Below are 57,671 nucleotides of genomic sequence, written 5' to 3'. Positions count from 1 at the left end.
CACCGATTCCTGAACCCCAGATGACACCGACTTTATTTTTGTCGAGGGTATCGAGATTTAACTCGGCATCCCGAACGGCTTCGTCGGTAGCGATGAGTGCATAATGGGTAAATGCATCCATCTTACGGGCTTCCTGCCGAGGAATGTACTGAGAAACGTCCAGCCCTTTTACTTCGCAGGCAAATTGCGTACGAAACTTGCTGGCGTCAAACTTCGTAATGGGACCGGCCCCGCTTACACCGGCGGCCAAGTTGTTCCAATAAGTGGTTACATCATTGCCAATGGGTGTCAACGCACCGAGGCCGGTCACTACTACTCGCTTGAATGTCATACAGATAGACTGCGTAATGAAAAAGAAAAACAACGCCAAGCTGATTGAAGTTGGCGCTGACTTTCATGTACTAAATTGTTTTCGGCTACGACTTATTTGCCGATGTGTTTTTCGAGATATTCGATAGCTAAGCCAACCGTAGAGATTTTTTCAGCCTCATCGTCTGGGATAGGGAGATTGAACTCTTTTTCAAATTCCATGATCAGTTCAACCGTATCAAGCGAATCGGCACCAAGGTCGTTGGTGAAGCTTGCTTCGGGCGTAACTTCTGATTCTTCAACACCTAGTTTCTCAACAATGATATTCTTAACTTTTTGTGCAATGTCCGACATTTTCGTAGTCTGTTCTAGTTAAAAAACTGCGCAAAGAAACGTATTTACCTTGGTATTATCAAACAATTTTTTAGGATGTAAATCGTTTCGTATAGCGGCTCTAGTTGGTTTATACTTTTGGAAAACAGATGGTTAGTGGTAAAAAAATGGTAAATGAATCGTCTGTCATAAAAAGCCTGAAAGCCACAAAATCGATCGAACTTTAGCGTATAACTACCGATTTGCAGACGTAAGTAGGAATAATACCTGTACTTCTGATCTGTACTTCAACATCCTGCGGCTGCGTGTTTCCAGTCAAGACCAGGGCTGTATCGAGGCCAAATTTATTTCCCCCCAGAATATCCGTTTTTAAGGTGTCGCCCACCATCAGAATATCGCGTTTACTAATAGGCGTTGCCGTATCAAGCCGCTCATAAGCGAACATGAACAGTTGGGCGTCGGGCTTCCCGAATCGAATAAACTGTTTCCCCACAATCCCTTCAATCATTTTGGCTACTGCCCCAATGGCGATAGAGATCCGATTTTTCGAAACCGGATATGTCGCATCGGTATTGGCTACAATAACCGGGATGTTTCGCTTTCGGAGTAGGTTGACGGTTTTGGTCAGGTCGGTGTTCCAGTCAAATCCTTCATCATCGAGCAGGACGAGGGCATTTATATCGTCGATGTCTTTCAGGTCGACCTGGCTGATAGGTAGCGTTGTCAGGCCTGTTGTTTGCAGATAATGCGCCGACTTTTCGGTGCCAAGGTAAGCTACAGTGCCATTATGCACTTTCAGGTCGAGGTATTCGCGGGCAAGCATTCCTGATGAAATAATGCGTTCGGGCGTAATGGCGTAGAACCCCTGCCGATAATAGGATTCGGCTAGTTCGTGCGGCCCTCGTGACGCATCGTTGGTCAGTACATAAAAATCTTTTCCGTTTTCCCGAAGCCAGTCGAAGGTTTTTTCAATGCCGGGTAAAATCCCCTCTGAGTTTTTCAAAACGCCGAACGCATCGAAGAAAATAACTTTGTAATCGGCCGCTACGCTCTTGAAATCAGTAAGTTGCATAAAGGAATAAAATAGTAGTATGGCTCAAAGCCACCCATATATTATTCGTAAAAATACAATATGAGCCGAATTTTCAATCTGTTTCTTTTTTCAAGGCTCTGATGTCGGCGATAAGTTGCTGCATGTCAAGTTCGAGCGTACCATTATAGATACCTCGAATACGCTTTTGGCTGTCGACCAATAAGAAGTGTTCAGTATGCAAAAAATTTGTGCTGTCTTTACTAAAACCCAGTTCTTCTTCGGCAAAGTAGGATTGCCGGGCAAGTTGATAAATTTCCGATTTTTTGCCGGTCAAGAGGTGCCAGTTCTTCGAATGGATGCCATTGGTCTGAGAGTAGGTTTTCAACCGGGCTACGCTATCAATCCAGGGCGTAACGCTATACGAAAGTAAAATTACATGGTCGTCGTTCGGAAAGGCTTTCTCGATCAACTGCATGTGTCTGGTCATTTTAGGGCATATGGTTCCGCAGGAGGTAAAGAAAAAGTCAGCTACATGGATTTTTCCTTCAATGCTTTTCTGGGTAACAGTGGCTCCGTTTTGATCGGTAAACGAAAAATTACCGATGGTATGGGGTATTTTTTGGAATACATCCTGCCGGGAGTCCAGGAAAATTGGGCTGAAGTCGGGGGTATTGTAGTAAGGAAGTCGGGTTTCGGCAGGCTGTTGGGTACAGCTGAGGCAGCCTACGAGAAAGTACCAGAAACTACTGCTTAAAAAGACGATCTGTCGCATTGACGCAATTTTTTGTGCCGAGCAAACCATATCGCCTGCCAGCCCTGATGATATAATTGGCCTTTACCTTTCCGTTGTCGTAAAACTGTTTTTGGGGGCCATCCTCGTAACCCATTTTATAGGTCATTTCTTTGAGTAATTGCCCCGTAGGGCCCCATTCCCGACAAACGCCGTTGTATTCGCCATCGTCAAAATGATAAGCCAGCTTCAGGGTTCCATCTGGCCACCAGGCCGTAAAGTCCCCTACTTTTTTGCCATCGCTGAAGAAGCGCTTTTCTGCCAGTTTCCCATGCTCGTAGAATCGTTTCCATTCGCCCTGTTCCTTCCCGTTGCGAAAGCCGACAATCTCCACCGTATCTTTTTTTGTTTCTGACAGCGTGTAGATCATGCCCGTAAAGGGCCGATCATGCTCAACGGCCAGGCCATTCTGCCAGTGTACATGAACCGTGGCCGCTTCAAAAGCTGGCAACTTGTCGGACGCTACAGGACCCGAACAAGATGCCAGCATGATGAAGGCTAACCCCATCCCCTTATTTAGAAGCCGTTCCGGGCGTACCATAATAGCCACTGCCATTGATGTAAGGATCGCTTGACGTAATATGATAGTGGTAAATGCCATTCGGGTAATCGGCCGTGGCGTGTGTATGGCCATGATAGGCATCTAACGACGAAGCCGCTACCGTCGCTCCATTTTCTTCGGGTCCATAAACCGGAAAGCCATCCAGCAAAAAGCCCAGAAGCGACGATTTCGTACCTTTTACGGTGGTTAAATACAAAGGCTCCACATGGTAGTGGTATTCGCTGCTGGGCGAAGGATGCCCCCACCATTGATCGAACGAGACCACCTCGTTGGTAAGTGGCTGGTTAGGACCAGCATATTGATTGAAAAAGGCCACCCCATTCAGCGAAACACCAATAGGCCCCAGGTTCGTAGCCGAATGTGAAGAGGCCACTTTAGGATTCAGTGGAATTTTAAACGTATAGTTCTGAACGGCAATCGAGTTCGGATTTTTAGAAAACTTGTTGCCACCGAACGTGGTTCCGGTGAAGTTTTCATACAGACTGTTTGAGGTAGCGTAATAAATACTCTTGTGATCGGGCGCCCCGGAGGTTTTTATGTAAACATAGGTGCCATCGGTTGTAATGCTGGTAGCTCCGTAAATCTTTTTGAACACATCGGGTACGCCCGTACCTACCGAAGTTGTTGTGCTGCCGGTAGCTGTGGTAGTGCTGCTGGTGCCTGATGTTGAACCCGTAGTGTTCGGATTGACCGAATCGTCGTTCTTGTTACAGCCAATAAATGTCAATAGACCAAAAGCCAGGGTCAGGACAGTAAATACGTGAGATCGCTTCATAGCAAGTGTTATTTAATTACCGGCTTAGACGTCACGTTTTTGGGATTCCTACGGGCGGGGTGGAAAATTTTCGGGTGGCCCGTCGGGGTGTTCGCCTGGAGGCTCATGACCGGGTCCTCTGGGCGGGCGTTGTTGTCGACCAAAGAGCCGGGCAAGTTCGTCGACCAACTGGATAAAGTCTGCTTGCTGATCGGGTCGGCACAGGGTTTTGATTTGCCGAAAATGAGCAAAGTTCACTTCAGCCATCTGCCGTTGGTTATCCGCAATTTGCTGGGCCAGCGCTTGCTGCTTTGCCGAGTCGGGCTGCGATGTGGTCAAGAGATCATAATACGCCTGGAATAATTGAACCGACTTATCGTTCAACTGCCGGGTTTGCTGCTGATGCTGCCTGACCAATTCCCGGTACTGCTGCTGCTGCGCTTCGTCGAAATGCAGCCGTTCAACAATAATGCGCGCGGGTTCTTCCCGGCCAGCTCCTGGCCCCCGACTTGCTTCTGACCCAATGAACTGGCCCGATTTGAGGGTGATAAAGCCTATGGTCAGTAAATTGAGTAGAAGTAGGCCAATAACAGAGAAGGTTAGTAGTTTTGTCCGCTCCATAAATCGTAAGGTTGATTGGTAGACGGATACAATTGCATGCCCGACACAACCGTTGTCAAATCGGATGCATTGGTTGCTTTTGGCGTCGTATTCCACTCTATAATTCGCCAGTTAAGCAACAGCAGTAAGGCGAAAGAAGCTAGTGTGAGCCACACCGTTCGATTGGGTATGTATACCGGGCTGTTTTTATCCGCTAGTCGATGTTGAATTTTAGCGTACAAAAACGGACTGGGTTCGGCCCGTTGCATACCCTCCAGGCTATTCAGTACACGGTTGATCCATTTTTCTTTTTCTGGTTCCATACTAAGACAGACGACAAATCGTTTCGACTCCTACGGCTATCAGGTAAAAATAGTAGAGTTGTAGAGTAAGTTTTAGAAAACCGGCTCGAAATCCACTATGCTAGTTCGCCAAATACCATGTTGCCAGTTGCTTTCGAAGGTTCTCGTTGGCTCGCTGGAGCAAGGACTCAACGGCCCCAACGGTTATGCTCATAACGCTGGCTGCTTCAATATTCGTTAATCCTTCAAGGCGGGTCAGGATATAGGCCGTTTTTTGCTTGTCGGCTAATTGGTCGATTGCCTGGAAAAGCCGGGCCGCATTTTCCTGATTTTCCAGAGCGATGCCCGGATGAAAAAAGTCGGTAGGGTGATGGAGGACTTCGCCAGTAGTACTGTCAAACAAACTGGTTAGAAAAGCAAACCGCTTCTGCCGCTTTTTGCGCTTCTGAAAATCGAGCGCTTTATTGATCGTGATCCGATAAAGCCAGGTTGTAACCGCTGCTTCTCCCTTGAACTGGCTTGCCGAGCGAAACACATCCACAAACACATCCTGCGTTATTTCTTCGGCGTCCTCACGGGTGCGTACATAGCTAAGCGCCGTATTGAATACGCGGCTTTTGGTGAGTTCGTATAATTGTCGGAAAGCTGTTTCATCCCCTTGCCGGATCGATTCAATCAGTGCTGAAAGGTCTGGCAGAGCAGGCATTGCGCGTTAGAGGGCGATGGTCATTTAGTTGACATTGATGATCATTTGGTTGTCATTTGTTGTGATTCAATAAACGACCATCAATGACAGCTAAATGACTTTATATTCCCAGCGCTTTCAGAATTTTTTCCGCATCGAAGGTTTCGATGGAGGGGAAATAAGTCTGGTATGCCTCACGCTGTAGTTTGGTAGCATACGTTCGATGGAAGAAGTAGCGACCGTATTTTATGACGTAGTTGAGTATAAAGAACCGATAGGCTTCGGGTAGGAAACGAATTTCGTTCTCCGTTAGCGGATACACGGCATGGTACTCCTTCAAAAATAGCAGAAACCGCTCTTCCATCAACGGACCTATGACGTAACTAAATACGGTTCGGTCACCAACATTGGAGACAACCCGGCTGAAAAAGTAAAAATCCATAACCCGGTAACTTACTCTGAACCAGTCGTAATCCCAGCGGGAATATAACTCAAAGTTGGGAGTTACTGAAAAATTACCAATATTCCAGTCCACGAATACGGGCATAGTCTCGACAATGCCCGCGACGAGTTTCTGGCGATTTTCCAGAAAAAGATTCCCCTGCCGTTTTAGCTCCTCTACGTGCATCCGGTGCTCAAACTGACCGGCTTCAGTATCCAACAAATCCAGTAAATCCCAAATATCGGAGCGAAGTGTTTTGCCAGATTTCGGCAAGACAGGACTGACTCGGGAACAGGCTTTATGAAATTTGGCAATTTGGCGGCCCAGCATCTGAATTTGATGATCTTCGAGTCGTCGGGGTAATTTTTGCTGAATACGGATGGGATTATAAAATACGACCCAGGCATCGATATAACCGTTTTTGTAGCGGTAGGTGTACACCTGGCCGTCGCGCACCAGCGATTTGGCCAGTACATTTTCGAACGGAAACAGCAAGTTGTTCGCCAGGGCATGAATGATTCGATGGTCTTCCAGAAAATGTTCGTACTTTCCGAAATAAGACAATTTGGCAATGATATGCCCGCCATCTTCAAACCGGACCCGAAAAACGTGGTTGGTCGAAACCCGGGCGCTGATGTCCTCGATGGTATGAATCGATACGGACGGGTCGAAGTCAGCCCAGGCTTTTTTTATAATCGAATGATAATCTACAAGACGCATTGGTAATGGTAGTAGAGACGACATACTTGGCGTCGCCTATGCGTCAGCCTGAGCCGACTGGTCATTAAGCCATCCGGTCAGGAGACACAAAGTGTTGTGCCTCTACAGGTTAAATAATTTCAAAATACCGCTTCAACTCCCAATCGCTGACCTGGCGGAGATACTGTCGCCATTCCCAGTTTCGGGTGCGTGTAAAGTGGTCAACAAATTCAGCTCCAAACAGTTCAGCCGCAACGGATGAGCGGGCCATGGCCTGAGTCGCTTCGTCCAGATTTGTCGGCAGGATTCCATTTCGTTTATCCGCATAGCCATTCCCTTCCGACGCGGGGATGTCGAGGGTTAACTTATGACGAATGCCGTACAAACCGGAAGCCAGCGAAGCCGCAATCGCCAGATACGGGTTCGTATCCGACCCCGACACCCGATGTTCTACGCGTGTATAGGCTTCCTTGTGGTTCAATACCCGAAGCGCCGTAGTGCGATTATCTACCGACCAGGTTATTGTGGTCGGAGCCCAGGCTCCCTCCACCAGCCGTTTGTAGCTATTGATGGTCGGTGCAAACATAGGAGTGATGTGAGGCAAACAATACAATTGACCTGCCATGAACTGCTGCATCAATTCGCTCATCTGGTTCGGCTGGCTGGCATCGAAAAATAAATTCCGGCTTTGGTCCAGACTCCAGAGGCTTTGGTGAATATGCCCGCTACAGCCTGGCAAGTCGGCATTCCACTTCGCCATAAACGTGGCTACAATGCCGTGGCGATACGCAATTTCTTTAACCGCCGTTTTAAACAAAACGGCTTTATCGGCCGCACGAACGACCTCGTCGTGCATAATCGCAGCCTCGTAAACACCCGGACCTGTTTCGGTGTGAAGTCCTTCGAGCGGAATGTCGAAACGGGCTAACAAATCGAACAGGTCATGATAAAAAGCACTTTCGAGCGAGGGGCGTAGAATAGAGTAGCCAAACATGCCCGGAGTAAGAGGTTCCAGGTTCAAAAAAGACTTTTCCTGTAGGCTGCGGGGTGTTTCGCGGAAATTGAACCATTCGAACTCCTGCGCAAATCGGGCATGATACCCCATCTGCTGGCATTGGTCAGCGATTCGTTTTAGCAGACTACGCGGGCAGGAAGCTAAAGCATAAGTGTTGGCCTTCTGATCGACTTTTGGGCTGAAATCGGCCAGAAAGAACGGAATGTCATCCTGCCAGGGCAATTGCCGGAACGTCGATACATCGATCCGAACGGGAGCATCCGGATAGCCCGAATGCCAGCCTGTGGTTTGCCCGTTGTCGTACGGTGTATCCGACGAATCCCACCCCCAGACTACATCGCAAAAGCCGAATCCATCCTCCAGACCGTCCAGGAATTTTTGTCGATGAATAATTTTACCCCGGAGCACACCGTCTATGTCGGTAAATGCATACTTGATTTTAGGGCTTTCACTTTGCTTGATGAAGTCAATGATGGCTTGCTGGTTCATGATGAAGAGAAATTCGACAGCAGAATATTTACGATTGTTTGTCGTCGTTGTCTGCCCACAGGATTAACTTCTGATATGCAACAATAATTTGTTGAAACAGAGGGTGTTTTGCCTGTAGGATCAGGGATGTGTAAACAGGATGGCCGTTATCGTCAAATTCTAAATCTATTTTCATCAAAGGTGAACCCTTACTCTCAAAATAGCTATACCAGGAGTTGAATTTGCGAAAACGAACAGCTTGTCGACCATCGGAGGAGTCGCAGATGTAAACGACAACAGCACCTTCACGTTTGAAAAAATCGCGAAAGATTGCGGCAATAGTTGGTGGTAAAAGAGGGTCAGGCGGAGGGTTAATCTGGACTATATTTTCTTCGATACGAATAATAAACTCATAGACGTCATTATTAAAAGCTGGGTTATCTGGGAATAGATAACCTGATGGTTTAAACATCACTTCATAAAGTATGCCTAACCCATTTGCAAAATAGTACGAATTTGTGGGGCCACCGCCAAACGTAAAGTCATGTTTTAATGACTGTTGTTCCTCGTTCTGCATTGCGTTTTTTTAATTCAGCGATCGCAGCTTTCTGGCTTTCTGTCAACTCGCGAGGTTTGCTTTCTGCCAACTTTCGTTGTTCCAGAATCCACCGGAACAAAGCGGCTCCACCTTTCGGCCGGTTGGTTGGATCATGTGCTAATTCCATATGGCTTATTTAGTTGTTCAAAGGTACTTGTTTAAGCTCAAAACAATAATAAGCCGGGCCGGCGTTCAATCTCAAGAAATAGACAGTCGTAAACCAGACTAAACCAGTAGGGTGAAAGTACGCAAATGTCGTTTATTCCGTTTTTACATTGTCCAGATTAAAATGTAGTCCGGTGTTTTCACGACGAGCCATCGCCATTTTAATGACGAGATAAGCCACCTCGATCATGTTCCGAAGCTCACAGATTGGAACCGATACTTTTGACTGGCGATACAGGGCTTCATGTTCCAGATAAATCAGTTCCAGGCGGTCCATAGCCCGCTTCAAACGGCGGTTGGAGCGTACAATACCCACATAGTTCGACATGATGGATTCCAGTTCCTTTTTCATCTCGGTCACCAGAACCAGTTCTTCGGGATGGGTAGTCCCCGCGTCATTCCATTCTGGGATATTGCTGGGTAAGGCAGCCTGACTAAGCATCTCGACCGTTTTTTCGTACGCGCGGTGCCCAAAAACAACCGCTTCCAACAATGAGTTAGAGGCCAGTCGATTGGCGCCATGGAGTCCCGTGCAGGAACATTCACCGACTGCGTACAGAAATTGAATGTTGGTTTGCCCCCATTCATTGACACGAATTCCACCACACAGGTAATGCTGAGCCGGAACAACGGGGAAGTAATCTTTTCGTAAATCGAGCCCCAGTCGATCACGGCAATAGGCCGTAATGGTCGGAAAATGCTCGATAAATTTTTCGTAGTCGCAGTGCGTCACATCCAGGTACACGTGAGAGTCCCCCGCCTTTTTCATTTCGGAGTCAATGGCCCGGGCCACAATATCGCGTGGAGCCAACGACAGGCGGGGATCATAATTCTCCATGAACGTTTCGCCCTTTTTATTCCGAAGTATGCCACCAAAACCGCGTACGGCTTCCGAAATCAGGAAGTTGGGTTTTTTGCCCGGTTCATAGAGCGCTGTGGGATGGAATTGAATGAATTCCATGTCTTTGCAAATACCCTTGGCCCGGTAGGCCATCGCAATGCCGTCGCCTGTGGCAATGCTGGGGTTCGTAGTGCTCTGGTAAATGTTTCCGATGCCACCAGTAGCTAAAAGCGTAGTTTTTGCCAGAAACCGTTCCACTTTTCCCGTTTGAGTATTCAGTACATACGCACCAAAGCATTTGTTGTCGGTATCGTAGCGATGAACGGTTTCGCCCAGTTGGTGGCGGGTGATGAGTTCGACCGCGTAGAAATGCGTAAAGATCTCAATCGATTTCAGCGACGCTGCTTTTTCGAGCAGAGCCCGCTCAATTTCGGCTCCGGTGATGTCTTTGAAGTGAAGAATCCGATAATCGGAGTGACCACCTTCTTTGGCAAGATCATAGTCGCTGCCGCCATGCTCTTTGTCGAAGCGGGTTCCGTAGTCGATCAATTCCTGAATACGGCCGGGTGCTTCGCGCACTACAATCTCGACAATATGGCGGTCGCTCAGGAAGTCGCCCGCTATCATCGTGTCTTCGATGTGTTTTTCGAACGAGTCATCTTCCGACCACACGGCCGCAATGCCCCCCTGAGCGTACTTCGTGTTGGTTTCTTCGGCCTGTACTTTCGTGATTACGCCAATGCGAACGGGCAGTTGTACCTTTTCAAAATGCATGGCCAGTTTCGTGGCATAGCTTAGTCCTGCAATACCAGAACCGATAACCAGAAAATCAAATTGGTGGGGCATTGTTAGAGCGACTTGGCTTTTATAATCAGCTTTTTAACGAAAATGGCTTTAAAGGCTTTTTTCAAAATAATATGTATGAGATTACTTACTCAATTCCAGCATCCGGGCTACAGACTCATACGCTTTCAGACGCACCTCTTCAGGTACGATGATTTCCGGCTGTTCGTAGAGCATGCAATTGTACACTTTTTCGAGCGTATTCATCTTCATATACGGGCATTCGGAGCAGGCGCAGGTATTGTTCTGACTGGCCGGAGCCGGAATGATTTTCTTATGCGGAACGGCCTGTTTCATCTTATGCAGAATACCCGCTTCCGTACCGACGATGAAGGTTTGTTCGGGGCTATCGACTACGTATTTCAACAGGGCTGTCGTAGAACCCACATAATCAGCCTCGCTCAAAATATGCTCCTGGCATTCGGGGTGAGCAATGAATTTGGCGTCGGGATACTCAGTTCGTAGCTTATGGAGCTTTTCGAGCGAAATATCGATATGAACAATGCAGGCACCGTCCCAGAGCACCATATCACGCCCGGTCTTTTTCGAGATGTAGCGGCCCAGATTGGCATCGGGTGCAAAAATGATCTTCTGATCTTTCGGTAGGCTCTCGACAATTTTTAGTGCGTTCGAAGACGTAACGATGATGTCGGATAGCGCTTTGATGTCGGCCGAGCAGTTGATGTACGACAGAACAATGTGGTCGGGGTATTGCGCCTTAAATGCTGCAAACTTATCGGCCGGTGCCGAATCAGCGAGGGAGCAACCGGCATTGAGGTCGGGAATGACGACTTTCTTTTGAGGAGAAAGAATTTTGGCGGTTTCGCCCATAAAATGGACTCCGCAAAACACAATCATGTCGGCGGGTGTGGCGGCTGCCTGCTGGCTCAGGCCCAGGCTATCGCCAATGTAATCGGCTAAATCCTGAATAGCGCCATCAACGTAGTAGTGGGCAAGAATAACGGCGTTTTTTTCTTTTTTTAACCGATTGATTTCGGCTACTAAATCTATATCTTCTGCAACGGGCTTATTGACGTACCCGACTCGTTGAACTTCTTCCAAAAGTGCTTCCATAGGTAGTGTATGCTCTTTTTTAATCTAAACAATGGTTGGCATGAAAATGTCACTGCCTGAATCCGCTATACTGTCGAATTTACGGCCACGGCGGACTGGCCGACGAATTTCAGGAAATCGTTTGGGCTTTCAAACAATCATCCTGAATTGATTAGTTTTGACGGATATGTCAGGACTATATGGATAACGATTTATTACAGCTTCGCATCGTACGTATTGTTTCCGAAACGGCCGATACCCGAAGTTATTTTCTTGAGCCATTAAACGGCCAGCCCGTTGATTACCAGGCCGGACAGTTTCTGACATTGCTACTCATGCACCACGGTCATGAAGTTCGTCGGTCGTATTCGCTCAGTTCGGTCCCTGGCGAGCCATTGCAACTAACCATTAAGCGCGTCGAAAATGGTGAAATTTCACGTTATCTGCATGATACCCTTCGGGTGGGGGATGTTTTGACGAGTCTGCATCCGGCCGGGCGATTTACGCTGGATACAAATCAAACGGGTGATCTGGTGTTATTGGGGGCTGGAAGTGGTATTACGCCACTCTTTGCCTTGCTAAAACAAGCATTGAATAACGAATCGGGCCGCCGGGTGATCTTACTGTATAGCAACTCGACCGAGCGACGGATTATTTTCAACGAAGCCCTGGCGGATTTGCAGATAAAGTTCCCCGATCGATTTCGGGTCATTCACCTGCTAAGCAATCCAACAGAAAACTGGACTGGCCTTCGGGGACGGTTGAATAACGTGATGCTTGAGCGCCTTTTGCCAACCTTGATTAGAGACTCTAACCCCGAAACACTCCGGTTTTATGTCTGTGGCCCGGGCGATTATATGCGAATGGTGCAGTTTACACTCGTATTCAGCGGTTTTCAGGTAGCGCAGATTCGTCGCGAAAATTTTGTGGTGGATCCGGTTGTTGTAGCGCCACCACCTATTGTAGCGCAGGATCGAACCGTGTTGCTTCGTTTTCGCGGAAAAGAGATTGAAATTCAGGTCCCTGCCTACAAATCGATTCTACAAGCTGCTTTGGACGAAGGGGTTATGCTGCCTTACAGCTGTCGGGGTGGGCGGTGTTCGACCTGTGCAGCCCGTTGCCTGGCGGGGCAGATCCACATGACGATCAACGATGTACTGACTGATCATGACCTGGCCCATGGCTGGGTATTGACCTGCACAGGGTACCCGGAGAGTGATGGCGTTGTGATAGAACTAGGATAAGCAAGGCGTAAAGAAGCCGGGTTTACTTTACGCCTTGCTCGCCTTCTTATTTAGTCCTTCTTACCAACTTTCGTCTTCAAATAAGCGATCACTACTTCCATACCTTTTTTATAGTGATGGTTATTGGGAATGACAATGTCGGCTTCGGCTCGGTAGGGTTTGATGAATTGTCGATAGGTTGGCTTTACGTGGTACTTCCAGCGGTACATCACATCATCAAGATCGTAACCACGTTCTTCCGCATCACGTTTTACCCGTCGTTCCAGCTTAATGCTGTTTTTGGCGTCGATGAAGATTTTCAGATCCATCTGATCGGCCAGTTCGCGGAAATGGAAAACAAAAATTCCTTCAACAATAATAATCGGTGCAGGCTTGAACGTCAGTATCCTCGGAACAACAGAAGGATTGTTGAACGTATATTCCTTCTGCGTTATGATCTCGCCGTTATGAAGCTGGCCAATGTGCTGCGCGTACAGATGATGATCAATGGTTTCAGGTAGATCGAAATTATGAATACCCTGATCATCGACCGGAATCACATCCCGACTAAGGTAATAATTGTCTTGCGAAATCAGGCAGATTTCATCCTCATCAAACGCATTTAAGATGTCTTTCAGAAATGAGGTTTTGCCGGAAGCGCTGCCGCCCGTAATGCCGACGATAAATGGTTTGGAGTTCATGATGAAGTTACGATTACAAACAAAGAAAACAGGAAAGAGTGAGACGTAAAAGCCCAGCATGCATCAACACAAAGAAAGCGACCCGCTCATAACAAACAGGACGCTTTCGATGAAGGTTAAGCGGGTTTTATTGCACGCTTATAAAATGGGTCTTAGGCTGTAATGGATTCGGCCAATACAAGCACTTTATTCTGAAGTACCTCAACGACACCGCCATCGACGGTAAAGGTCTCCTGGCCCGATGGGGTCTGTACCACGATTGGGCCACGGTCCAATGTACTCACCAGCGCGGCATGGTTGTTGAGCACCTGAAACTGACCTTCACTACCTGGAAACGTAACGGCACTCGCTTCGCCAGAAAAGACCTTACGGTCGGGAGTGATGATATCTAATGTCATACAAAAAAGATGTATGATGTATGATGTATGATATAGAATGAGTTGTGACACTACATCTTATATCATGCATCATACATCTTTTATAAAACTCCTTTTACGAAATTCAGTACGCTGTTTACCTGCGTCTTGGCGGCAGGTTCAGCGGCTTTCGCTACCAGACCACCCTGATCGAGCTTGCCAACCGTGGCTAGCGCTGTCGATACTAGCGATTGACCGGATGACTGTGTGCTACCACCTAATGCCGATAAAGCACCGCCAATGCCCGATAAACCGCTGGTGAGCTGGCTGCCTTTACCCAGCAATGAGCCAGCCGCCAAAATGCCTTCAAGCTGACTACCCCCCGACGCAAGTTTAGCTAAACTGACGGCTTTACTCAGCACACCGTTGCCCAAAGCGCCTGTCGGTATCAATGGAAGCAAGGCTTTTAATTTGCTCGCCTGAGCCAGCAATTTGTCCTTAAACGATGTGGGCTGCGTTTGCGCCTGGGATTCCAGCCCGGTAATTCCAGCCTGTAATTCCTGCGTAGTAGCTGACTTATCACCTTTAGTAAGTGAGGCTACAGCATTGTCCAGATGTGCCAATACAGGATTGTCCTGAACCAGTACAACGGAGGTTATTTTAGCAGCGGACGTTCCATCGGTAGCCGATGCTACGTGCCCCGTTAAAAGGGTCAATGGTAGTAATACAATACCTGCACTCAATCGAATCGTTTTCATAATCAAGAATATATGTTGATTGCAACTATTAGACTTGAGGAACAGGCTTTCGTTTCGAGCCTACGGTTAATTAACCATTAAATTAACGATAGGCTCGAAACATGAAATTAGTGGTTACTGACCAGCTTCCCGCATGATACGTTCGCCTTTCGCTACGGCATCTTCGATGGTACCGACTAGGTTGAAAGCGGACTCAGGCAGGTGATCCCATTTACCATCAATGATTTCGTTGAAACCTTTGATCGTATCTTCAATCGGAACCAGTACGCCTTTCAGACCTGTGAACTGTTCAGCTACGAAGAACGGCTGAGACAGGAAGCGTTGTACACGACGAGCGCGGGCAACCACCAGTTTGTCTTCTTCCGAAAGTTCTTCCAGACCTAGGATGGCGATGATGTCCTGCAATTCTTTGTAGCGTTGCAGAATCTGCTTCACGCGCTGGGCAGTGTTGTAGTGTTCGTCGCCAAGGATTTCGGCGGTCAGAATCCGCGAAGTCGAGTCGAGAGGGTCAACGGCAGGGTAGATACCCAGCTCGGAGATTTTCCGGCTCAATACGGTGGTCGCGTCCAAGTGGGCAAAGGTGGTAGCCGGAGCCGGGTCAGTCAAGTCATCGGCAGGTACGTAAACGGCCTGTACCGACGTAATCGAACCGCGCTTGGTCGAGGTGATGCGCTCTTGCATGACCCCCATTTCGGTAGCCAGGGTTGGCTGGTATCCTACAGCCGACGGCATCCGGCCCAGCAGAGCCGATACTTCCGAACCCGCCTGGGTGAACCGGAAAATGTTGTCGACGAAGAACAGAATATCACGACCAGCGCCTTCACCATCGCCATCGCGGAAGTGCTCGGCAATGGTCAGACCCGACAGAGCAACCCGTGCGCGGGCTCCCGGTGGCTCGTTCATCTGACCGAATACGAAAGTAGCCTGGCTTTTGGTCAGCTCTTCGGTATCTACTTTAGTCAGATCCCAGCCACCTTCTTCCATCGAGTGTTTGAATGCCTCACCATATTTAATGATCCCAGCTTCGATCATTTCGCGGAGAAGGTCATTTCCTTCGCGGGTACGCTCGCCCACACCGGCAAAGACCGACAGACCTGAGTACGCTTTCGCGATGTTGTTAATCAATTCCTGGATCAATACGGTTTTACCAACACCGGCACCACCGAACAGACCAATTTTACCCCCTTTGGCATACGGCTCCAGCAGGTCAATTACTTTGATACCTGTGAACAGTACTTCGGTCGAGGTAGCCAGATCTTCAAATTTAGGAGCGCCCCGGTGGATAGGCAGGCCAGCGCCTTTCGACTGCGGCTGCGGAATCCCATCGATGGCTTGGCCGACTACGTTAAATAGCCGTCCACGGATACCGTCACCGGCTGGCATGGTGATTTGAGTGCCCAGGTCAATTACATCTAAGCCACGGTATAATCCGTCGGTTGAGTCCATGGCGATAGCCCGAACGCGGTCTTCACCGAGGTGTTGCTGAACTTCCAGAATTACCTCTTGCCCATTGGTTTTCGTTACTTTGAGAGCGTCCAGAATGGCGGGAATCCGGGTGCCTTCACCTTCGAAACTCACGTCCACAACCGGCCCGATTATTTGCGTAATCTTACCTGTATTGACTACCGTTGCCTTACTCATTTGTATATGGTATTGCTTTATTGAAAAGTTGCCCTTTGTTTGGGACTGCAAAAGTAGGAGAAAAACCGCGTAAGGTCAAGAACCCTGTCACTCATTTTCGGAATGATTTGTTAGGAAAGGTTATTGGCAATAAGCTTTTTACGAAAAAATATAAACAAAAATTAACGCAAGCCGATTTGTACAAAAACAAGCCAACAGGAGTTGGGAGTTAGGAGCGGGGAGCAAGGAGGGAGAATCCATCCGGTAGTATTACCTATGTGGTGGTCTACGCGACCTGTCCATTCTCATCCGCTAATCGCTCGCTCATCACTCCTGCCCACTATCAACTCAACGTACATGCTTCAACAACGCTCAAGCGGTTTACTACTTCATATTACGTCGTTACCTTCGGCTCATGGTATCGGAGATTTAGGGCCTGAAGCCTACCGTTTTGCCGATTTCCTGGAAGCTGCCGGACAGACCTACTGGCAGATTTTACCGCTGGCCCCCGTCGATCCGGGAGCTGGTTTCTCGCCCTATAGTAGCCCATCGGCTTTTGCCGGAAATAGTCTCATGATCAGCCTTGAGAAATTAGCCGATGAAAGGTTATTAAGCCGTGATGATCTGGCCGTATTCAACGAACAGCCTGTTCAGGATGTAACGGTTTCCGAGCCGTCTGGTAATGATCGGGCAAGTTCACCCATTCTGGCGGGGCCACTGGTCATTGCTCCCAATGCGATGCATGCTGCCTGGATCAAAAAACGCCCATTGCTATATCAGGCGGCCCAGACGTTTTTACGCAATGCTACACCCGCTCAACGGAGTGATTATGAGCGTTTCTGCGGCTGGAATACGCGTTGGCTGGATGATTACGCCCTGTTTACGGCTTTGCAGGAGGATACTGGCGAACCAAGCTGGATTCGATGGCCTATTGAACTGGTCCGGCGCGACCCAGCGGTTATAGCTCGACAGGTTGAGGTATTGCATGATCGAATCGAAACGACCAAGGTGCTGCAATATTTTTTTCAGCGCCAGTGGAACGAACTCATGGCGTATTGCTTCGATAAGAAAATTCATCTGATTGGCGACATACCCATTTATGTTCAGTTCAATAGCGTCGATGTGTGGGCCAATCCGAGTCTGTTTAAACTGGATGAAAATTTTCAACCCTTATTTGTAGCTGGGGCCCCCCCCGATTATTTTAGCGAATATGGTCAGCGCTGGGGAAACCCAATTTATGACTGGGCCGAACATGAGCGTACCGGATTTGACTGGTGGATGCATCGGCTTCGTCATCAAATGTCGTTGTATAGCTTAACCCGGCTCGATCATTTCTTAGGCTTTGCCGAATATTGGGAAATACCATCTCATGAACCCACGGCCAAAGTGGGGCAATGGGTTAAGGCTCCCATTGAACCGTTCATGAAAGCCATGTATCGGCAGTTCGTCAACCTGCCCATCATTGCGGAGGATTTGGGCGACAAAGCTGCCGAAATTCAGCCTTATTTACGGCACTATGGTATTCCAGGGATGCGGGTACTTCAGTTTGGGTTTGGAAAAGATATGCCTACCGCAACCCATATTGCTCATAACCATACTGAAAATTTTGTAGTGTATTCGGGTACGCACGATAATAACACAACCCTGGGCTGGTTTCGGGAAGCCGACAGCGAACAACGGCAACGTATCAACGACTACGTGGGTATGAAGGTAACGGAGAAAAATGTGGTCGATCAGATTTGTCGGTTAACCATGCAGTCGGTTGCCCGTTTGGCGATTCTTCCTGTCCAGGACTTGTTGAATCTGGACGAATCGAACCGCATGAACACGCCGGGCCTGGGCGGACGAAGCTGGCAATGGCGATTGCAGCCCGGTCAGTTGACGGATAAAGTTGCCAGAAAATTGCTGAAACTGACCCAAATGACCGGCAGGGGATAGATAAACTGTATCGGTTTATTGAAGCCGATACGGTTTATTTGCACTAACCCGCAGTTACGTGCGTTTCCTGTTCATGTCGTCTTTATTTTTCTGGTCAGCGTGGAATCGGGCGAACCGATACGCGTACTTAGTGAGTGCTAGTTTTTTCATTATTAGCCTGTTGGTGTTTGCGATAGTCTGGGCGAGAGGGGTAGGTAATGCCGTTCCCTGGGATACACTTAGCGAACTGGCCGATGTGCCTATTACGTTTTATAGCTTCTCCGACGGTTTGCTCGACTATGCCGTAAATGGGAAAGCCTACGCGGTTTCTGAGCAATTTCTGGCCGGTCCTATACAAATACGACCCGAGATGGCTACCGTCTTTTTGGTCGGTATCTGTATTGCCTTTGTGTTGCTGCTAAGCGCCATCACCCGTTTCGACCGAATTCGCTACCTGGTCAGTATGGCTATTCTGATTTTGGGATTAGCCTTTTTTCGGTGGGAAATGCTCGAAGTACCGGGGTTAGGTGGAAATTATTTGTTTTTACTGCTGACCTTTTTGTTTGGGTCGGTCAGCTATTATTTCCATGCCTTTCGCTCCGATCATCCGATTCTAGTGCGTATGGCCGCGTTTGGCTTACTCACAATTCTGGTAGCGGCTGGGCTGGCAGTTATGACGCCGGTGAAGTTTCCGTGCTTGCTGGTTGTGAGTTACGGGATGCCTGTCCTGATGGTGATCAGTACTGGGTTTATATTCTTCATGGCGGCCGAAATCATTGCGGGTTTGGTTTGGCTGACATCCGTTGGGAGGGCTGAAGAAGGGAGCGGCTCGGGGAGTTCAAAGCGAACCCTAGGTATCAATAACCTGCTCGTCATTAGCTTTTTATATCTGCTGAATCTGGCGCTTATCTGGCTTAAAAATACCCGGTCAATTGATTGGGATGTATTGGCTATCAGCCCTTTTCTGCTGTATCTGATTTCGGTGTTGGCTGGCGTTTGGGGCTTTCGCCGGATGATTCAACAACAGGATGTGATGTCGTTTCGGGATGCGGGCGCCTTTCTGTATCTGGGGCTGGCTTTGTTGACTACTCTCACCATCGCTTACGCCTTTGCTACTGCAAACGACCCTGTTGTTGAGCTGTTTGAGGATGTCATTGTCTACACCCATTTGGCTATGGGGCTTGTGTTTCTGGCCTATGTCGTTATCAATTTCTGGCCCATTTACCAACAGAATCTGGCGGTTTACCGTATCCTATACAAGCCCAAACGGTTGGAACTTAGTCTGTTTCGTATTGTTGGCGTTGTCATCTTCGCGGTTTTGCTGGCATCGGGTGGTTTGATTACATTTCGGCAGGGTGTGGCTGGCTACCATAATGGGCTGGGGGATTATTATACGGCTTGTGGCGAATCGGCGTCGGCGAGTGCCTTTTATCAACTGGCATTGGAGCAGGAGTTTCAAAATCATAAATCCAACTACTCGCTGGCTACTCAGGCGTTGGTAGCCAATAACCAGACTGCGGCCGCTTTCTATTTTCAGCAGGCCTTGTTAAAACAACCCAGCCCACAGGATTATGCCGGTTTGAGCCAGACCTATTTGCAGACCAACTTATTCTTCGAAGCCGTAAAAACCCTGCAACGGGGCATTCGGGCCTTTCCTAAAAGTGGTGAGTTGCAGAATAATCTGGGCTATCTGTATGCGCGGACCAGCGTAGCCGATTCGGCTTATTATTACCTGTCGGCTGCGGCAACTAATGCTGCAAAAAGTGAAGTGCCCGAATCAAACCTACTGGCTTTATATGCCCGGAATCCGAACGTGCTTCAGGCTGATTCTTCGCTGGCAAAAACCATAAAAGAATCTTCTTATGAGCCCTATCAGGCCAATGCGCTGGCCCTCCGGTTGGTGGCTCAAACCGATACGGCTCAACCCAACCGACTCGAATGGTTATCCGATAAATCGGAGAATCAAGGCTTGAGCGTTGGCCGATTTGCCAGCTTGTATAATTACACACTGGCCGCCAGACGAACTGACGGAACGCTGACCAAAACGATGCAGCAGCTATCTACTCAGCCTGCCAATCAGGACTTTACAGACGAAATTTTGCTGGCACTGGCTGTGGCTCAATATAAACGGCACAATCATCCCGCTGCTTTCGGCTTGATGACGCAACTAGCCGAGGGCGATCAGCAAAATGGAGCTTCGTACCGGGCTATTACCGGGTTGTGGCTGATGGAGCAGGGGCTGTATCGTCGGGCGTCCGAAACGTTCGGTTATAATTCGGACACTACCTCCATTTACTACCGAGCCGTTGCCTTAACCAAAGCAAATGAACCCGTGTTGGCGCAATCGCTTTGGGAAACGGCTGCTCAGGGCGATCCGGCTGTTCAGGCAATCAAGCAGGTGTATTATCAGGAGCGAAAACCAGCCACTGACCTCGAAAAAGCGTTTTATGCGATCTACAAGCTCGATGATCCCAATCGGGGTGCCTATTGGGAAACCATCCAGGACCCCAATTTGAAATCCGTTGCGGGTGTTGCCCTCGCCAATGATTTCCTCGATCAGTTACAGTGGCGAAATGCCCAGTTGGTATTGGCCGGACTGCCCGATTCATCACAGGTTAGCCCGATTGCTTTATCGTTGCGCACCGTAACCGCCATTCGGCTGGCGGCATTCCGAAGGAGTGTAGGGGCGGCTGAGACCATGGCCAGACAGCCTGTTTTGCTTGACTATCAGGCCGAACGGTTTTACTGGCTAGGGCAGACCTATGAACGGACCCGTCAGCCTGCTAAAGCACGTAAAGCCTATCAGCAGGCGGTACAACTGGCTCCCCTCAACGCACGAATGGCGGTCGCGTTTGCTCAGTTTGAACAGCAACAAAAACAGGCCAAACGAGCCTATGATCTGGTATTGACGGCTCTGCCCTACAACGACGACAATGCCGAACTCCTTAAAACCTATGTTTCGCTTTGCCTGGATCTGAGCTTGTTCGATTATGCCAAAAATGGTCTTGAGAAGTTACGAATTGCGGCTAACCCTACCGATTATCAGGCATTTCTGCGGACTTATCAGGAAAAACTGGCGTCGATCGAAAACAGCCGTCAAAAATTCCTGCAATAAGGTAGCTTTGCTTAATTAGCCAGTCAATGTTTTCGATTCGGTCAGACCAGGAGCTCTATCAGGATGAATATTATTGAAACCCACAATATTGCCAAGCGGTACGTAATGGGTACCGAAGTAATCGAAGCACTTAAATCGATTACCATTAGTATTCAAAAAGGAGAGTACGTTGCGTTTATGGGTCCTTCCGGTTCTGGTAAATCAACACTGATGAACATTGTTGGTTGTCTGGACACCCCAACGTCGGGCCAGTATATTCTGAACAATCAGGATGTAAGTCGCATGGGCGAAAACGAACTGGCTGAGGTTCGAAACAAGGAAATCGGATTTGTGTTCCAGACCTTCAACCTGCTTCCCCGGCAAACCTCGCTCGAGAATGTAGCCTTACCACTTATCTACGCTGGGTATAGTAAGGCCGACCGCATCGAGAAAGCCATGCTGGCCCTGAAAAATGTTGGGCTCGAAAACCGGGCCGGGCACCGTCCAAATGAGCTGTCGGGCGGTCAGCGGCAACGGGTGGCTGTGGCGCGGGCCTTGGTCAACGACCCCAGTATTCTGCTGGCCGACGAACCGACGGGTAATCTCGATACCAAAACATCGTACGAGATTATGGACCTTTTCGACCAGATTCATAGCAAAGGCAATACCGTGATTATGGTAACCCACGAAGAAGATATTGCCGAGTATGCCCACCGGATTATCCGCCTTCGCGACGGTCTGATCGAAAGTGATCGGCAAAATACCAACATCCGTAAAGCACAGGCGCTCATGCAGTCATTGGAATGATTTAATCCTTAGTTAATCTGGGAATGGTTCTTCTGTTTATATTGAACCCTAATCCTAAACAACTATGGTTCGTAAAATTCTCATCGCCCTGCTTGTGATTCTGGTTCTCATCCAGTTTTTCCGTCCCGAAAAGAACCAGGCTTCGGGGATGTCGCCCAATGACATTACTACTAAATATGCCGTACCTGCCAATGTACAAACGGTATTGAAACGTTCCTGCTACGACTGCCATTCCAACAATACGACTTACCCCTGGTATAACAACATTCAGCCCGTAGCCTGGTGGCTTAGTCATCATATCGATGAAGGCAAACGGGAATTGAACTTCTCGGAGTTTGCCACTTACCAACCCAAACGGGCGCGTCATAAGCTGGATGAAATAGAAGAGGTTGTCAACGAAGGTTCGATGCCCATTGGGTCGTATCTGTGGATTCATGGTGATGCCAAGGTTACCCCTGAGGATGCGAAACTGCTGGCTGACTGGGCTAAGGGGTTAAAAAATCAGATTCCGGCTCCGGCAGGCGAAGAAGAGCATGAACATCATCACGAAGAACATTGATCTTGCTGAGTACAGGCGTTTATAGAAACGACCTGACATAAATTACACTGTATTAAAGAAATTGAATTCGTCTCAAAACTATGAATCCCTAACCAGCACTGGTTAGGGATTCAGTCTTTAGGGGTTTAGGGTGAGTCAGGCTGCAATGGCTTCACGCACTACGTCCTGCCATTCTTTCATTTCGGGGACGCCGGGTTTTCGTTTCCCAAAAATCAAGGCGATTGTATTGCCTTCTTGATCGAAGAGGTCAAGGCCAGTCACGATGCCGTCTTTTGTGGGCTTACGGGTTACCCAGATGCTGTTGATCTGGTCTACCCGGAGGTGCATATTGAACTCAGGATCAAGTACATTGTACCAGGAACCCATACTGACCAACTTCCTGACCAAACCGGTATGAATTTGAATACAACCGGGGCTTGACGCGAAAATCATAATTGGTAACTCGCGTTGGGCAGCCATTTCAAAGACTTTCCGGAACTGCTCAACCGATATCTGTTCGGCATGTCCCTTGGGGGCAATCTGTAGTCCCTGCTCTCGTTCGAGGTTATGTTTGCGCAACAGTCCGAAAAACTCGTGTGTATCCTGCATAGCCAGCCAATCTGCCTGAAAGGCTTGTACATCGACTCGTTCGGCTGTTATCTCTTTTGTTTTTTCGGGATAAGGTACCGTAATGACGGGTACTGTCTGATCGGTCGCTAGATATTTCTGAACCAGTGCTTCGTAAGCTTCTAGGTCTGACGTATCGGTCAGGTAAATCTTGTGTACGGCCAACCCATCCTGATCGAAGAACTGAAGGCTTTTACGGTCGTTTTCAGCGACGGCAAATCCAAAGTGCCAGTGCGACATGAATAAACGCAGGTCAATGTCGGGACCCAGAACCAGCCCGGTTTGGTTCGTAAACGACACGTTTTCATAAACGCCTTTGCGTTCATGAACGATAGTATCGTTACGCGTTAGCGCCATTACGTAGCCCAGTGCTGGTACGTCTTTGAGGAGTTCACGGAAGTCGCCCTCCAGTCGTCGAACGGTTTCGCCAATTTGGGTAGCTACTAATTCGGCTTCGCTGACGCCCAGTTGTTTTGCGGCATCCCGGATTCGGGTTTTGGGATTTTCCTGTTTAAAGGTGGCCCAGCGTTCTTTCAGGCTTTGTGCTGTAATCATTTGCTATGGATGGTTTGAATTGGTCAGTTATGTTCAGAAAATTGATGCTGTTGTGGAACGATCATGGGACAGGCTAATTCTGGGTGGTTGACGAGCCATACTGACAGATTGAATACGCGCTGAATATTGCCGACCGTGATTACTTCGTGTGGAGAACCGATGGCTTCTATACGGCCTGAACGGAGCATAACGATTTGATCGGCATATTGAGCGGCCAGATTGAGATCGTGCAGGATGGCAACTACACAAAAGCCTTTCTGGGTGAATTCGCGGGCGATTTCCAGCAGTTGATGCTGATGAAGCAGATCAAGACCCGTAGTTGGTTCGTCCAGGAATAAAAGGCCCGCCGAAGTGTCCCAGATTTGGGCGAGCACCCGGGCTAATTGGACGCGCTGTTGCTCGCCACCGGATAAGGTCGTAAAAACGCGGGACGCAAATTCCCACATGCCTACTTTTTTCAGCGCCAGTCCGGCAACGAGATAATCATGTTCGGAGGGATGGAAATCGAAATGCGGGTAGCGGCCCATCAGCACCAGCTCGCTGACCAGAAATGGAAAAATGACCGAATTTTGCTGCGGCAATACCGCCCGAAACGAAGCAAGCTCTTTTTCCGAATAGGTTTCAATACCACGTCCATGTAGGCTAATGGCACCAGTCGTGGATTTTAATTCGCCAGTGCAGAGCTTCAATAAGGTCGACTTTCCGGCTCCATTAGCTCCTACAACGGCTAATAGTTCGCCCGGTTTAGCACAAAACGAGACTTCATTAAGGAGTTTGCGACCTCGAATCTGATAGGATAGATTTCTGACTTCCAGCATGGTTTTAGCGGTCTAGGAGAGGTTTCGTCGTCTTTCCCGAAATAAGATCCACAAGAAAACGGGTGTTCCGACTAAGGCTGTCAGAATACCAATCGGCAGTTCGGCGGGTGCCACCAGTGTTCGGGAAAGGGAATCGGCCAGCGTCAGGACAATGGCACCGCCCAGGGCAGACCCCGTTAGAACGCGTCGATGATCGGACCCGGCACCCATTCGAATCAGGTGAGGAATTACCAGTCCGATAAACCCAATGATGCCTGCAACGGCTACCGAGGTGCCAACCGCCATCGTCGAGAAAACAATAACCTGCCGTTTGATGCGCTTTAGGTTTACGCCCAGCAAACTCGCCTGACTTTCGCCCAGCGCCAGCAGATTCAGGGATTTGGCCAGACGGGGAATGCCGACCAGAGCGATGGCCATAAATGGTAAAATAGCCAGAACGGATGTCCAGCTTGCGCCACCCAGACTGCCCAGACTCCAGAACGTGATGTTACGAAGCTGTTCATCCGTAGCCAGATAGGTCATAATACCCGTCAGTGCACCCGATAATGCATTGATCGCTATACCCGTGAGCAGCATGGTCGTTATCACATCTTTCCCCGCCATCCGGGCCATTCGGTAAACCAGAAACGCCGTGGCGCAGGCCCCTAAAAAGGCCACTACGGATAAGGCATGCATCCCCAGCAGGCCCGTAAGCTTCTGAAACACGCTCACTTCGAGCACGATCATCATTACGGCAGCCAGCGATGCCCCCGACGAAATACCTATTAATCCTGGGTCGGCGAGTGGATTCCGAAAAAGTCCCTGAATAGCCGCTCCCGAAAGGGCCAGACCCGCGCCAATCAATACGGCCAGACAAACGCGGGGTAATCGAATGGCTAAAAGAATCGCTTCCTTTGCTGGGTCAACGTCAACCGTATAACCAAGCGATTTCGAAATGATTAATCCGATTTCGTAAGGTGACACGCGCACGGCACCAATACCAGCCGAAAACACTACGGTTGCTGCCAATCCGATACCTAACGCAGGCATCAGCCAGGGGTTAATCGAACGCTTTATCAGCGACGGGGGAACCCCTGTTTTTGCGGGAGGATTATGAACCACGACTAGTGTACTCATTGCGTTTATGCCTTTGGCCTTTGACTGATTTTCTGCGCTAATTCCTGGAGAGCTTTTCCCAAACGAGGAGAAAAGCCGCTCAGTAAGTGCCCGTCCATAGTGATGATATGGCCTGTTTTACCTGCATTTGTCTGCGCAATCCCCTGCACTTTCTGCAAGCCAGTAACCCCACCCAGGCTCTCAAGGCCACTGTCAAAGAGCAGGATAACATCAGGGTTGGCCGTAACGAGGGCTTCGGCCGTGATGGGCTTGTAGTTCTCGAAGTCGGCTGCCGCATTGACGCCCCCGGCCAATTCAATCATTTTGTCGACCTGCGTACCTCGGCCCGATACCATTAGGGTGCCCGTTCCCCGTGCATAAATGAACAGGACTTTGGGGCTATTGGTCGCTTTTTTGACCTGCGCCAGATCGACATCGAGTTTCCGGATCAGGGGTTTCGCACGCGACGGAACCTGACAGGTATTGGCTACGTCCTGAATCAGTTTTTTAGTCCCGGCAATGCTGTAATCTTGCTGAAACGCAATTACCTTGATCCCTGCCGATTTAATCTGTTCGAGTAATTCGGGTCGGGTACCTGCCTGTTGGGAGGTCAGAACGAGGGTTGGTTTTAGGGAAATAACGCCTTCGGCTGAGATGTTCCGGTTATGGCCAACCTTCGGCAGTTTCTGTAACGATTCAGGATAGGTACTGGTTACGTCGACCCCAACCAGATGCGACTGCAATCCTAAATCGCACAGGATTTCGCTAACCGTACCATCCAGCGAAACAAGGCGAATAGGTTCGTTTATGGGACGGTTAGGGGCCGATACCGCCTGGTGATTGCTCAAAATGCCCAGTACACAGCCAAGGCAGAGCGTAAAAAATGACAACTTGTTCATGGCGATTGAGATAAATAAAAGGAGATGGTACTGTCGACTACTTAGCTGACAGTACCGTTGATTTAAGAGACTTTCTTAACCAGCTTGAATTCAAATTTGGGCTTGCCGCGTTCGCCACCGTCCTGCGAAGCGAAGCTGATAAACTTGAGCTTGTAGACGTTGCCCGCTGCATCTTTGATTACATAAAATCGGTCGGTCCGGACGCCCGTTGCGGTTTGGCTCGCCACACGCCAGTTGGAGCCAATTACATGTTTGTCATTCTTGAAAGAGGTTGTCGCCAGGTTACTTTCCGAGTAAGCCTCATACGAAACGGCACTGGTGAGGATTTCGGCCGCCGTCACACCACCCAAGATATTGATGTATACCTGATCGGCAAAGTAGTAGGGAATGTCGTTAGTGCCATCGCTGGTTTTATAGACTCCGCCTGTCCATTCAATATCCCAACGGGCTTTAGGCGGCTCAACGTCGGCTAGCGCACCTGTGCTAAACGAAACGTAGTTGAAATTGTAGGCATCGTTTTTTGTGATGGATACGGTTTTAAAGGTTGTTTCTCTGATACCTGCATATTGGAGCGTATAACCTGTTGTACCATTGCGCAGTATCCGAACCTTTACCCAGCTTTTGGCGGGCGTTGACCCGCTTGTTCCCCGATTGATGATATACACTTTGTTGTCGGCATCGGTAGCCGAAATGCTGGCAATGACGGTTTTGGTAAGGTCGCCCGATACATCATCGACCCATTTCAAACCAGCCGGATCGAAATTCCCTACGCTCAGCGATAAGCCTACCGTATCGGCCGCCGTCACCTGTGTCAGGTCATTTTTCGCCAGAGCAATAGCCGCTGCGCCGGTTGTATTGTTCAGAATTACGCGAAAATCAGCACCCGAATAAAAGCCTAAATCCCAGCTATCCCGCCGAACCGAAGTCGCTGCATTGTTGCTCAAATCAACAAATACAGAGTTAACCGCACTGGAACCGCCCGTGCCACCATCGAGCGTCAGTGTTGTACCCGTCGAGATAATGGATGTGAATTTGACTTTAAGCGCTTTCGTGGTGCCGACCAGGACCGGGCTACCAACCGAGGCAATGGCGAAATCGATGGTTTCGGTACCGCTCAGAAACAGATTATCGGCTTTGGTGAGTTTAAAGGATGTTTCGCTACTTCCGGCAGGTACAGTCAGCGAAAGGGTGTTGTTGCTAATGGCCGGGGTGGTCGTAAACTGACTGCCATAGGTAATTCCAACAGGAGTCACCTGAACAGTTACGGGAGTAGCTGCATCGACCGCCCGCGATAGTTTCAGCTTAATCGTCGATTCTGTAGTAGCCGCATCCATACCCTGCTCTGTACTTTCGAACTGTACCAGATTGTCGGGCAGTGGTGGGTCGCTTTCTTTACAGGCGTTTAAGATGCTTATTGTTAGAAGGAATATAAAACCGATGGCTTTTTTCATGGTATTCAAACTGTTTGGGAGATATTGGGTGTAATTAAAATTTTGGTTTTCAGGGTGTTATAGACAATGATCGACGGGCGATTAGTTTTTGTACCATTGGAAAGCAAGGCCCAGGAAGTAAGAGCGCCCGTAACTGACAGGAGAGGGGCCACCCGAACTATGGGCCCCTCCTGTATCGGTCGATGTATTGGCTAGCCGGGTGATGTTGAACAGGTTTTTGACTCCCGTAGTCAGGGTCAGGTAGTTGGCAATGGGTTTGGTCAGGGTCAGATCGGCCCAATGGAAGGCTGCTATTTCGGTTAGTACCGCCGAAACCCTGCCATCGGCAGTTACGGTCGCCAGGTAGCTGGGCCGTTTGCCCGTGTATTTGTAGAAAAAGCTAACCTTCGTATCGAGTTTTTTCAGAGTGTAGGTCAGATTCGCATTGACCTCTGGCGACCAGATGAATGTGGGAAGTTTGCCTTCTGCATAGGTCGTGGTATCTGTTTCGGTAAGTAGATTGTTGTAGCGACCGATGTACGAAAAGCCGACCGTGGCCTGAAGGGCTTTCCAGGAAAAGGCGTTTTCCTGCGTAACGCCCGTTGTTTTGAAGCGGTCAATGTTGATGGTTGTGGTAATGTGAGGGTCGCTGGGGTCGACTCCGTAGGTGATCAGATTGTTGAAATCGTTGTAGAAAAAGCCTAGTGTCGATTTGACCTTATGTGTTGCCTGCCACACCAGCGATCCATTGAAACTGTTTGATCGTTCGGCTTTCAAATTTGGATTGCCCCGGATGGAATGGCTGGCGTCGAAGAAATTAAAATACAGTTCTCGTAGAGCGGGTGCGCGAAAGCCCCGAGCGTAGGCTAAACGCAGATCGAGGGTAGGAGTAAGCGCAAATTTGGTGTTTAGGGAAGGTATAACGGGTGGAGCCTCATAGACCGAGTTTTTGATGAAACGCAATCCCGGACGAATGCTGATGTGTGTAGTTGGACTAAGGGTTGAGGAAACAAAAAATGCATAATCGCTGATGCTGGGTGAGCCTGAAATTCGGTCGCCCGAAGCCGCATCCCGATTTATATCGATTCCGGGTTGTAGCGAAACGGCTGATGAAACCTTATAGGTAGCGGTTGCCCGGTAGGTCTGGCTGGTAAACGTGGCAATATCCTGCTCGCCCTGGCCCAGCGAAAGTGTACGTCGGTTGGTCGTTACATCCAGAATCGTCGTTTGTGTACGGCGCTGATAATCCGTGAGCGAAGCCTGTCCATTGAGTTGGAGCTGGTCATTCAGTTTCCAGTCGCCCTGAAGTTGATGAACATACCGATTGGTGATGTATTTCTGGTCACGAGCCAGGTGGGTGTTAAGATTTTCGACTCCCTGGCTCAACAGATCTTCCTTTAGCGCATCCAGCCGATAGTAGATGTTCAGAGCCTCGGTACGATACCCAATTTTTCCGTGACCGAACAATTGATCTTTGGGCAACCAGTCTTTTGCTCGGCCTTCCGATTGCCCCTGCCAGCCACCAAATGTGTTGTTGGTCACGCCAGCCGATAGATTCCAGCGTTTCGTTTGCCAGGTAATGCCTGCATTCTGGATATGAAGTCCCTGATTGGTGAGCAGATTATAGTCTTTATTGGCCGTTTCCTCCTGAATTCGGGCATTAACGCTCAGCCGTTCGCTACCGGGCTTTTTAGTGATAATGTTGACCACCCCCGCCAGCGCATCGGACCCGTAGGATACTGACATAGGGCCTTCGACAATTTCGATACGCTCAATACTGTTGATGTCGATTTGATTGAGACTTTCCCGGGTGTCGCCCCGGTCAACCATAGGCAATCCATCCAGCAGAATTTTGACATTGCGGCCCGACATCCCCATCAGTTGTACATCGGTAGTGCCTAAGGTAAGGTCGTTAGAAAATCGAAAACCCAGTTCATTGTTCAGAATACCCATTACGTTCATGGCAGCCCGCAAACGAATGCGTTCACGATCAATAACCCGGACATTGTAAACCGATTTCTTCAATGACTGGGGTTCGTATTGGCCTGTTACGATAACTTCATTCAGTTGATTCGTGGTGGGTTGTAGTCTGACCGTGAATTGGAGGGGTTGATTTTCGCTTACCGTAACATCTTGTCGTAGAGTTGTATAACCCATCATTGAGATCTGAATCTCATGTTTCCCTGGAGATAGCTCTGATACGGTAAAATGTCCTTGCGCGTCGGTTATTGTACCTTTTTGGGTGCCGATGACCTGTATAGTAGCCAACGCGCCCGGCCTACCGTCGGATAGTAGAACAGTGCCCTTGATTGTATGACTAGTGCTTTGCTGCGCCCAGACTACAGATGAGTTTAATAGGACCAGTAAGTACAATTGAAAAAAGCGATTCGTACAGACTTGTTTCATGATCCGGGTAGTCAATGGCTTATCGTTAAAGAAATTTATTATTAAATAGACTAATTAAAAATAATGAACAAAGGTAAAGGATTGTTGCTGGGTTTATCAAGCTTTATTTAGAATTTGTCTTAATAATTTTTGCTTTCAGTAAACTGGAGCTACTCAATAATCCAACCTGTCTCGTCGTGGCCTGTCTAAGCCTGAATGTATTTGCTTAGGCCAACAAGTAGGGTAGTTCTACGGAAAGGCACCTAATTTCCCATTTGCAGCAGAAGGGAATAAGATGGTCTCAAACAGGAAAATTTAATGAGACGTATATGTGCTAGAAGTTAATCTGTAGTTTTGTACTTTAGCTATTATATAAAAGGTATTTGTTGTAAAAGTCACTAAATAGGCCACATTGATAACAAGCCTATGTTTGGCTCTACACGGCAAAACGGGACTAGTATTAAAAATAGGGAGATCTGTGGTAGACACTCATCTCGTCAACGGCTCAACAAAGGTTGCAACTACCAAGCTTGCTTTGATTAATGAACCGGGTTTCTTGCCCGGCCATTTGCTCAACATCTACGACTCGCTCACAATCAATTTTTTACGTGTTTATTTCTAGTGTGGCCTCTTTTGCCTTATAGACAAAAGCTATTGCGCATGAAACTCAAGTCTATTGGTGGATTAATTTCCATCATACTCATTCTGCTTTTTGTAGGGCCAATTGGCGGGATTGCTAACGCTCAGTCGTTCGAATTTGCTGATACGCACCCGATTGCTAATCCAGACAGCCTGGAACAATGGCTAGTGCTTTACCCCGCTCCCTCTTTGGATCGACTCAGGAACCTGATTACGCTAGAGCGAACATACTGTTGGGCGTATCATGATAAGGTGGGGAAATACCTGCCTGAGATTAGCCGCCTGGCTAAATTATACCAGGATCAGACGGCTGATGCAGCTTATAAGTACATCCGTGCCTTTGCCCATTACTATCTGGACTATCGTGGCCAAACGACGTTATATGCTAATCAGGCTCTACAGGCTTTTCAGGTGCTTGGCGATCAGTCGGGCCTCTTAAATACCTATGGTTTATTAGTGCTGATTAATGTAAAAAACCATCAATATAAGGTATACTCCAAGACGCAGGTCAGCAGGGAATATTTAGCAAAAATTGATCAGATTCTGGCTATCACCCATGATCCACATGATTTTCTGGTGGCCAAATTGGCGTATATCTGGGATCGGATTATACTGACTGGGAAGCGGACAGCCCTCATGCAACAAGCCCTTGACCAAGCCTTCGAATTGATCAATAAGAATCCTTCCTGCAACTATGCCTTTGTACAGTTTAGTCGCCTACAAGCCCATTGTAATTATCTACATGGTCAGTATAGTCTGGCGTATGAACAGAGCAAACAGCTCCTTAAGCAGTTAAAACCAGCCCAATTCTGGGAAATGACCGTCGTAAGTCAAAATCTAGCGGGCTATTGTTATAAGCTCAAGCGCACCGATGAGGGAATTGCCTTGTGCCAGAATGTGATAACGCTGCTTATCCGAAGTACCCCCCTTAAGCACCATATACCCATAAAAGATACTTATATCAAGTACCGGCAATTGTTAATGCAAAAGGGGGATTATTTCAATGCTAATCGCCTGGCGGATAGTATTCAATATCACAACGATCTGATTCTGTTGGCCGAGAATGACGAAAAGATGCTCGAACTGGAAGCCCGCTATGAAGACCAACACAAACAACAACAAATCCTCTATCTGCAACAACAACAGCAACAAACCCGGCTCATGCTGCTGGCCCTAGCGGCTGTGCTGGCCATCGTTGGGTTTCTGTTGTACCGACTCTATCAGGCCAATAATCAACTGAAAGCCCTCAACAAATCTCGAGAACGCTTCTTTAGCATCATTGCTCACGACCTGCGCCGACCCATGCATGCCTTTCAGGGAATGAACGAACTAGTAAGCTACTACCTGAAAACCCAGCGCTATGAGGCCATTGAAAAACTTTCTCAGGCCATTGATGAAGCCGGAACCCGTATCCAGTTTATGCTCGACAACCTGCTGCGCTGGGCCCTGGCCCAACGACGGGAGCTGCCTTACCAACCACAACTGCTGCTGTTAGCGCCCAAACTTCGGGAAGTGGTGAGCCTGTTTGAGAGCCTGGCCTACTCCGATTCGGTCGACTTTGCCGTGCATTGTCCCGAACGCCTTCAAGTGTATGCCGACCCCAATGCGGTGGAGTTGATTATACGGAATCTGGTGGCCAATGCGCTCAAGGCGATGGATCGGCAACCCGGTCGACTCACGATTGAGGCTGCTATTAAAGAGCCCTCCCAGGTCAGTATTGAGGTATGGAATTCGGGGCCCGGGATGAGTCCTGCTATGTTATCGTCGGTACGGTCGATATTGGCACATCCTAAGGATAGCCAGTTAAGCGAGTCCAATCGGGGTTTAGGCTTAATTCTTGTGAGTGAGTTTACTCATCGAAATCGAGGGCAGATCCGGGTGGATAGCTCGGCGGAGAGTGGCACTCGGTTCACTCTGACCTTACCGACCCAAAAAATTCCTAAACTCTCTGGAAAAGCATGGACAAAAAAAGCCCCGTTGAGCGGGGCTTTAAAGAATATTAAACTAGGGTTCTAAGCTTTCAGATTGATCTTCCGGCCCGTTTCGGCGGCCTGATAAATGGCCTGCAACAGCCGGACATCGCGAAGCCCTTCTTCGCCTGTAACATGATCGGGTAGTTTTTTGCCATCTAACAGGTCTTTACAGACGCCATCCATATGGGCGGCCTGATGGTTCACTACGGGTTGTTCAATCGGTCCTTTGCTGGTACGGCCTTTTAAGGGGCCATACCCAAAAGCAGGCGACAGTTCAAACCAGCCTTTCTCGCAGGACGCATAAAGTCGCTCGACACCGGCGGCATAACTGGTTGTTGAGTTAGAAACCGCACCACCTGGGAATTCAAATTGCCAGAACATGGTTTCCTCAACCTCTTTAAATTTCTGCGGATCGGTTTTAGGGGCAAATTGAGCCGTAACGGAAGTGGGTTCTTCGCCTGTTACATAGCGTGCCCCCTGAACCGCGTAGATGCCTACATCCATAAGTGGACCGCCCCCGGCCATACTTTTCTTCAACCGCCATTGGTTTGGGTCGCCACTGCGGAATCCGTCGCTACTTTCAATAAATTTAACCGCTCCAAATACTTTTTCCTGGCCCAGTCGCATCACTTCTTTGGTAAATGGTTCGTAGTGAAGCCGGTAGCCAATAGCCAGTTGTTTGTTTGCCTTTTTACAGGCATCAATCATATTCTGACATTCTTTAGGGGTAATTGCCATGGGTTTTTCGCAAATGACGTGTTTGCCCGCCTTAGCCGCCCGAACTACATATTCTTCGTGCATAGAGTTGGGCAGTACCACATAAACCACGTCAATATCTTTATTGTCGGCAATCTGGTCGAAGGTTTTGTAGTCGTAGACGTTCGCTTTCGGGATGTTGTACTTCTGCATCCATTGCTCGGCTTTTGAGGGAGTGCCTGTTACAATACCCGCTAAACGGCAGTTTTGCGTTTGCTGCAAGGCCGGAGCCAGCAGATTGGTACTGTAATACCCAAGCCCAACCAGAGCAATACCCAGTTTACGACCGGGCTGACCTGATTCCTGGCCGAAGGTATTTGGTTGCAAGGAATACAATCCACTGGATTCATTCCTTACAAAATCATTTTCGGCATAACCGAGCATGGGAAGCGAAAGCGCCGATGCTCCGGCACTTAAGTTGCGTAGAAAATCTCGTCGGGAAGTAGAGGGTAGCTTTTTCATGAATAGCCGGTTGGTAAACCCAGTAAGTGACTGAGCCTTAAACAAAGACCCGAAACCGGGTTTTCTACCAGCTTCGGGTCTTTGTTGTTTAGCTGTAAAAGCGACTAACTAGCTAAAGGCCAATCTGAATGTCGGTTACGCAATTCGCCTGATTCTGAAGATCCACAACCGTATACACCTCACGAACCCGGCCATCGTTCTGATAACCGTCCCGATAAAACTGACTGAACAACGCATCATATACCGCACCCAAGTCGCTCCAGGGACCCACATAGGTGTAGGTGGCACATCGAAAGGAAGGATAATCCTTATAGAAAAATGATTCGGATGGCGCTCCCGGCTGAGCAATGGGTAGGGCAATTTCCAACTGAAATTCATGGGTTTCGTCGCCGTTGACATCGGTGTAAATCCAGTGAATTGGGCCGGCAACTGTCAGACCCAGTTGGTTAGCTTCCTTGTATAGGCTTTCAGCTACCCCCGGAGCATGTTGAGAGAGCGTTTGTAAGGTGGCGCGGGTTGTGAAGCCAAGGGCGGTGAAAGGCTGGGTTTCGGTTACCGATAAAGCATTTTCGGGAATTGTCAGTTGTGTTGTCATGATTTGTTGTTTTGGTGAATGAGCACAACAAAGATCGACCTGCGTAGTGACAGCCTTATGTCAGTAGTGTTGCCAACGGATGAAATTAAGTATGAAGTTTACCCGCAATGCGGACCGAGACCGGCGATCCATCGGCGTAAAAGGCAGAATGTGGTGGTTGCGATAAAAATGGAACAAATTCGCTACCATATAAGCGGGCGATGTCTGCATCCAGGAAGGCATTGTGAACATCGGCAATTTGCCAGGAAACATGCTCGACCTGGTATTCATGCGTGCTTTGTTCGCTTAGTTTGTTATAGCCCCAGTAGTGTTCAAAAATAAACGCTTCGGCACCGTCGGGCGGCATGTCTTGTAAAGCAGTGCTAACCGTTGCTCCCAGCTTATTCCATCGGCCTTTATACTTCCACTCATATTGAAGGGTTTGGTTATGGGCGTCGATGGCTTGAATCGAATGGCGCATGGGTAGCGCCCGATAGCGCTCGTGGTAGAGTGTGTTGGCCACCGTGGCAATGATTGGTTTCGGGACGATTTCGCTAACGAACACTACGCCCCGCTTCCATTGCGTCCCGTCGAAATGCCGAACGTAAAAACGCAGATTGACTTCGTCAAAATTGGTGTGCCACGGCCATTTAATGCCCAGGACTGCTGTTTCCAGGAAGCGAAATCCAACCATACTGACCAGCGCTTTTCCCTGCCAGAAATCCAGTTCAGTGGCAGGAGGTACATACGGCATCAGTATGGCTGGGTCTACTTCATAATTGATCATCAATAGATTACGCCATTCTGCCCGGAGAAATGTTCGCTTCTTCGCCATATTTTGTTTTTATTCGCTTCTCAGCGTCTTCACTGGGTTTAACAAAGCGGCTTTTATCGCCTGATAGCTAACCGTCAATAAGGTGATTAACAAAGCCAGGGCCAGTACAGCTATAAAGACACCAATATGGATCGTTATTTTGTAGGTATAATTTTCCAGCCACTGATTCATTGCGTACCAGGCAATGGGTGAAGCAATCAGACAGGCAATAATAACCAATAGAACAAAATCTTTCGACAGTAATCCCCACAGATTCGCTATGCTGGCGCCCAGCACTTTCCGAACCCCAATTTCTTTCGTGCGCTGCTCGGCTATAAAGGAGGCCAGGCCAAACAGACCCAGACACGAAATGAATATGGCCAGTAGACAAACAACGGCCGAAAGATTGCCAACGAGTTCTTCGTAACGGAATTTTTTGGCATACTCAGTATCCGCAAATTTATAATCGAACGGAAAGCCAGGATTGTATTTATCAAAAATGGGTTGGATTTTGGCGATCGCTACCGAAGGGGCTACTGCTGGATTGATGCGTACATCAATAAAATTGACCCAATCTTTGGCAAAGATGATGGTCATTGGGGCAACGTCGCGGTAGGGCGACCATTCTAATACAAGGTCAGGAGCTACGCCAACGACGGTCCAGTCTCTATTGGCCCAGCGCAGTCTTGCCCCGACAGGATGTTTCAGGCCCATACGTTTGACGGCCGCTTCGTTTAAAATGACGCCTGAAGAATCGGTCGCAAATTCTCTTGAAAAATCGCGTCCTTCTTTGAGCTTAATGCCCATTGTTTTGGTGTAATCGTAACTGGTCGCAATGGTTGTAAAAATGACCGATTCGTCGTTTGGTGAAGCACCCTTCCATTGCCAGCCACTATTGGAACTCCACCATTGTGTAGGTGGTGCATTGGTCTTGCAGGTAGCGGTTACTGCGCCCGTGGCCAACAATTCGTTCTGGAGGGCGTCGTAATGGTCGAGTAAATGTTTCGTAGAATTAACCATAATGAGCCCAGCTTTGGTAAAACCGAGCGGGCGATTCTTTCCATGCTGTAGCTGCTGATAAATGATGATGGTGCCAATCATCAGTACAACCGAAAATGTAAACTGGATAACAACCAGGATTTTGCGGGGTATCGCAGCGTTTTTACCGACATGAATGCCCCCTTTTAAAATCTTTACCGGGTTAAATGAAGACAGATAGAGCGCAGGATAGCTACCGGCTAATAAGCCTGTGAATACGGTAAAAGCCAGCATGATGCTCCAGAAGACAGGATTCCCGAATTCAATGGCCATTTTTTTCTCGGTAAGTGTATTGAAAAAAGGCAGTGATACCAGAACAATGATCAACGCCACGATCAACCCCATACCCGCTATAAGAGTCGACTCGCTCAAAAACTGCCCAATGAGTTGCTTACGGTCCGAACCGACAGCTTTACGGACGCCCACTTCTTTGGCGCGTTTTTCGGAACGGGCCGTGCTAAGATTCATAAAGTTGATGCAGGCAATGACCAGAATAAAGAGACCAAACACGCCAAACAGCCGAACGTATTTAATAAATCCTCCTGTGTTTTTTCCTTCGGTAAAGTCTGAATAAAGTCGCCATTTGGCCATTGGATGCAGGAAAATCTCAGGCTTGACAAGGTTTTTTGACATTGGGTCAATCGACGCCAAGTGGTTCAGAACAACATCTTTTATTTTCGCGTTGGTTTGTGCCGGATCAATGCCGTCTTTGAGTTGGGCAAAGACACTAAAGTCATTCGTTCGCCAATTCGTTGTTGCGTTTCTGGCCCACTCGTACCTCGCTTCCATCAACTGCCAGGGCAGCAGAAAATCAAACTGAAGCGTAGCATTAGCCGGTTGTTTGGCAAGTACCGCCGTTACCTTCAGATCAACGGAATTGTCTAGCCGTACGATCTTACCAATCGGGTTCTGATTGCCGAACAGAGTATGGGCAGTTTCGTCCGTAAGGGCAATCGAATAGGGCTCTTTTAGTGGTTTTTGATCACCGTTCAGGATGTTCAGCGAAAACATGTCAATAGCCTCCTCACCGATATAAATCCCGTGTTTGAGAAACTTCTGCTCCCCGACAATCAACGAACGGGTGCCTTCTGTCCGCTCATACATCGCCACCGCCTTGAAGTCTGGGTACTTGGTCCTTAGTTCATTTCCTAATGGATACGGTATGGCATCCTGCGTACCCCGCCGACCGTCGAATGTTTGGTTCAACTTGACCTGATAGAGGGTTTCGTAATTTTTATGGTGTTTGTTGGCTGATACTTCGTCGTTGATCCAAATACCAATCAGCATGGCTACTGCCATACCTACCGCAAGGCCACCAATATTGATGGCTGAATACGACTTATTCTTAACCAGATTCCGAAAGGCGATTGTTACATAATTACGGATCATGACAGGAGAAAACGATGAGGGTTTAGAAACGTCACTGTATTTTGTATAGCGCGGTGTAAATCTGGGTTCCGGTTGCGGTCGCCAGAGCCTGGGGTGCAGCAACAGAAGTAAATCCAGGATGTACAGGAGTCGGGCCTGGGTGAAGCCGTGTCGATGGACGCGTTTGTGGAACAGTTCTTCCATATCGCCCTCAAGCTCTTCGCGTAAATGGGGCGCTGCCAGACGTTTTAGTACGGCCAAAGCCCAGCGGGGTGGCCGTAGTTCGTCTCCTTTGTGGTTCGAATTCATACCAGGCCTCCTCCAAAAGCAGCTTTAGGAATGTCGGCCCAGAGGTCATTACGAATTTTACGCGCTTCCTGCAACGTCTGCTCACCAGCGGTAGTGACGGTAAACAATCGTTTGCGTCGTCCACCTCGTTCGGCCGTTGCTTCGCCAAACCGAGATTGGACCAAACCCTTTTCTTCGAGCCGCTGCATGGTCCGATGTACAGCGCCCAGACTCATGGGGCGCTCTAATCGCTGGCTTAGTTCCTCTACGACTGCCGCACTGTAGGCATCGTCGTAGAGCAGAGCGATGGCTAGCAGCACAATCTCTTCAAATTCACCTAACTGAGAACCTTTCATGGGTAGTTGGTTAATATCCTACTCATTTGTATAGCAAATAGGTGACCAATTTTGTAAATGACCGTTTCTGTTTAATAGAGCCCGTTTTGGCTTTGGGTTCATGTCCGTAAGCGGACACAGGCTGTCCGTCGGTGTACAATTTGAAGAAGGCCCTGTGGTATGAAGAAAGCCAATGAAAATAGGTATATAAACAAACGGGCCAACTCTGAAACAGAGTCGGCCCGCTACACTTTAGCTGTTGATGGTTAGAAAATGTATTTGTTCTCCGCAATCATCGCATCAGCAATCTGACGGCGGGCATCTTTAAGATTCATTGGGTCAATCTTGGTAAACCGCTTCAGGCCCATAAGCATACCACGTAGTTCATCGCCTTCGGCAAACGATGTGACGGCGGCTCGTCCGGCACTGGCTACTTTTTCAACGGCTTCATGCAGATACACCAGCGCGATTTGTTTCTGAAAGGCTACGGCTTCTTCCCCTTTAGTGCTTATTAGTTTTTCAACACGAAGCAGTACTGACTCAGCAGCGTAGATTTCAATGGCCATGTCGGCCACGTTCATCAGAATTTCCTGCTCGTCCGATAGCGTCATCATAAACTTCTGAACAGCCGCTCCGGCAACCATCAAAGCGGCTTTCTTCAGGTTTTTGAGCACTTTTTTCTCGGCGACAAACACGCCTTCCTCTTCCTCCGAGCTAAAATCAGGGATCGACATGATCTCTTTCGCAACGGCCATAGCAGGCGTCATCAGATCAAGTTCACCTTTCATGGCCCGCTTCAGCAGCATATCGACAATGAGCATCCGGTTGATCTCGTTCGTGCCTTCGAAAATTCGATTGATCCGGGCATCGCGGTAGGCCCGATCCATTGGTGCATCGGCCGAATACCCCATACCGCCATACACCTGAACTCCTTCATCGACTACATAATCGAGTGTTTCGGAGCCGTGAACTTTCATGATGGCACATTCAATGGCAAACTGTTCGAGGGCTTTCAGTTTTGCCGGGCCATCTTCCATGCCGTTGGCTTTGAGGTCTTCGATCAGATCATCAATGTTCTGACCAGCCCGGTAGGAGGCTGTTTCGGAAACGTACACTTTAATCGCCATTTCGGCCAGTTTGTGCTTGATGGCTCCAAAGTTGGCAATGGCCGTTTTAAACTGCTTGCGCTCATTAGCATAACGGATGGCGTTGTTAATCACTTCTTTTGAGCCACCAACAGCCGCAATCCCCAGTTTAATCCGACCAATATTCAGAATATTTACAGCGATCTTAAAGCCATTGCCGCGTTCCGACAGCAGGTTTTCGACGGGCACTTTCACATCGTTGAAGAAGATCTGGCGAGTATCGGAACCTTTGATCCCCATCTTATGCTCAGGTTCATTCATCGTGATACCTTCGTAGGTGCGTTCTACAATGAATGCTGATAAATTTTTATCCGTCTGGCCGTTTTCTTCAATTTTGGCAAATACAATGTATAGGTCAGCGAAACCACCATTGGTGATCCACATTTTCTGGCCGTTCAATACATAGTGTTTGCCATCTTCGGTCAGTATCGCTTTGGTCTTGCCCGAATTGGCATCGGAGCCAGAATCGGGTTCGGTGAGGCAGTAAGCCGCTTTCCATTCACCACTAGCTAATCTAGGCAGGTAGTTTGCTTTCTGGTCTTCGTTGCCGTAGTATACGATGGGTAAGGTACCGATGCCCGTATGAGCCGATAGGGCAACAGAAAACGAATGTCCGGCTCCTGTGGTTTCGGCCACGAGCATGGAAGTATTGAAATTAGTACCAAAGCCGCCGTATTGCTCAGGTACCGATGTACCCAGAAGCCCTAGTTCACCGGCTTTGTCCATCAGCGATGAAATAAGCTCCGGCGATTTCGCATTGTCGATTTCATTCAGACGTGGCCAAATTTCGCGTTCCAGAAACTCACGGCAGGTAGCCGCAATCATTTGCTGTTCTTCAGTGAATTCTTCGGGAATAAATACCTGTGAGGCTTCGGTTTCTTTTATCAGAAATTCGCCCCCTTTGATTGAGGCCTTAGGTTCTGTCGCAATCATGTGTCAGGAATTTTGTTATGCTTGCATACTATTTCGTAACAAATAAAACTATTTCAAAAATAGTATGCAAGCATACTATTGATTTTTTAATATAAGGATAATCGGAAAAGTGGGTAAATCTAAAAAACGGACTGTAGTGGCGGCCCATCAAATTCGTCACTTAGGTTAGGTCTGCATGACTAGCCGACCGGATTAAATCATCGTTTGCCTTAATCAATACACATAGCCATCTCATTTTGAGGATTGGAGTTGCTACATTTGACTGGAGACTTTTTTTGGCAGATTTGAGGTATAAACTTCAATTCAACCATGGTTAAACGACCGCTCGGCGGACCGTGTGCGTTTGATGAAGCATTCCGAGAGATGGCTGTCGAATTGTCTTACGCCAAAGGATCAATTCAAGAGGCAGCCCGCGAATTGGGCGTCGATCCAGGACGAATCAGCAAATGGAGACAGCGCCACAAAAAAACTGACCAAAACCTACTCCTCAATTCAACACTGACTGACGAGCAGCAGCAGATTCGTAGGTTGCAGCGAGAACTTCGAGAAGCTCAAATGGATCGGATGGCCGAAGCCACGCGATATAACCCGGCGGTCAGCATCTTCTCCAAGACCGACGGGAAATGTTCCGATTTATAAAGGAGTGTTGCTGAGCTGCCTAGGCGGGCTGAGCAGTGAATGAACCGTTACCCGGCGGGGTAATGTCGCTGGGGTGGCGTAACAATTCGGAGGGGTTTATACCATACTCTTTTTTGAACGCTACGGAAAAATGAGAAAGATTTTCAAAGCCCGTTTCTAAATAAACCTCTGATGGTTTTCTCTTTTTCTGTGCAATGAGGAAATAGGCCATTTCCAGTTTCCTTTTTTGTAGCCATCGCTCAGGGGTTGACTGAAAGATGACCGCAAAGTCGCGTTTAAATCCCGAAAGACTCCGGCCTGTCAGTTTCGCAAATTGGGCAAGGGGTACGTTATATGAAAAATGCCGATTCATATACGCTTCCAGATCCAGTTTACGTGGTTCGCTGAAATCGAACAAAAAGTTTTTCAGCGAAGTGTTGCGCAACAATAACGCAATGACCTCCATTGTTTTTATGTGTGCAAGGGTTGGGGTCAGTTTTTCGGGCTGCGCGAAATACGGCATCAGCGAATCGAAGTAGCATTTCATAACCGGATCTACGTCCATGATCACATTCGATTCGCCGACGTACGGACTGTCTGACACAACACCGTAGTCTGTGCTGAATTTCTGTAGCGTTTTTTGATCTAAACAAATACTAATAGAAGAAAACGTATGGGCATCACCAACTTTCTTCACTGCTTTCACCAGCTGATTTTTCCGGATCAAGCCCAGTGTCCCTGCGGGATGTGAAACAGTCCCCTGCTGCGAAAACAGCTCTGAGCTACCCGAAACAATCAGTACCAGCCAGTGCTCGGACACAAAAGGATCGTGCCCAAATTCGTCTTTTGTACAGGCGTACAAAACGATATGTTGTTGAGATGGCTGTTGCATACCCTTCGGGAATTAGCCTTTTGTCTGACTTAAAATTACCTTTTGAAACAAAGTATCAGGCAAAATTTTCCGTAAAAAAAGGATTGGTTTTGCGCCATAGCCGCCGACATATCGTGTTTTAGGACGGTTCGCTTCAATACCTTTTTTGATCAGTTCGGCAATAACGATTGGTTCCGGGAGAGCCAGGTTCGTGGTGGCTTTCTGCGTGGAGGCCACCATGTCTTTGTAGGCTGTATGTCCTGAGACGGCGGTCATTTTTTCATTGGAAATGTCGGCCCACTCTGATTTTATCCCGCCTGGCTCAATAACAATGACGTCAATTCCGAACTGTTTTACTTCTATACGTAAGCTGTCACTCAAGGCCTCCAGCGCAAACTTGCTGGCATGATACCAACCGGCTAGCGGAAAGGCAACTTTGCCGCCTATGGACGAAATATTCACAATTTTGCCCCATTTATTGGCCCGCATTGCTGGTAGCACTAGTTGAGTCAACCGCATGGCCCCAAACAAATTAACGTCTAACTGATACCGTGCATCGTCAATGGGTAAATCTTCTACCGCCCCACTCGAACCGAAGCCGGCATTATTGACCAGAATATCAATCGATCCGGCTTCTTTGGTAATTTGTTGCACACAATTAACGATGCTTTCCTCTGAGGTTACGTCCAGCGCAATTGGCTTTATGCCGTAACTGCTGAGATCTTGCATTTTCTCGGTTCTGCGTGCAGCCCCATAGACGGTGTAGCCGTTCTGGGCTAGTAAAATAGCCGTTGCTTTTCCAATTCCTGCCGAAGCGCCTGTAACTAAAACTGTCTTTGCCATAGTTGTTACTTGTTTATGAGGCAAAATTAGATTACGCTCTTTCGCACGGCTTTTCTGAAAAGTCCAAATTAGTTTTCTGAAAAGTCCAGTGTACGTTTTTTATGCTAACTTAGGAGGGATCCTCTTCCAGGTAGACTAATCGTGAAGGGCATCCTTATTTAGTTTATCAACCTATGCCTTCTGAATCCGATCTCACTAAACGCTGATTTACCAATTATTGAGATAAACTTTCCCCTTCAAAAACAAGAGCATTGCCATTGGCATTCCGAAGAGTACAATGGTTCGAATAAGGAGCGACGGCTCGTCGAGCCAGCTATGACGACCACTATGTTCACGTTAAAGTTTTTGAGGAAATTGATTTGTCAGGAGCGGATCAGAAGTTGCCTATTTAGCCAATGGATTTCTAAGCACCAGGACGACTTTGAAAACCAGTAATTTGTAAACTGAATCTATGATTTTCTTAGACTGACTTTATGGGAAAATTACCTTCCAGCTATTGTCTATTGTAATGCTGCTGCGTGAAGAACTTTTAATTGAACGATTGGCGAAACTCAGATGGTGAGATGGTCGTCTTGTTCTTAAACAATTTATTGAAGGACTGTGGGTAGTCAAAACCCAGTTGATAAGCGATCTCGCTGACCGACAAGGAGGTTGTAGACAGCAGTGCCTTCGCCTTTTCAACCAGCCTGGCATGAATATGCTGCTGGGTTGTCTGCCCCGTATAACTGCGCAACATATCACTTAAGTAATTGGCTGAAATTGACAGTTCCCGGGCTACATACTGTACCGTAGGCAACCCCAGCTGAAGCTGATCTTCATTGGCAAAATACGAATCGAGTAACTTTTCTAATCGGATAAGAATTTCCGCATTATCGGGTTTACGGGTAATAAACTGCCGGTTATAGAAGCGATTGCAATACTGTAAAAGCAGCTCAATCTGGGCGATCATAATATCCTGGCTGTACTGATCGATATTGGCTTTATATTCCGATGTAATCTTCTCCATGATGCTGGCCACCGTACTCTCCTCGTCTTCGGAGAGGTGTAACGCCTCGTTGAGTTCATAGGAAAAAAAGCCGTACTGGTTTATGGTAGCCGCTAACGAATAACCGAACAGAAAGCTGGCGTGAAATACGATGCCTATTCCTTCCCGGGCTGCGTCCTCGCCCCGGGGGAAGGAAGACACCTGGTTGGGACCCAAAAATGTCATCACACCCGACCCAAAGGCATAGTACCGTTGTCCATATAAGCAGTGCCCATCAAAATTTTTCTTGATAGCGATGCAGTAGAAATCAAACAGATATTTATCCGGTAAGCTGTCCTGTACCAGGGTATCTTCAAACCGGAAAACACTGACCAAAGGATGACGAGGCTTGGGTAGCCCAAAATGAGCATGATGTTCCTCAATTGTTTTAATAAGATACGGAGCGTTCGGCTGCTTCATGAGTTAAGGTAATCCGTTACTGTTTTTGTCTTGTCGGAAAGCCCCTCTTCATACGTCGGATAGTCGATGTAGCCAACAGACCCACCTGTATAGAACGTTTTTCGATTCGCTACGGCTAATGGCCAGTTGTGTTGAAACCGCGCAACCAGGTCTGGATTGGCAATAAACGGCTGCCCGAATCCGGCCAGGTCAATCAGCCCCTGACCGATGAGTTCACCGGCTCTTTCTTTCGTCAGGCTACCTGCAAAAATGATGGCTGTGTTGGGCAGATCCTCACGCCAGTTACGAAGCAACCGATAAATGGCTGCACTGGTCGATTCAGCCCCTTTGGGCATGGTGAAAAAACCCGACTGGTCCATAACATGAAGATAAGCAATTTTGCGTTCGCCCAATGCCTTTCCAACAGCCCGGTACGTTTCGTCAAGATCAGCAAAATGAGGACAGTCATTTAAGGTACCATAGGGCGAAAGCCTGACACCGATCCGTCTGTGACCGATCGCCTGGCTAACGGCATCGACAGTTTCCAGTAAAAACCGTAAACGGTCTTCCATTGTCGTGGCCCCATACCGATCGGTTCGGTCATTGATAAGGGGATTCAGAAACTGATCGAATAAATACCCGTTAGCCGCGTGCAACTCAACACCATCAAAACCTGCATCGATCGCATTCCGGGAAGCCTGCACAAAATCCCCAATGACTCGGCTGATTTCTCCGGTTGTCAGGGCCCTTGGCGTTGACGACGGAATAAAATTGATTTGACCCGTGGCATCCCGTCCAAAGGCATTGGCGTTTTTAGCTACCCGATTGGTCGAACTAACGGGTGGTTGCCCGTTTGGTTGTATCGAGGTATGCGAAACCCGGCCAACGTGCCAGAGTTGTAGTACGATTCGCCCCCCCGCTCGTTTGACGGCATCCGTTACCCGGCTCCAGCCGTCGACTTGTTGGGGGGTAAAAATGCCGGGGTTAAACAAATACCCTTGCCCTTCACTGGAAATGGGTGAGCCTTCGGCAATAATTAATCCGGCAGTAGCCCGTTGGCTGTAGTAGAGCGCCATTTCATCCGTAGCAATGTCCTTGGGGGCCCTTGCCCGGGTCATAGGCGGCATAATGATTCGGTTCGGCAAGGTGAGTTCACCCAACTCGAATGAGGAGAATAAACTAAGTTTATCACGCATGGTCCAGGTCGGTTGAGATGCTTACTGATTTCCATTTCTCGATTTCGCCGAGCATATTCGTCAGATGGTTTGTCACAACCCGGACTCCATCGCTGCCCATAACGATATGGACGGGCGGGTTCTCTTCGTTGAATAAGCGGAGGATGACATCGGGTGCTTTTACGGGATCTCCCAACTGTTTCCCATTCAGGTTGTTGTCGAGCCAGTCCTTGTGCTGATGAATATGGGCGTAATCATCAATGGAAGGCTTGGCGTAAATAACCGATCCCGTACCCAGAAAATTAGTGCGAAAAGGGCCTGGGGCTACGGCGGTGACCTTGATATTGAGCGGCTTTAAATCCTTTGCCAATGCATCACTAAGGCCCTCGACGGCATATTTGGAACTGTTGTAAACATTTGCTCCCTGATCGCCGTGCCACCCCGCAATAGAGGTAATGTTAAAAATGTGACCCGAACGCTGGTAACGTAATTGCGGTAACGCCTGACGAATGACATTGATGGTGGCAAACACGTTAATCTCAAATTCCTGCCGGATCGCTTCCAGGGAAAGTTCTTCTAATGCCCCCAGCAGGCCATACCCGGCATTGTTAACCACGGCATCCAGACGACCAAACCGGTCAATGGTTTCTTTGATTGCCGTTGCGACCGACGACTCACTGGTTAAATCGGTCTCCAGTGGCAAAAATGAAGGATTCGCGCCTACCGCTTGCTGTAATTCCAGACGATTTCGGGACGTGGCTGCGACGGTATAGCCTTCTGCCAGAAGCCGTTTTACTAAAGAAAGTCCGAGGCCTTTAGATGCCCCGGTGACAAACCAAACTTGTTGATGATTCATATCCGATCTTGATTTTGATACAGCAAAGTTCTCCTCTGTACCCTTCCTGCGCTTATCCATATCTCCGAATAGCTTATCCAAAAATTTTGGACACGTACAGTTCGTGTCCATATACAGCTAGCCTTGCCTTTGGTTGTATTGGCCTGGAATAGAATCAATAACAAGGAAAGACCTATGGGTTGACCGGTACGTTTACTGAGCCGTTCCGTTTACCTGGCGAAAGTCTTTAGGCGATTTGCCTGTTTTGCGTTTAAAGAGTTTGGTAAAATGAGAGGGATAATTGAAGCCAAGATCGTAGGCTATACTACTGATTGATTTATCGGTGCTCCAAAGGAGCAGTTTTGCCCTTTCAACCAGTTTTAAATGGATGTGTTCCTGCGTAGTCTTTCCGGTATATTTATTCAGAACATCCGATAAATAATAGGGCGACAGGTTCAGTTGTGCAGAAAAATAGGTTACGTCCGGCAATCCGGTTTCGGTTAATGACTCATGGGTAAAGTAGTCGTTGAGTAAATCCTCAAATTGCTGGACAATATCCTGGTTGACGTTGGCCCTTGTCAAAAATTGTCTGTCATAAAATCGGTCGCAATAATTCAGTAACAGTTCAATATTGGTCACGATCAGGGTTTGGGTATGCTTGTCGATTGGCCGCGTATATTCCAGCTTAATGTGTCGGATACAGGCTTCCAGCACTTCTTTTTCAGCATCTGAGAGATGTAATGCTTCCGTCGATGCATAGTTGAAAAACGAATACTCGTTAATTTTTTTGCCTAACGCAGTGCGGGCCAATACATCGGGATGAAAAAACAAACCCCACCCTTTTTCCGGTGTGGGATCGGCACTGGGGGCCACTACCTGATAGGGAGCGGTAAACAGCAAGGTAGCTTCATCGAAATCGTAATACGATCGGCCATAGGGTAAGGCACCTTTGAGCGTCTTGAAATAAACACAATAAAAATGCAACCGGTATAGACTGGCCTCCGACGGCACTTGTTTTTTCGTTTTAGACAGGTCGATAATGCTTACCAGCGGGTGCTTTGGCTTTTCATATCCGTAGAACTGGTGCAGTTCGGTGATGGATCGTATATCAATAATCGTTCGCTCCATAGCTGAGAGGGTATAGGTATTGACACTAGCCGCGCATCGTTTTCAGGTACTGTTCTTCGCTGTTTTTTGTTTTTAAATCAATATAAAAGCGGGCATCCTCCCCGACCACATACCGCAGCTTCAGTTTGCCGTCTGTAGCGGCTTCGTATATCGTTTCGGCTACCTCCTGCGCACTTGCTTTGGGCAAATGTTCGGTTCGTTTGGTATAGCGGGGAATGAACGTAGCCAGTTCGGCCTGGTAGTCGGTAATCTCATTCTGAATCATCACCATACCGTTTCTGAAATTGGTGGCTACGCTCCCCGGCTCGATGAGTTTGACGGCAATATTGAGGAAGGCAAGCTCGTGCGACAAGGCCTCAGAAAATCCTTCTACGGCAAATTTCGAACTGTTGTACAGGCTGGCAAACGGTCCGGCGGTAATGCCGCCAAAGGAAGAAATATTGATAATAACCCCCTCTCTATGTTGGCGCATCACCGGCAAAACGGCCCGCGTAACCTGCATGAGGCCAAATACATTGACGGCATACTGCTGTTGAATCTGGTTGTTCGTTGCCGATTCAAAAACGCCCATTACCCCATATCCGGCATTGTTGATCAAAACATCGATGGTCTTGAAGGTGTCGATGCCTTTTTGTACCGCGCGGTCGATGCTTTGCTGGTCGGTTACGTCTACAGGTATCAACATAACGTTATCCAGTTGATTAAGCTCATTTTCTTTTTCCGGCGAACGCATCGTCGCCAGTACATTCCATCCGTTGCGTTGAAATAATGTTGCGGTTTCTTTTCCAAAACCTGACGATGCGCCAGTAATGAAGACGGTCTTTGCCATAGCTTGTGTTATTTAGTCCATGCAAAGGTCGTCTCATTAACCGTTTCGCTTTTATAGGTTTTCAGGAATAGCTTATACATTTTAAGGTAAGCGGGCATGGCGTCAGTTGTCGCAGGCTTGTCGGACTAAAAATTGCTAATGCCCTCTTAATTAAAGCGAAATCCCTGCTTGAATGCTACCGGAGTCAGGTTCGTCTTCTTTTTAAACAGGCGATTTAAGGATTGAGGGCGTTCAAAGCCGACCAGGTACGCCACCTCGGAAATGGACAAATTAGTCGTAGAAAGTAATTCCTTTGCTTTCTCTATGATTTTATCCTGAATGTGTCCCTGAGCACTTTTTCCGGTTGCGATACGGAGCATATCGCTCAGGTAATTAGGCGAAATATGCAAAGCTTCGGCAATATGCTGAACCGTGGGTAAGCCTTCCTGAAGTGCCATCTCATCTGAAAAATAAGTGTTCAATACCTTCTCTACTCTAGCCAGCAACTCGTGATTGGCAGGCTTTCTGGTAATGAACTGGCGATTGTAAAACCGCTGGCTATAATGCAGTAGCAACTCGATATGGGTGATCATGACATCCTGACTCAGGGTATCTATGGGATTTTGGTATTCGGTTTCGATTTGTCCTATGATCGTCTCCACCAAAGCCTGCTCTTCATCCGATAAATGCAGGGCCTCATTCAGTTCGTAGGAAAAAAAGCTGTACTGCCTGATTTTGGCCGCCAGTACGTGTCCGGCAATAAAATCAGGGTGAAACATCAGGCAGAATCCTTCCTCCGGAATATTGTCTCCACCGGTATGAGCCAGTAATTGACCCGGACCAACAAAAGACATCATCCCTTCATCGAAATCATAAAAACTCTGTCCGTAACGAACCTTACCCTTGAAGTTCTTTTTGATGGCAATACTGTAGAATTGCGGGCAGAAATAATCCAGTAATTTTTCATCCCGCCGGGTAATCTGGTCGTAGCGATATACAACGATCAACGGGTGCCGGGGTTTGGGTAAACCCAGTAACTGATTAAGCTCTGTTACTGATTTTACGACAAAAGGAATTTTATTCTTCATGGCAAGTACTTCGTGGAAGTTGACCATGCATACGGGAATAGAGAAGGTTGTATTCCCGTATGCATGGTTACTAGCTTATTCTTCATCTTTGGGCGTTGCCTTCGCATCGCTGCGGGAACCGGCTTGCTGATGCCCCAAAGGGAGAATAGATTCCAATGTAGCGATTTCTTCCGCTGTCAGGGTAATATTGGCGGTTGCCAAATTTTCCTCCACGTACTTCACTTTTCTGGTACCCGGAATGGGGACGTGTCCTTTGGCGACAATCCAGGCTAAGGCTAACTGGGAGGCCGTTACGTGTTTTTGTTCGGCTATGCCTTGCAGTGCTTTAACCAGTTCAAGGTTTTTATAAAAATTTTCGCCCTGAAATCGTTCTAAATGTCGGCGCGCATCGTTTGCGTCAAAATCATCCGGGCTTTTCAGTTCACCCGTTAAAAAGCCGCGACCCAGTGGCGAATAAGGAACGAGGCCAATGCCTAATGCTGTCAGTACATCGGTGGTACCATCTTCATCCAGCGTGCGTTGAAATAAAGAATATTCGGTTTCAATGGCCGTAAGCGGGTGAACGGCGTGGGCTCTGCGAATCAGATCCGCCGACACTTCCGATAAACCAAGATAGCGCACCTTGCCTTCCTTAACCAGGGCAGCCATTGCCTCCATCGATTCCTCAATCGGCGTGGCCGGATCCGGGCGGTGCATGTAATACAGATCAATGAAATCGGTGCCCAGGTTTTTCAGCGAACGCTCAGCGGCTCGTTTGATGTAGTCCTTTTGGCCGTTTACTTTTCCGGTGAATTCCCCTCCATCCTTAATTTCAAAACCGAATTTGGTCGTGATAATCACTTTATCGCGTCGACTTTTTATCGCTTTCGCCAGTAAGCGCTCATTCTGTAAAGGCCCATAGGCGTCCGCCGTATCTAAAAAATTACAGCCCAATTCCAGGGCCCGGTCAATGACCCCTAGTCCACCTTTTTCGTCTGATTTGCCATAAATATACTGGGTATCACTGCCAGCCAGACTCATACAGCCCAAGCCAATAACTGGCACCTGAAGCCCCTGATTACCAAGTTTTGTCGTTTTCATGTTTACTTATTTTTACGCCACTCGTTTTAATTTTCTTGCTTTTCTAAATACACCCTGCACAGATAGTCCTTCAGCGATGTTGGCGGGCGAAGAAGATAGCGGTCTATATCCGTATGGTTCGTATTGAATTCATCTTTACGGATTGATTCTGCCATATCTGCCAGGTAGGTCGCCATCCATTCCGGTTGCCCCTTTTTCAGCAGATAGGCTAAAAATGCGCTTCGGTCCGAGCTCACATAGGGAAGCTGTTTTTCCGTCAGCTCACTGATCATTTCAGTGATCTCCTGAAACGTATAGGCTTTCGGGCTCGCCAGCGTTATGGTTTGATTTTCAGGAACATTGGTGAGCAAGATGTTTGCCGTTGCCTCAGCAATGTCGGTTCGGGTAAGAAAGGGAACCCGCCCCGTTCCGGCCGGAAAGCAGATACCTTCGAGCAGTATGTCATTACCGATAAACAGGGGCAATAAGTCAGCATACAGGTTGTTATTAAGAATCGTGTAGCTAATCCCGGATTCCTTTAGGTAATCGATGGTTTGGGCATGCGGTATGGAAAGAAAGGGCACAGCACTATGCCACAAATCCGTCATATCGAAACCGGTGTAATAGATTCGCTTTACACCGGCGGCTTTAGCTGCGTCAATCGCCTGCTTATGATGCAGGAAGCGGTCGGTACCGTGATTGGAGGATATGAGTAATAGCTTTTCGACGCCGGCAAATCCATTTACCATAACCTGATAATGGGTGTAGTCGCCCTGGCGTACGTCAATACCCATTTTTGTGAACTCATCTGCTTTCCGGATATCCCGAACCATAACCGCAAAGCGTTTGTCCGTTCGTTTATGCAGTGCGTCAATGGTTGCTTTCCCTAAGTGTCCGGTTGCCCCTGTGATCAGTATCATATTGTCTTTTTTACAATGGCAAAAGTAGACGGAGGATCAGGCCCGGAATTCACTGGATTACTGAAATGTGTAGCTCAATCAACGAAAGCCGCCCGATGAGTCAGTTTCTTGAACTGACTCATCGGGCGGCTTTCGCAACATTCGTATGAAATCTTCCATAAAAAGCATATACTTGACTTATATTCAGGAAGTTAATACATGAATTGTTGTATGTGTTAAGTTCCGAATGGCAGTTGCCTGCTCATAGGAGGCAAAGCGTAAAACCTTCACTTTCCTTTATGTGTATGTAAATCAAATGGAGCGTTTGAAGAGACGACGAAGCGCTTAGTGCCAGCGTTTTGATTGACCGCCAGCTGACTCTGATAGAAGCCGACCAAACACCCCATCCGTTAATACTTTATACCCAAGACTTTAGCCACCCAACCCAGCACCTTGATGGCCACATCAGGGGGATTTCTGGCAATAATCTCCGCGCGATAGGTATTCATGAGTACACTCATATACAGCATCGCTCGGGGACTCATCCTAAACCGTTTTCGACGCTGGTCAGTAACCTTATCCAGCACCTTACAGACATCTTCAAAATAGTCTTCCATTTTCAAGGCTGGCTGATGAGTGTTCAAGACGCGCACGGTTGTCGGGCTCGGGTTTCGAAAACAATGGGTAACCCCTTTGGGAACCGGCAGGTGGTCTCCCTTTTTAGCAGCTACCCATTGGTTATGGATATAAAATTCCATTTCCCCCTCCAGGACCTCATAGGTTTCGATAGCATCGGGGTGCATAGGCACTAAGGGGTCCTTCATATTACACCCTGGTAGCAACTCCCAATGGAGCACTAATGATTAACCTTGGGTGTCGGCACTCGCTTGTAAGACGGTAAACTTCATGCCGACGGGAGTCATATCCAAAATTTGTCCTTTTGTGGCCATAGACTGGATTCGTAGTTTAGCTAGTGAATATAAGCGATAAGTGAGTACCCGTCAGTTGGTTGCCACCATAAGTTTGCTAGTGACCACTAGTTCGCCATCTCATTAAACGTCCAAATGATCGATATACAAATCTGTCTTAGTCTCAGGCAGGAGCGTTTAGTGAGACAGTTATTATTTACTTTGTGCTCAACGCCATCTCTCGCATATGTATCTGGGCGCGCTAGATAACTGCTATGAAATCATACTGCTGCTGAAGTTGAGCCATACGCAGCTGATCAATCGGTTCCCCTACAGGAAACACGCGTCTTAACTCCTCAAAATAAGCCTGAAAACTGCCCGGCGTATCAATCTCCACCATACGGGCTCGCTCCTGACCGGGATTAGAAAACTGATGGACGACGCCAGTGGGTATATATACCGAGATGCCAGCCGTTGCTTCAATGATCTGATTATCGACGACAATCCTTACTGTTCCCTGGATAACATAAAAGGTGTGGGTAGTCACTTGATGAGCATGAGGTGGCGGGCCTGGAAAGCCAGCGGGCAGATCATGTTCAACCACACAATACAGCCCCCCCGTATCGGTTTGGCTAACCAGGAACGTGGTTTTACAATCGCCTATCTGAATAGATCTTTGATATGGTCCTAAAAATCCGGACACGAAACTTTTTTAACTTCGTGTCCGGATTTTTAGGACCATATCAAACTTCACCTGGTCAGTGTGTCGTTGGATACCAGTCAACAAAAATGGTTGGCAGCCTCTCAAAAAGATGGCATCAACTGGCTTAACCTGTGCGATCTAAAGGGCTTTAAAACTCAAGTGATCCAAGCTTACAACCTCAGTGGAGTACCCAGAACATTTCTCATTTCTCCTCAAGGGAAGATTTTGGGGACTGATTTGTCCTTGGCAGAGTCAACCACCCATTTGGGTTAATATTAATTGACCCAAATGGGTGGTTGACTCTGAAGGCTAAATACCGTTTTTTTTACGCCCGAATTATTGATACGGAAATCGCTCTTCGTCTCAGTTGGGAGCTATTTGTGAGAATTTTCTAATGCAATAAAGTTATTCGGAATCTGTTCTCGCATTTCTGGAACTTGATGCTCTAAATCGCCGAAACTGGACAAGGGTGCCATGGGGCAACTCCGAGTCTCTTCCAACTCGCACATCTAAAAAGGTGGTGCAGGGTATACCCTCCCCAGTAAAATACGGGCAATTTTTATCAAGTAGCTTCATGGCAAAGTTCAGCTCGGTATCCACTCCATGAAGCAGGTCTACGATTGTCGGTTCAATTCAATAAGCGGGAATCACCCCTATCCCTTTAATACATTGTACCGCATCAACCGTTTTGGTTGCAGCAAAAGCGTGTTTCACAGGTAAAGCTTTTCCCAGAATCATAGAATTGATAAACCATGCGCGCGATGTATTTGAATATTTGTGAACAGCGAACGCCGGCTCATATCGAAGCCGAGCGTTCGCTGCTTTGGGAAATTATTGCCGACCTGCGGGGGGCGGACCCGGGCGCTCCAATGGCACGATGTCTAGTTCGGCAAACCGGCTGGCATTGAGGCCTCCCGTGGGCTGTTGCGGATAAACATGCTGCTTGGTGGGCGCCTGTGAACGGAAAAATAACTCAAAAATGCCCGGTGTCAGCAAACCTATGTGGTGCGTATACGGCTTCAGGTGCTGATAGGCATGAATCGTACCCGCTGGCAGGGTGACCATATCGCCGGGGTAAACCTCGAGCACCACCTGGTTGGACACCATCCGCATCTGCCCATCTAGGCAAAAAAACGTTTCGGAGTGCTTCATGTGAAAATGTTTGCCAATCATCGGGCCGACCGGGCCTTCGCAGGTGACCACCAGCAGTTTGCCGTTAGTAGTCGCGTTATCGCAGAGGATGCCAAACAACTGATCGGCAATTGTATAATGATCCCCTTCGCCAGCGGCCAGTACATACGGCACAACGCTCTTAGGCAGTTGGGCGTTAACGACGCGTTGGGCGTTGCCTTCCGGTAGTGGTTGGCCATCAAAGTGGACGTCGGCGGCTTTCTCGGCCTGTTTGAGAGCAGCCGCGTCTAGGGCTAAAATCTCATCCGAGGGCTGCACGTACCCCACATACGGTTTACCTATTGTCTTGTAAAGCGCGGTCATCTGATGGCCGCTGTTCATCGACATCAACTGAGTATGATGCGACTGCATCCGAAAGGCGTGGGTAGTTCCGGGCGGAATGCTAGCGAAATCGCCTTTAATCATGCGGTAATGTTGGCCGGAAAGCCATAAGTCAATCTCTCCGTCTAGCACAAAAATTACCTCATGCGTTTGGGCGTGGGTATGCAAAGGCAGCAGCGCACCTTTTCCACCCGTGAGCACAGTCCACTCATACAGGTTGTCAGTATCGATACCCCGGGCCATCAGACAGGCGACGAAGCCAGCCACAAGGTAACGTTCGCCTTCACCACTGCGAAGGTAATATGGAATGGCCCGGCCGGGTAGGTTTCCCTGGGGCGTAATGGCCTGAATGGCGGTAATGTTGGCAGGGAGCGATACAGGAGGCCCCTGCTGGGCATTGGCGGAGAGGCTGCCCGCAACCTGTAGCAGGAGGCAGCCCAATGCAGCGATGCAATGGTAGGCACTGGTTTTCATGAGTAAGTTAGTGGTGAGCTCTTTTAAGCAGTCAGATTTAGCTTAAAATATTAAGGATTAATTACTTAAAAGTATACTGTACGCCGTTAAATGAAAGTGGACAAAAGGGGCACGACATCAGGCGGCTTAATCTTTAGTAAAAAAATCAGCTTACCGGTCAGGGTAAGGACAATTACCCAAAAAGTAGAGATCATACCTAATTTAATGTCCAGTCAAATGTAGTTGGTCCAGCTTCTGGCATTCCTATTTGGCTAATACAATTTTAGACCTTTTCAACGATTAAAGAGGAGCATATATCATCAAAATCTTTACCTACATACTCTACATCTGAAGTGTAACTTATTGAATTACCCTTAAATTGAGCATGCTCAAAAATGGTAACTTTCAATCCTTTAGGTACTTTAATTGAACTCAATTTATCGTTCCCAATGCCTAATTTATCAACATCATATTGGCCAGGAGCGAAGTCCATACATGAACCAGTAAAGCAGCCACTTTGATAAATTACAACTCTACTATTCAATTCGGACACTTCTATTGAAGAAATTGTATCATTATATTTTGAATTGATAACTGGGACGTCGGAAAAAAAACGAAGTGCATCTCCTTTGAAGTTAGCATCGGTATAGAGAGTAACCTGTAAACCGGGCGGTACATGGAACGAGCTTAGGGTGTCATTACCAATGGTGAGGGAATTCATGTCATATTTTCCTACAGTAAGTTTCTGACTTTTGCCGCCGTACCGTACATCTGAATAAATAGTAACGTCACTTAAATTCAACGGCATAGCACTCCAGACATAACCTTTGATATTAGTTGGTCCTGTGCCTTTATAAATAACTACATTTAAATCATCGCGCACCATTAAAAAACTTGGTTCTGTAGCACCATTTGTGCGGGATGCCCAAATGCAGGCCTTTGGATCTGATGTATCTCCTTTATATATGCATAAGTTACCATCACTCTGCATACGAAGGTAATAAGGGCCTTGATTGACACCCTTAATACTAAGCGATTGCCAAATAAACTCTTGTGGGCCATTAACTGGTCCACTACCTTTATAAAGTACCAAATTACCATCCGTTTGCAAAACAAGATAGCAGTTTCTATTTGGTGATGTAATGTAACCTCCAGTAGGTAAGTAACCACCAGTATTGATGTGGCTTAATACTTTAGTTATGTAGGGAGCACTCCAGAAAAGTCCTCCGTCCAAGTTCGGATTTAGGCCGTAGCTTACACTTAAGTTACCATCATTCTGTAACAAGGCGAAGAATAACTTCCCTTCCCTCACTTGTTGTATGCTCCAAATAGCATCTCCATGTTTGTCTCCTGGCCCTGTCCCTGGGTACTGCACTAAATTTCCATCAGGTTGCATGATAAGATAACTGGGGCGTCGACGCAGATTATTAGAGTTCCATATGCATTGGCTAGGAGTAGGGTATTTTTTTACTGGGTCATCACATTTGTAAATACACAAATTACCGTCTTCTTGAACTATCAAATGATACTGACCATTTTCTGAACTTACGTATTGATTTGTTGTTAAAAAATCACCCGTTTGAAAATAATTACGCGGCCATCGAACAAGTTTTGAGCTATCAAATTTGCTAACCGATTTATTTGTACTCAAGTCAGATTTGGTAAATTCTGCTGGTAAAGTTCCTTCACAGATGAACGTGCTAAGTATTGGAATAATTAAGCCGGCCAAAAACAGTCCAGCCGAGGCAGCCATTTCTTCAGGGTAATCCGTTAATGCTTGTGAAACTATGGATGCAATAATATTTGTCAGCGTATCCAGGGCACAAACATCTGAAATACCTGGAATTAAATAAATAGGCTCTGCCAGCAAAACCGCAACTGCATGTATTGCTACATCCTTCTCAGCCTCTGAAGTGGTTTCTGCCAGTAATGAGATCGGTCCGAAGGTGGCTTCTTCCTCTCCATCGGCTGCTAAACCAGCGAATGTAGCGCCTAACAGACTACCTATTCCTATAATACAAAATTCTTTTTCGATATATCTACCTGTTTCAACAAGCGCTGCCCCAACATATTTGACTCCCTCTTCAGAATATTTGGCAGCAGAATTAGCACCAATTATAGTAGCGTTTCCAATGATTAGCCCTGTACTTTCACATACATTGGCTACTTTATTGGCAGTATCTGACGTTTTTTTCCATGCGTTTATTACATCATCATTCACAGCATTGGCAGCGCCTACTACGCCGTCACTTATTGTATAAGCTGTTGTAGTAATGCCAGTAGCTACTGTTTTAGCTGCTTCTTCGGTTCCACCAGCCACTTCATTAACAGTAGCTACAATTCCATCTTTGATGGAATTCCCAATAGATGTAAATGCATTTGCTACATCTGTAAAAAAACTAAAAAAAGACATAGGCGAAATTTTTAAGAGTATGTTGGGAAATCATCTTTGGCAATAAGTCTCGATTCGTTGTAACATGATCTGGCTATTGGCCAGATACAGCCAACTGACCGAAGAAGATGCTGTATGCTCATAGTCTTTGACGATTCTCCGAAAATAGTTCGTCCAGGCAATGCTTCGTTCCACTACCCATCGTTTGGCCACCGGTACAAAACCTTGGGCTGATTCAGGCCGCGACGCTTTCTCAAAATCGATACTCCAACGGTCAAGCTCTTGAGCAAACACGCCGTTGTAGGCTTGATCGCCG

The 57,671-nt window shown here is 47.8% G+C and carries 52 protein-coding genes and 1 pseudogene (1 of these 53 running past the window's edge); 7 read left to right on the top strand and 46 right to left on the bottom strand.

Annotated elements, in window-relative coordinates; genetic code table 11:
* The 15 genes from fabF to nadA all read right to left on the bottom strand — a co-directional run.
* Window positions 1-331 carry the 5' end (the start) of a beta-ketoacyl-ACP synthase II gene (gene fabF / locus B153_RS0110545; RefSeq protein ID WP_026262054.1) on the bottom strand. 920 nt of this gene lie to the left of the window's left edge, so only the first 331 of its 1,251 coding nucleotides appear in the window; it begins with the start codon at window positions 329-331; its stop codon lies beyond the left edge, outside the window.
* Window positions 332-423: 92 nt separating this feature from the next.
* Entirely contained in the window at window positions 424-663 is a 240-nt protein-coding gene (locus tag B153_RS0110540; RefSeq protein ID WP_018617787.1) for an acyl carrier protein, read from the bottom strand.
* A 202-nt stretch (window positions 664-865) separates the two neighbouring features.
* On the bottom strand, window positions 866-1,714 hold the full coding sequence (locus tag B153_RS0110530) for a TIGR01459 family HAD-type hydrolase (protein WP_020596667.1): 849 nt from the start codon (window positions 1,712-1,714) through the stop codon (window positions 866-868).
* Between the two features lie 73 nt (window positions 1,715-1,787).
* Window positions 1,788-2,447: an SCO family protein gene (locus tag B153_RS0110525; RefSeq protein WP_020596666.1), complete on the bottom strand. Its 660-nt coding sequence runs from the start codon at window positions 2,445-2,447 to the stop codon at window positions 1,788-1,790.
* On the bottom strand, window positions 2,419-3,021 hold the full coding sequence (locus B153_RS0110520) for a toxin-antitoxin system YwqK family antitoxin (protein ID WP_211221666.1): 603 nt from the start codon (window positions 3,019-3,021) through the stop codon (window positions 2,419-2,421). The genes B153_RS0110525 and B153_RS0110520 overlap by 29 nt, the downstream gene beginning before the upstream one ends.
* Window positions 2,978-3,802: a YHYH protein gene (locus B153_RS0110515; protein WP_020596664.1), complete on the bottom strand. Its 825-nt coding sequence runs from the start codon at window positions 3,800-3,802 to the stop codon at window positions 2,978-2,980. Before B153_RS0110515 ends, B153_RS0110520 begins: the two co-directional genes overlap by 44 nt.
* Before the next feature lie 48 nt (window positions 3,803-3,850).
* A complete protein-coding gene (locus B153_RS0110510) occupies window positions 3,851-4,402 on the bottom strand; it encodes a Spy/CpxP family protein refolding chaperone (RefSeq protein WP_020596663.1) in 552 nt (183 codons plus the stop codon).
* On the bottom strand, window positions 4,381-4,704 hold the full coding sequence (locus tag B153_RS0110505) for a hypothetical protein (protein WP_020596662.1): 324 nt from the start codon (window positions 4,702-4,704) through the stop codon (window positions 4,381-4,383). The genes B153_RS0110510 and B153_RS0110505 overlap by 22 nt, the downstream gene beginning before the upstream one ends.
* A 100-nt stretch (window positions 4,705-4,804) precedes the next feature.
* Complete coding sequence (locus B153_RS0110500; protein ID WP_020596661.1) at window positions 4,805-5,389, bottom strand: RNA polymerase sigma factor; 585 nt, start codon at window positions 5,387-5,389, stop codon at window positions 4,805-4,807.
* Between the two features lie 100 nt (window positions 5,390-5,489).
* On the bottom strand, window positions 5,490-6,530 hold the full coding sequence (locus tag B153_RS0110495; protein ID WP_020596660.1) for an aminoglycoside phosphotransferase/kinase family protein: 1,041 nt from the start codon (window positions 6,528-6,530) through the stop codon (window positions 5,490-5,492).
* Window positions 6,531-6,639: 109 nt separating this feature from the next.
* Window positions 6,640-8,013 (bottom strand): glutamine synthetase family protein, encoded by a 1,374-nt coding sequence (locus B153_RS0110490; protein WP_020596659.1) that lies wholly within the window; start codon window positions 8,011-8,013, stop codon window positions 6,640-6,642.
* Between the two features lie 28 nt (window positions 8,014-8,041).
* Complete coding sequence (locus B153_RS0110485) at window positions 8,042-8,569, bottom strand: DUF6169 family protein (protein ID WP_020596658.1); 528 nt, start codon at window positions 8,567-8,569, stop codon at window positions 8,042-8,044.
* Window positions 8,535-8,717: a hypothetical protein gene (locus B153_RS0110480; RefSeq protein ID WP_020596657.1), complete on the bottom strand. Its 183-nt coding sequence runs from the start codon at window positions 8,715-8,717 to the stop codon at window positions 8,535-8,537. The genes B153_RS0110485 and B153_RS0110480 overlap by 35 nt, the downstream gene beginning before the upstream one ends.
* A 132-nt stretch (window positions 8,718-8,849) precedes the next feature.
* The gene (gene nadB, locus B153_RS0110475) at window positions 8,850-10,442 is read right to left on the bottom strand and encodes an L-aspartate oxidase (RefSeq protein ID WP_020596656.1); all 1,593 of its coding nucleotides are present in this window, start codon (window positions 10,440-10,442) and stop codon (window positions 8,850-8,852) included.
* An 81-nt stretch (window positions 10,443-10,523) separates the two neighbouring features.
* Window positions 10,524-11,513 carry a quinolinate synthase NadA gene (gene nadA / locus B153_RS0110470; RefSeq protein ID WP_020596655.1) on the bottom strand — a complete coding sequence of 330 codons (990 nt, stop codon included), beginning with the start codon at window positions 11,511-11,513 and terminating at the stop codon, window positions 10,524-10,526.
* 179 nt (window positions 11,514-11,692) lie between these two features.
* Between nadA and B153_RS0110465 the strand changes: the two genes are divergently transcribed.
* Complete coding sequence (locus B153_RS0110465; RefSeq protein WP_020596654.1) at window positions 11,693-12,736, top strand: 2Fe-2S iron-sulfur cluster-binding protein; 1,044 nt, start codon at window positions 11,693-11,695, stop codon at window positions 12,734-12,736.
* Window positions 12,737-12,786: 50 nt separating this feature from the next.
* Here the strand turns inward: B153_RS0110465 and udk are convergent, their stop codons facing one another.
* From udk to atpD, 4 genes are all read right to left on the bottom strand, one after another.
* A complete protein-coding gene (gene udk / locus B153_RS0110460) occupies window positions 12,787-13,416 on the bottom strand; it encodes a uridine kinase (protein WP_020596653.1) in 630 nt (209 codons plus the stop codon).
* 152 nt (window positions 13,417-13,568) lie between these two features.
* A complete protein-coding gene (gene atpC, locus B153_RS0110455) occupies window positions 13,569-13,814 on the bottom strand; it encodes an ATP synthase F1 subunit epsilon (protein WP_020596652.1) in 246 nt (81 codons plus the stop codon).
* Between the two features lie 80 nt (window positions 13,815-13,894).
* Entirely contained in the window at window positions 13,895-14,530 is a 636-nt protein-coding gene (locus B153_RS0110450) for a hypothetical protein (RefSeq protein ID WP_020596651.1), read from the bottom strand.
* Window positions 14,531-14,644: 114 nt separating this feature from the next.
* Window positions 14,645-16,171, bottom strand: a complete 1,527-nt coding sequence (atpD, locus tag B153_RS0110445; RefSeq protein WP_020596650.1) for a F0F1 ATP synthase subunit beta — start codon at window positions 16,169-16,171, stop codon at window positions 14,645-14,647.
* A 336-nt stretch (window positions 16,172-16,507) separates the two neighbouring features.
* Here atpD and malQ point away from each other — a divergent pair, with 336 nt between their 5' ends.
* The 4 genes from malQ (at window position 16,508) to B153_RS0110425 (ending at window position 22,527) form a co-directional block, all read left to right on the top strand.
* The gene (gene malQ / locus B153_RS0110440) at window positions 16,508-18,088 is read left to right on the top strand and encodes a 4-alpha-glucanotransferase (RefSeq protein ID WP_020596649.1); all 1,581 of its coding nucleotides are present in this window, start codon (window positions 16,508-16,510) and stop codon (window positions 18,086-18,088) included.
* Window positions 18,089-18,161: 73 nt separating this feature from the next.
* The gene (locus B153_RS0110435; protein ID WP_020596648.1) at window positions 18,162-21,182 is read left to right on the top strand and encodes a tetratricopeptide repeat protein; all 3,021 of its coding nucleotides are present in this window, start codon (window positions 18,162-18,164) and stop codon (window positions 21,180-21,182) included.
* Between the two features lie 63 nt (window positions 21,183-21,245).
* A complete protein-coding gene (locus B153_RS0110430; protein ID WP_020596647.1) occupies window positions 21,246-21,968 on the top strand; it encodes an ABC transporter ATP-binding protein in 723 nt (240 codons plus the stop codon).
* A 64-nt stretch (window positions 21,969-22,032) separates the two neighbouring features.
* A complete protein-coding gene (locus B153_RS0110425; protein ID WP_020596646.1) occupies window positions 22,033-22,527 on the top strand; it encodes a heme-binding domain-containing protein in 495 nt (164 codons plus the stop codon).
* A 135-nt stretch (window positions 22,528-22,662) separates the two neighbouring features.
* Here the strand turns inward: B153_RS0110425 and B153_RS0110420 are convergent, their stop codons facing one another.
* The 6 genes from B153_RS0110420 to B153_RS0110395 all read right to left on the bottom strand — a co-directional run bounded on the left by B153_RS0110420 (window position 22,663) and on the right by B153_RS0110395 (window position 30,336).
* Window positions 22,663-23,688: a hemin-degrading factor gene (locus B153_RS0110420; RefSeq protein WP_020596645.1), complete on the bottom strand. Its 1,026-nt coding sequence runs from the start codon at window positions 23,686-23,688 to the stop codon at window positions 22,663-22,665.
* A 23-nt stretch (window positions 23,689-23,711) separates the two neighbouring features.
* Window positions 23,712-24,506 (bottom strand): heme ABC transporter ATP-binding protein, encoded by a 795-nt coding sequence (locus B153_RS0110415; RefSeq protein WP_020596644.1) that lies wholly within the window; start codon window positions 24,504-24,506, stop codon window positions 23,712-23,714.
* A 12-nt stretch (window positions 24,507-24,518) separates the two neighbouring features.
* Window positions 24,519-25,622, bottom strand: a complete 1,104-nt coding sequence (locus B153_RS0110410; protein WP_020596643.1) for a FecCD family ABC transporter permease — start codon at window positions 25,620-25,622, stop codon at window positions 24,519-24,521.
* Between the two features lie 5 nt (window positions 25,623-25,627).
* Window positions 25,628-26,500, bottom strand: a complete 873-nt coding sequence (locus B153_RS0110405; RefSeq protein WP_020596642.1) for a heme/hemin ABC transporter substrate-binding protein — start codon at window positions 26,498-26,500, stop codon at window positions 25,628-25,630.
* A 62-nt stretch (window positions 26,501-26,562) separates the two neighbouring features.
* Window positions 26,563-27,951, bottom strand: a complete 1,389-nt coding sequence (locus tag B153_RS0110400) for an HmuY family protein (RefSeq protein WP_020596641.1) — start codon at window positions 27,949-27,951, stop codon at window positions 26,563-26,565.
* Between the two features lie 81 nt (window positions 27,952-28,032).
* Window positions 28,033-30,336 (bottom strand): TonB-dependent receptor, encoded by a 2,304-nt coding sequence (locus tag B153_RS0110395; RefSeq protein ID WP_026262051.1) that lies wholly within the window; start codon window positions 30,334-30,336, stop codon window positions 28,033-28,035.
* Between the two features lie 639 nt (window positions 30,337-30,975).
* On the opposite strand from B153_RS0110395, the gene B153_RS0110390 reads away from it, so the two are divergent.
* Entirely contained in the window at window positions 30,976-32,970 is a 1,995-nt protein-coding gene (locus B153_RS0110390) for a sensor histidine kinase (RefSeq protein WP_020596639.1), read from the top strand.
* Here the strand turns inward: B153_RS0110390 and B153_RS0110385 are convergent.
* From B153_RS0110385 to B153_RS0110360, 6 genes are all read right to left on the bottom strand, one after another.
* Entirely contained in the window at window positions 32,967-34,145 is a 1,179-nt protein-coding gene (locus B153_RS0110385) for a Gfo/Idh/MocA family protein (protein WP_020596638.1), read from the bottom strand. The genes B153_RS0110390 and B153_RS0110385 overlap by 4 nt on opposite strands.
* 112 nt (window positions 34,146-34,257) lie before the next feature.
* Window positions 34,258-34,740: a GyrI-like domain-containing protein gene (locus B153_RS0110380; RefSeq protein WP_020596637.1), complete on the bottom strand. Its 483-nt coding sequence runs from the start codon at window positions 34,738-34,740 to the stop codon at window positions 34,258-34,260.
* An 85-nt stretch (window positions 34,741-34,825) separates the two neighbouring features.
* Entirely contained in the window at window positions 34,826-35,554 is a 729-nt protein-coding gene (locus B153_RS0110375) for a YqjF family protein (RefSeq protein ID WP_020596636.1), read from the bottom strand.
* Between the two features lie 9 nt (window positions 35,555-35,563).
* Window positions 35,564-38,248: an ABC transporter permease gene (locus B153_RS0110370; RefSeq protein WP_020596635.1), complete on the bottom strand. Its 2,685-nt coding sequence runs from the start codon at window positions 38,246-38,248 to the stop codon at window positions 35,564-35,566.
* Window positions 38,245-38,583 carry a PadR family transcriptional regulator gene (locus tag B153_RS0110365; RefSeq protein ID WP_020596634.1) on the bottom strand — a complete coding sequence of 113 codons (339 nt, stop codon included), beginning with the start codon at window positions 38,581-38,583 and terminating at the stop codon, window positions 38,245-38,247. The genes B153_RS0110370 and B153_RS0110365 overlap by 4 nt, the downstream gene beginning before the upstream one ends.
* A 245-nt stretch (window positions 38,584-38,828) precedes the next feature.
* Entirely contained in the window at window positions 38,829-40,640 is a 1,812-nt protein-coding gene (locus tag B153_RS0110360) for an acyl-CoA dehydrogenase family protein (protein ID WP_020596633.1), read from the bottom strand.
* 309 nt (window positions 40,641-40,949) lie between these two features.
* Between B153_RS0110360 and B153_RS0110355 the strand changes: the two genes are divergently transcribed.
* Complete coding sequence (locus B153_RS0110355) at window positions 40,950-41,279, top strand: transposase (RefSeq protein ID WP_020596632.1); 330 nt, start codon at window positions 40,950-40,952, stop codon at window positions 41,277-41,279.
* A 19-nt stretch (window positions 41,280-41,298) separates the two neighbouring features.
* Here B153_RS0110355 and B153_RS0110350 read toward each other — a convergent pair whose 3' ends face one another.
* The 15 genes and pseudogenes from B153_RS0110350 to B153_RS0110275 form a co-directional block, all read right to left on the bottom strand.
* A complete protein-coding gene (locus B153_RS0110350; protein ID WP_020596631.1) occupies window positions 41,299-42,150 on the bottom strand; it encodes a helix-turn-helix domain-containing protein in 852 nt (283 codons plus the stop codon).
* Window positions 42,151-42,162: 12 nt separating this feature from the next.
* Window positions 42,163-42,972 (bottom strand): oxidoreductase, encoded by an 810-nt coding sequence (locus tag B153_RS0110345; protein WP_020596630.1) that lies wholly within the window; start codon window positions 42,970-42,972, stop codon window positions 42,163-42,165.
* Between the two features lie 529 nt (window positions 42,973-43,501).
* Window positions 43,502-44,416 (bottom strand): helix-turn-helix domain-containing protein, encoded by a 915-nt coding sequence (locus tag B153_RS0110340; protein ID WP_020596629.1) that lies wholly within the window; start codon window positions 44,414-44,416, stop codon window positions 43,502-43,504.
* Window positions 44,413-45,591 (bottom strand): alkene reductase, encoded by a 1,179-nt coding sequence (locus B153_RS0110335; RefSeq protein ID WP_020596628.1) that lies wholly within the window; start codon window positions 45,589-45,591, stop codon window positions 44,413-44,415. The genes B153_RS0110340 and B153_RS0110335 overlap by 4 nt, the downstream gene beginning before the upstream one ends.
* Complete coding sequence (locus B153_RS0110330; RefSeq protein WP_020596627.1) at window positions 45,584-46,426, bottom strand: SDR family NAD(P)-dependent oxidoreductase; 843 nt, start codon at window positions 46,424-46,426, stop codon at window positions 45,584-45,586. Before B153_RS0110330 ends, B153_RS0110335 begins: the two co-directional genes overlap by 8 nt.
* Window positions 46,427-46,618: 192 nt before the next feature.
* The gene (locus B153_RS0110325) at window positions 46,619-47,533 is read right to left on the bottom strand and encodes a helix-turn-helix domain-containing protein (protein WP_020596626.1); all 915 of its coding nucleotides are present in this window, start codon (window positions 47,531-47,533) and stop codon (window positions 46,619-46,621) included.
* Window positions 47,534-47,558: 25 nt separating this feature from the next.
* Window positions 47,559-48,362 (bottom strand): SDR family oxidoreductase, encoded by an 804-nt coding sequence (locus tag B153_RS0110320; RefSeq protein WP_020596625.1) that lies wholly within the window; start codon window positions 48,360-48,362, stop codon window positions 47,559-47,561.
* Between the two features lie 146 nt (window positions 48,363-48,508).
* Window positions 48,509-49,429, bottom strand: coding sequence for a helix-turn-helix domain-containing protein (locus tag B153_RS0110315; protein WP_040761221.1), 921 nt, complete (start codon window positions 49,427-49,429; stop codon window positions 48,509-48,511).
* A 75-nt stretch (window positions 49,430-49,504) separates the two neighbouring features.
* Window positions 49,505-50,509 (bottom strand): aldo/keto reductase, encoded by a 1,005-nt coding sequence (locus B153_RS0110310; protein ID WP_020596623.1) that lies wholly within the window; start codon window positions 50,507-50,509, stop codon window positions 49,505-49,507.
* A gap of 26 nt (window positions 50,510-50,535) precedes the next feature.
* Window positions 50,536-51,408 (bottom strand): SDR family oxidoreductase, encoded by an 873-nt coding sequence (locus B153_RS0110305; RefSeq protein ID WP_020596622.1) that lies wholly within the window; start codon window positions 51,406-51,408, stop codon window positions 50,536-50,538.
* A gap of 389 nt (window positions 51,409-51,797) precedes the next feature.
* A complete protein-coding gene (locus B153_RS36585; RefSeq protein WP_020596621.1) occupies window positions 51,798-52,211 on the bottom strand; it encodes a cupin domain-containing protein in 414 nt (137 codons plus the stop codon).
* Window positions 52,212-52,557: 346 nt separating this feature from the next.
* On the bottom strand, window positions 52,558-52,899 hold the full coding sequence (locus B153_RS38535) for a cupin domain-containing protein (RefSeq protein ID WP_281167732.1): 342 nt from the start codon (window positions 52,897-52,899) through the stop codon (window positions 52,558-52,560).
* 930 nt (window positions 52,900-53,829) lie between these two features.
* Window positions 53,830-54,984, bottom strand: a complete 1,155-nt coding sequence (locus B153_RS0110285; protein ID WP_020596618.1) for a quercetin 2,3-dioxygenase — start codon at window positions 54,982-54,984, stop codon at window positions 53,830-53,832.
* Window positions 54,985-55,246: 262 nt separating this feature from the next.
* Window positions 55,247-57,376: a beta/gamma crystallin-related protein gene (locus B153_RS0110280; protein WP_020596617.1), complete on the bottom strand. Its 2,130-nt coding sequence runs from the start codon at window positions 57,374-57,376 to the stop codon at window positions 55,247-55,249.
* 30 nt (window positions 57,377-57,406) lie between these two features.
* Window positions 57,407-57,671, bottom strand: a pseudogene (locus tag B153_RS0110275) (IS5 family transposase); the annotation flags it as partial.

It is taken from the genome of Spirosoma panaciterrae DSM 21099 (genome assembly GCF_000374025.1).
Lineage (GTDB): Bacteria > Bacteroidota > Bacteroidia > Cytophagales > Spirosomataceae > Spirosoma > Spirosoma panaciterrae.
Note: the sequence above shows the minus strand (reverse complement) of the source record. Positions and strands in the feature narration are given on the sequence as shown.

Coding starts and splice junctions, on each gene's coding strand:
- B153_RS0110540 (WP_018617787.1), bottom strand. CDS start 663: ATGTCGGACATTGCACAAAAAGTTAAGAATATCATTGTTGAGAAACTA.
- B153_RS0110530 (WP_020596667.1), bottom strand. CDS start 1,714: ATGCAACTTACTGATTTCAAGAGCGTAGCGGCCGATTACAAAGTTATT.
- B153_RS0110525 (WP_020596666.1), bottom strand. CDS start 2,447: ATGCGACAGATCGTCTTTTTAAGCAGTAGTTTCTGGTACTTTCTCGTA.
- B153_RS0110520 (WP_211221666.1), bottom strand. CDS start 3,021: ATGGCAGTGGCTATTATGGTACGCCCGGAACGGCTTCTAAATAAGGGG.
- B153_RS0110515 (WP_020596664.1), bottom strand. CDS start 3,802: ATGAAGCGATCTCACGTATTTACTGTCCTGACCCTGGCTTTTGGTCTA.
- B153_RS0110510 (WP_020596663.1), bottom strand. CDS start 4,402: ATGGAGCGGACAAAACTACTAACCTTCTCTGTTATTGGCCTACTTCTA.
- B153_RS0110505 (WP_020596662.1), bottom strand. CDS start 4,704: ATGGAACCAGAAAAAGAAAAATGGATCAACCGTGTACTGAATAGCCTG.
- B153_RS0110500 (WP_020596661.1), bottom strand. CDS start 5,389: ATGCCTGCTCTGCCAGACCTTTCAGCACTGATTGAATCGATCCGGCAA.
- B153_RS0110495 (WP_020596660.1), bottom strand. CDS start 6,530: ATGCGTCTTGTAGATTATCATTCGATTATAAAAAAAGCCTGGGCTGAC.
- B153_RS0110490 (WP_020596659.1), bottom strand. CDS start 8,013: ATGAACCAGCAAGCCATCATTGACTTCATCAAGCAAAGTGAAAGCCCT.
- B153_RS0110485 (WP_020596658.1), bottom strand. CDS start 8,569: ATGCAGAACGAGGAACAACAGTCATTAAAACATGACTTTACGTTTGGC.
- B153_RS0110480 (WP_020596657.1), bottom strand. CDS start 8,717: ATGGAATTAGCACATGATCCAACCAACCGGCCGAAAGGTGGAGCCGCT.
- nadB (WP_020596656.1), bottom strand. CDS start 10,442: ATGCCCCACCAATTTGATTTTCTGGTTATCGGTTCTGGTATTGCAGGA.
- nadA (WP_020596655.1), bottom strand. CDS start 11,513: ATGGAAGCACTTTTGGAAGAAGTTCAACGAGTCGGGTACGTCAATAAG.
- B153_RS0110465 (WP_020596654.1), top strand. CDS start 11,693: ATGGATAACGATTTATTACAGCTTCGCATCGTACGTATTGTTTCCGAA.
- udk (WP_020596653.1), bottom strand. CDS start 13,416: ATGAACTCCAAACCATTTATCGTCGGCATTACGGGCGGCAGCGCTTCC.
- atpC (WP_020596652.1), bottom strand. CDS start 13,814: ATGACATTAGATATCATCACTCCCGACCGTAAGGTCTTTTCTGGCGAA.
- B153_RS0110450 (WP_020596651.1), bottom strand. CDS start 14,530: ATGAAAACGATTCGATTGAGTGCAGGTATTGTATTACTACCATTGACC.
- atpD (WP_020596650.1), bottom strand. CDS start 16,171: ATGAGTAAGGCAACGGTAGTCAATACAGGTAAGATTACGCAAATAATC.
- malQ (WP_020596649.1), top strand. CDS start 16,508: ATGCTTCAACAACGCTCAAGCGGTTTACTACTTCATATTACGTCGTTA.
- B153_RS0110435 (WP_020596648.1), top strand. CDS start 18,162: ATGTCGTCTTTATTTTTCTGGTCAGCGTGGAATCGGGCGAACCGATAC.
- B153_RS0110430 (WP_020596647.1), top strand. CDS start 21,246: ATGAATATTATTGAAACCCACAATATTGCCAAGCGGTACGTAATGGGT.
- B153_RS0110425 (WP_020596646.1), top strand. CDS start 22,033: ATGGTTCGTAAAATTCTCATCGCCCTGCTTGTGATTCTGGTTCTCATC.
- B153_RS0110420 (WP_020596645.1), bottom strand. CDS start 23,688: ATGATTACAGCACAAAGCCTGAAAGAACGCTGGGCCACCTTTAAACAG.
- B153_RS0110415 (WP_020596644.1), bottom strand. CDS start 24,506: ATGCTGGAAGTCAGAAATCTATCCTATCAGATTCGAGGTCGCAAACTC.
- B153_RS0110410 (WP_020596643.1), bottom strand. CDS start 25,622: ATGAGTACACTAGTCGTGGTTCATAATCCTCCCGCAAAAACAGGGGTT.
- B153_RS0110405 (WP_020596642.1), bottom strand. CDS start 26,500: ATGAACAAGTTGTCATTTTTTACGCTCTGCCTTGGCTGTGTACTGGGC.
- B153_RS0110400 (WP_020596641.1), bottom strand. CDS start 27,951: ATGAAAAAAGCCATCGGTTTTATATTCCTTCTAACAATAAGCATCTTA.
- B153_RS0110395 (WP_026262051.1), bottom strand. CDS start 30,336: ATGAAACAAGTCTGTACGAATCGCTTTTTTCAATTGTACTTACTGGTC.
- B153_RS0110390 (WP_020596639.1), top strand. CDS start 30,976: ATGAAACTCAAGTCTATTGGTGGATTAATTTCCATCATACTCATTCTG.
- B153_RS0110385 (WP_020596638.1), bottom strand. CDS start 34,145: ATGAAAAAGCTACCCTCTACTTCCCGACGAGATTTTCTACGCAACTTA.
- B153_RS0110380 (WP_020596637.1), bottom strand. CDS start 34,740: ATGACAACACAACTGACAATTCCCGAAAATGCTTTATCGGTAACCGAA.
- B153_RS0110375 (WP_020596636.1), bottom strand. CDS start 35,554: ATGGCGAAGAAGCGAACATTTCTCCGGGCAGAATGGCGTAATCTATTG.
- B153_RS0110370 (WP_020596635.1), bottom strand. CDS start 38,248: ATGAATTCGAACCACAAAGGAGACGAACTACGGCCACCCCGCTGGGCT.
- B153_RS0110365 (WP_020596634.1), bottom strand. CDS start 38,583: ATGAAAGGTTCTCAGTTAGGTGAATTTGAAGAGATTGTGCTGCTAGCC.
- B153_RS0110360 (WP_020596633.1), bottom strand. CDS start 40,640: ATGATTGCGACAGAACCTAAGGCCTCAATCAAAGGGGGCGAATTTCTG.
- B153_RS0110355 (WP_020596632.1), top strand. CDS start 40,950: ATGGTTAAACGACCGCTCGGCGGACCGTGTGCGTTTGATGAAGCATTC.
- B153_RS0110350 (WP_020596631.1), bottom strand. CDS start 42,150: ATGCAACAGCCATCTCAACAACATATCGTTTTGTACGCCTGTACAAAA.
- B153_RS0110345 (WP_020596630.1), bottom strand. CDS start 42,972: ATGGCAAAGACAGTTTTAGTTACAGGCGCTTCGGCAGGAATTGGAAAA.
- B153_RS0110340 (WP_020596629.1), bottom strand. CDS start 44,416: ATGAAGCAGCCGAACGCTCCGTATCTTATTAAAACAATTGAGGAACAT.
- B153_RS0110335 (WP_020596628.1), bottom strand. CDS start 45,591: ATGCGTGATAAACTTAGTTTATTCTCCTCATTCGAGTTGGGTGAACTC.
- B153_RS0110330 (WP_020596627.1), bottom strand. CDS start 46,426: ATGAATCATCAACAAGTTTGGTTTGTCACCGGGGCATCTAAAGGCCTC.
- B153_RS0110325 (WP_020596626.1), bottom strand. CDS start 47,533: ATGGAGCGAACGATTATTGATATACGATCCATCACCGAACTGCACCAG.
- B153_RS0110320 (WP_020596625.1), bottom strand. CDS start 48,362: ATGGCAAAGACCGTCTTCATTACTGGCGCATCGTCAGGTTTTGGAAAA.
- B153_RS0110315 (WP_040761221.1), bottom strand. CDS start 49,429: ATGAAGAATAAAATTCCTTTTGTCGTAAAATCAGTAACAGAGCTTAAT.
- B153_RS0110310 (WP_020596623.1), bottom strand. CDS start 50,509: ATGAAAACGACAAAACTTGGTAATCAGGGGCTTCAGGTGCCAGTTATT.
- B153_RS0110305 (WP_020596622.1), bottom strand. CDS start 51,408: ATGATACTGATCACAGGGGCAACCGGACACTTAGGGAAAGCAACCATT.
- B153_RS36585 (WP_020596621.1), bottom strand. CDS start 52,211: ATGAAGGACCCCTTAGTGCCTATGCACCCCGATGCTATCGAAACCTAT.
- B153_RS0110285 (WP_020596618.1), bottom strand. CDS start 54,984: ATGAAAACCAGTGCCTACCATTGCATCGCTGCATTGGGCTGCCTCCTG.
- B153_RS0110280 (WP_020596617.1), bottom strand. CDS start 57,376: ATGTCTTTTTTTAGTTTTTTTACAGATGTAGCAAATGCATTTACATCT.